Genomic DNA, 53,798 nt, shown 5'->3' with positions numbered 1-53,798 from the left:
GCCTGAGCGCCTTGCCGCCCGCTGGCCCAGGCCGGTTCCACTCGTTTGAAAAGTTGCACCGGCCTGGGCCAGCTACCACCGCGCAGGTGGGGTCAATTTTGCACGCCGATAGGGGGTCAATTTTGCGCGCCGATTGACACCCAAGCAACCCGAGTCTGATGCGGAGAAGTGGACATGAGCATATCGCGCTAGCATCCGGAAATCCCGGTGACCGCTGATCGAGGCAACCTCAGGCATCGATAAGCCGCGCTCAAACAGCCGAGAAACGGCCTCATGCCGGAGATCGTGAAAGTGAAGGTCCTCGAGCTCCGCGGCTGCAACCGTTCGCGTCCAGGTCAGCTTGAATGCATCGGACGACACATTGAACAGAAGGCTATCGGGATGCAGCCGGTCCAGACTCGCAATCTGCTCACGAGCCACAGCCGATAGAGGGATCGTGCGAGGCACCCCTGTCTTGGTCTCGGGGATGTGCAAGCTCCTCATCCCTTCCCCCAGATGGCACCGCTTGGCAGCGAGGATCTCTCCTCGGCGCATAGCCGTCTCAACGGCCAGGACGATGATTGGCTTCAGATAGGTCACTCGTCGGTCCTCAGCAGCAGCCAGCAGCCGCTCGTACTCACCGTCCCGCAGGCGGCGAGTCCGCGGCCTATTGTTCTGAGGCTTGCGGACGCGCTTAAGGGGGTTCTCGATTAGAGGGAGACCCCATTCCGACAACGCGATCTCATACATGTGCTGGAGCGGCGAAAATTCACGGTTGAGTCCGGACGCGGAGATGTTCCTAAGCCGCTCGTCCCGGTACTTTGCAAAGTCCGCGGCGGTGACCTGAGAGAGGGGACGCTTCGCCAAGCGGTGCCGGAGGAAGGCGTTCAAGAGCGTCCGCTCGACATCCCTACTCTTCTTGAACTCGCAGACCTCGTCCCGGTAGCGAACCACAAGCTCACCAAGCGTAATGCGATCCAGGATCCGAGGGTCGTGTTTGAGGCATCGTCGGTCCGCCTCGACCTCCATCTCGCGTCCCCAGGCTTCCGCATCGGCGCGTTTGATGAAGCTGCGGGTGACGTTTGGAGCGTGCTGGCGTCTGATCTGGACCTGCCAGCGATCGCCGCGCTTTCTGATGTTAGCCATCTGTCTGAACTCACTCGTTGTGACGTGGGTGTGACAGACTGATTTTTCTGGGAGTGTTCAGGTCCCCGCCGAGTCCAAATCCCCTATGAAATTAGGAGCTTCGAATGGTGGGCGGTACAAGGTTCGAACTTGTGACCCCTACGATGTCAACGTAGTGCTCTACCACTGAGCTAACCGCCCGCTCGGCGACGGCCGGAGCGGCCATGCGTTGCGAAGGGTGCGTATTGGACAATCCGGCGTGCGGCGTCAAGCGGGCTTTCGCCGCGCAGGGGGCGGTTTCAGGCCGCCATCACCTTGTCCACTTCCTCCACGATTTCGCGCAGGTGGAAGGGTTTGGATAGCACCTTGGCCCCGGCGGGGGTCGGCGCGCCGGACGAGAGCGCCACAGCGGCGAAACCGGTGATGAAAACGATCTTCATGGCCGGGTCCAGTTCGGCGCCGCGGCGGGCCAGTTCGATCCCGTCCAGGCCCGGCATCACGATATCGGTGAGCAGCAGGTCGAAAACTTCGCGCTCCAGCGCCTGCAGGGCGCCTTCGCCATCCGCATAATCCTGCACGTCATGCCCCGCACGGCGCAGGGCCGCCGCGAGGAAGCCGCGCATCGAATCATCGTCTTCCGCGAGCAGGATCTTGGTCACGTATTCCTCTTGGGCAGCGACTCAGTGCCGATTAGCGCATAAAGGCGAATGAAGGTAAATCAGTCGTGAACAGACCCCGATCCGGCGGGCCAATCTTTACACGTCGGGGCACGAAACCCCTTGACCTTGCTACCGGTTCTCAAACCATTAGCAGAATGCGCGAGACCTACCCCGCCCTGCGACTGGACCCTGTGGCCGAGCCGCCCCCGGCCGGATTGGAGGCGCCTTTCGAGTTCACCGAGGCCCAGCCCTTGGCCGCGCCGGTCCTCTTCGCCAGCCCGCATTCCGGTTCACTCTACCCTGCCGACATGCAGGCCGCGCTCTGCGTGCCCCTGATCGACGTGCGCCGTACCGAAGATGCCTTCGTGGATGAGCTGTTTGCAGCCGCCCCGTCCCTCGGCGCGGGCCTGCTGGCCGCACGGTACGGCCGGTCCGTCGTTGACCTCAACCGCGATCCCAACGAACTCGACGCCTCGATGTTCCAGGACGGCCCGCCCCGGCCCTGCGGCCTGCCCACGGTCCGTGTCGAGGCCGGCCTCGGCTGCCTGCCCCGGGTCGGCGCCCGCGGTGAGGCCATCTATGGCCGCCTCCTGTCGCGCGCCGAGGGCGAAGAACGCCTGTCCCGGGTCCATGACGCCTATCACGACCACCTCGCCAGCACCCTGGACGCCCTGCGGCGCGATCATGGCCATGCCCTGCTGATCGACTGCCATTCGATGCCCTCGGTCCAGCCCGGGCGACGAAACCTGACCGACATCGTGCTCGGCGACCGGTTCGGATCGAGCGCAGATCCGCGGCTAATGGCCCGGGTCGAGCGCAGTTTCCGGGCAAACGGCTTCTCGGTGGCCCGAAATGCGCCCTATGCGGGCGGCTATACGACCCGCCGCTATGGCCGCCCCCGCCGGGGCACCCACGCCCTGCAGATCGAGATCAACCGCAGTCTCTACATGGATGAGCACCGGATTACCCGGGCCTCCGGCTTTTCCGCCCTGAAAGACGCCCTGCAGCACGTGATGACGGACATTATCGACGCCGCGCGCCTGCTGCCGCGCACCTGAACGCTCCGTTCCGTCTGAAGGCTGCACCGGCCACCTGCCCCCCCTCCCCGAAAAAAAGGGCCGCGCCCGTGGGCGCGGCCGAAGTCAAAGGGAGGAAACGCCAGAGGCGTTGCACCGAAGTGCAAGACCAACTTATGTTGCGATGCACAATACGCCAAGTGAATAACTGACGCACCCTCCTCCTGCCCGCGCCTTGCCCGCATTTCGGGCAGATTTCAGCGTCCGGCACGCCAATTGCGTAGAAATCGCGCGAAATTCCAATTTTGGGACTGATACCGGTCCCAAGCCAATCGGAGAGGGAACATGGCTGACGAAACTGATCTGCACGTAGGCAAGCGGCTGCGCCGCCGCCGGCGCCTCCTGGGGATGACCCAGCAGGAACTGGCCGGACAAGTGGGTGTGCGATTCCAGCAAATCCAGAAATATGAATGCGGCGCCAACCGCATCACCGCCTCGCGCCTGTTCGACCTGTCGCGGGCCCTGAACGTGTCCGTGCAATACTTCTTCGACGGCATGGCCACCGCCAACCCGATGCCCAACGCGGCCAACGACGCTGAGCAGATGGAAGGCGATATCCTCTCCCAGAAGGAAACCCTGGAACTCGTCCGTGCCTATTACCGGCTTGGCGAACGCCCCCGCAAACGCCTCCTCGAGCTGGCAAAAGCCTTCGAGCAGGACGGCACCAACTCCGGCGCTGCTTGACCTTCCTCAACCGGCGGGGCATCGCCTCGCCGGATGACCCAATCCCGATCCCTCGAACCTGATCTGGTCTTTGCCGCCCGGCTTGCAGACGCAGCCTGGGCGGCAATTCGTGTCCATTTCCGCCAGCTGGACGGCGTCGACGACAAGTCCGGCGCCGGGGACACCGCCGCCTTCGATCCCGTCACCGAAGCCGACCGCGCCGCCGAAGCCGCGATGCGCGACCTGGTCGCTGCCGAACGGCCCGGCGACGGCGTCACCGGCGAGGAGTTCGACGACACCCCCTCCTCAACCGGCTACCGCTGGTATTTCGATCCCATCGACGGCACCCGCGCTTTCGTCGCTGGCCTGCCGGTTTGGACTACGCTGATCGCCCTTGTCGATCCGGACGGCGTGCCGGTTATCGGGGTCATTGACCAGCCGGTCGTCGGCGAGCGCTATCTCGGCTGGCCCGGCGGCGCCCGCCTCGATACGCACACGGGCAGCCATCCGATCCGCGTGTCGGACTGCGAGGACCTCCGCCGCGCCACCATCGCGACCACCGACCCCTTCATCTTCACGCCGTCCGAACAAGGCGCGTGGAACCATCTGCGCGCCACCGCCCGCATCACCCGTTACGGCCTCGACGCCTATGGCTATGCCCGCGTCGCGGCCGGCACGATCGACCTTGTGGCGGAATCCGGCCTCAAGAGCTGGGATGTGGCGGCGCTGATCCCGGTCGTGCGCGGCGCAGGCGGACTTGCCACCGACTGGCGCGGCAACACCCCGAAACTCGGCGGCCAGATCGTTTGCACCTCCAGCCAGGCCGTGCTCGACCAGGCATTGCTTGCCCTCAAACGCGCCGCCGATTGACCCGGGCCCGCCTCCGAACCGTCCACAAGTCGCCCTCTCCGTGTAGACAGTTTCCGGACGGGGCCGGTGCCGGCTTTTGCTACGGCCCCGCCACCTCATAACCTTCAGCGCGTAGCATCGCGATCACGCTGTCTTCGCCGGCGAGGTGACCGGCGCCGACCGCGATGAGGCGGGTGCCCGGCTCGTCCAGCATGCCGGCGATCAGGGGCGCCCAGCGGGCATTTCGGTTCTTCAGAAGCGCGTCATAGGCCGCGTCTGACCCGAACGAGTCCGGCGACGCCAGCAGGGCGGCGAGGCCAACCGTGTCGCCGTCCGCCCATTCGGACACCAGGAGGTCGAGTGTTTCGGTCCCCTCCTTCATCCCCTCGGCCGTCTGCATCAGGAATTCGATCTGCGCGCAGTTATCGAGCCCCGCAAATTCGCCGAGCTGCTGGTCAACCGTCTCGAGGTAATCGAAGGCCGCACCCCGGGCCTTGGCTTCCGCCTCGATCTTCATCTCCACGCCCGAGGACGGATCAAACCCTTCCTGCGTCATCTGGATGACCGACAGGTTGATCGCCGCATACCAGGGCCGCATCGGCTGCACCGCCGCCAGGGGCAGGTCGACTTCCGCCAGCGCTTCGTTCAGCAGCGCCACCTCGCCTTCTGTCAGCAGGCTGGTCAGCTGCGTGCCGTCCCCGAACATGCCTTGCGTCGAGAAGAACTTCATCAGGTCGCGGCCGGCCTCGGGGCTGGTCGTATCGGCCTCGAACACAATCGTGTCGGCCGAATCGATCGCGGCGTCGACCTCCGGCGTGCGCCAGTCCACATCCGGCCGCAACATGTGCACCGTGCCCATCAGATAGAGCGTCGTGTCCTCGTCCTTCAGCGTCCAGAGCGCCGGATGCCCGCCGCCCCGGCTGGCCTCGGCCACCGCAATGACGCGCGCTTCGGCCGCTTCCATTTCGGCGCGCACCACGTCCGGATCGGCCGGGCGCTCGCAGCCCCCCGGAGCATCCGCCGCCGCGGGCACGTCGGCCGGCGCGGCCTTCTGCTCGCCGGAACATGCGGGCACGGTCAGCAGGGCAAAGGCGGCCAGCGTCGCGGGGATCATCGGATTCAGGCGCATGGGACCTCGGACAGACGGAACGGGAGCGTTTGGACGCAACCTAGCGGTTCGTCGCGCCGCGTCCATGGTCTGACACACTCTGCGCCGCGCGCAAACGCGGTTGCACCCCTCGCCGCCTTCGCCTAAACACCGGCTCTGGCGAGGCACCCATAGCTCAGCTGGATAGAGTGTTGCCCTCCGAAGGCAAAGGTCAGAGGTTCGAATCCTCTTGGGTGCGCCATTCCTGTTTGGTCCAACCCGGAAACATAGGTAACAGAATGTTCCGGAGAGATAGGTTACGGTTTCGCTCCGAACGGATATTCGATCGTATCTTTGCTGTGTTTATTTGCCCGGAACCTGCATGACCATTTCTAGGTCTCTTATGACGCTTTGAATGAGTTGATGTGTGGCCTTGCTCTCGTGGCGGTCAATGTTTGCAAGCGCGACGGAAAGCTTGGAAACAACCCCGTTGGTGGTCGCTGCGGCCACGGCGGGCAAGGCTACAAGCGCTTTCTGATTTTGTTCATAAAGCACAAGGAGGCGAGCATTTATGGCGTCCAGTTCGCGGGCCCCTGAAAGCGACGCGCGTTCCCGTTTGTTCAGCTTGAACAAGTCATGCTCATGGATGAGGCGAGTCTCCAACCTCTGCCATCGTCTGATGAGCTTTTCGTGTTCTGCATGTCGAGTGAGCCACGCCGAACATATTTCAGCAGCTTCGTCGGCCGCCCGCGCATCAAAGTCAGCTGCTTGCGAATGGCCGCGCTGGACAATTGCTTGGCGACGAGACTTGCCTGACATCCACATCCTCCTGACGATAAGTGGTCGGAATAAGCTGCGGCCTTAAAATACATACTATAGTACATAACACTAAAGTATGTAAATGGCTAGCCTCTCAGCATGGATATGCGAAGGCTGGTAGGCCGTAATTTTGCGCGGCTTCGTCGCGAAAAGCGCCTCACCCAGGAGGAAGTCGAGGCGCGTTCAGGTTTCAGCCAGCAGTATTTGAGTGGCTTGGAGCAAGGCAAACGGAATCCGACAGTCGTGACGCTATATGAACTCGCTCAGGCTATCGGAGTCTCGCATGTTGATCTGGTGGTGCCGGATGATCAGTGCCGACCTAAGAAATAGGAACAGGCAAGAAACGGCGACTTAGTTCTTTGAAACAGTTATTACAAACTGGTACCGATTTTCACCTTCATCGGTGCGCCATTCGACAAAGGCCCATTCCGGACACATAGGTCACAAAACGTTCCGGAGAAGCTGGTTACACTTTCGCCCCGAACGGATTGTCTACCGTCTGTAGCGTCCTGGCCTCGAGATCAACGTATCCGAGATCGTATTGCATGAACGAGACGAGCCAGATGCCGTCATCGACTTCCTTCATCCCGAGGCGCGCCCTGGCTGACGAAGGCTTCTGACCTCATACTTGAACCATGGCTTGTAGCCGAACGAGCTCTTTCACAGACAAGCATGATCGTGCGCTTGGCGAGCGGCGTAGGAACTGGCCTCGATTTTATCGTTTTAGATAAATTATCCTTCATTATGCGCCCGCTTGGATCTATTTTACTGTTTTAGATAAAATATGTTGCCTTGAGGCTGATTAAGCCGTAAATTTATCGAATTAGATAAACCGGATAATCGGGATGACTTACGACACAGACAAGGACCACCTCATCAACACCGGAGGCAGAATCCGCGCAGCCCGCGAGGCGCGCGGCCTGAACCTACATGAGCTCGCCCGTCTCAGCGGCATCAGCGCATCAGCGCTGTCACTGATCGAAACCGGCCAGCGTGATCTGCGCCTCACCACCCTCTACAGGGTCGCCGCCGCCCTGCGGGTCAGCGCGGGCGACCTGCTTGAGGACCGGGAAGACGACGTCCTGCAGCCTACAGCCATAAGGCCCGGCGGGTATGATCTGGGTGACTACACATGAGCCAAGCTGTGCCGGTATGGTTTGACTCGCTGCACGTTGGCGATGTCACGGTTGCGGAGGACGGCGCGCTCGGCTTTGCCTATACGTCTGCATGGCTAGCCACCCAGGGCGCCTTCCCCTTGTCCCTCACCCTGCCTCTCCGGCAGGCGCCCTACCCTTCTGATGTAATTTCCCCCTGGCTCGCCAATCTTCTTCCCGAAGAAGAGCAGCTGTCCATCCTGACACGCTCCCTGGGACTCGACCGCTCTGACACGCTCGCCATCCTTAATGAGATCGGCGGGGACACGGCCGGCGCGCTCTCCTTCGGCGCGCCCTGCGAGCGCGCGGCGTGGACTTATACCCCGCTCACGGAGTTCTACCAGGAAGCCGATCCCGAAGCCGCTCTGGAACGACACTTCGATGACCTGCAGCAGCGTCCCTTTCTAGTCGGGGAGGACGGCGTCCGGCTCTCCCTCGCAGGCGGGCAGAAGAAATCGGCGCTCGCCGTGCTCGACGCCAGCGGCACGCCTGTTCTGAGGGTGCCTGCCGACGGTGACGTTCTCGCTGTCCCGCGCCACGGCGCGCCCTCCACCCTTATCCTGAAACCGGACAATCCGATCCTGCCGGGAATTGTCGAGAACGAGACTTACTGCCTGCGCCTCGCGCAGGCGGTCGGCATCCCTGCGGCGGAAGCGTCGATCCTTCCTGCAGGCAAGCGGAAAGCAATCTGCGTGCTACGCTATGACCGGCGCATCGGCCGGTCGGGCGCGCTGCAGAGGGTACATCAGGAAGATTTCGCCCAAGCAAATGGTATTCCGCCCGGACGAAAATATGAGCGCGGCACAAGGCCAGGACCGGATCTGGCAACCCTGCTGCGTACAGGCCGGCACCTGCCACCAACGGATGCCCTGTCATTGCTCGATCAGACGATCTTCAACATACTCGCCGCCAACACCGACGCCCACGCAAAAAATTACTCCCTCCTTCTGCCGGTAGGGTCAGAGCCGCGTCTCGCGCCGCTCTACGATGTCTCCACCGTCCTCACCTGGCCGAATGTCGTTCAGTACTTCGCGCAGAATATCGCCGGGAAGCGACGCAAGCCGAGCGACTTGGGCGCGCATCATTGGGACGCCATCGCGGTGACAGTCAGTTACCGCCCGGCCGATGTCCGCGAACGGGTGCGGGAAATTGTGGACCAGTGTGTCGCCCAGAGAGCCGGGGTAACCAAGGCCGTAAAGGCGCTGCCCGGGAGCGCTGCCGGTTACGTTGAACAAGCCGCTGGCTGTGTCGAGGAGAACGCACTGCGCATCGCCGGACGGCTCCGGAAGGCTAGGTAGATCCTGGGCGTCATTTGGCCCGCATCGGGGGAAAGCCATCGGGCGGCCTTTCGGGTCGTCTCATTCGGCGGCGTGCGGATCAATCTGAGGATTGATATCGGCTTTGGTGATGCCCTCGAGCCCGGGCCGAAGCCATTGACAATCCTGTCCTGCTCGACCTCCCCGCACCCAGATTGCGCGCTCATGCGCGCCAGACGTTCATCGCCGAGACGTTCCAGGCGATGGTGGCGCTGGGCCGGGCGAACAGCCGGATAAAAGACTTCTACGACATCTGGATGCTCAGCCGGTCGTTCAGCTTCGAGGGTGGCAGGCTTGCGCAGACCATCGCGTCGATCTTTGCCCGCAGGGAGACAGCGATCCCGGCAGAGCGGCCCGACGCGCTGAGACCTGCATTTGCGGCGGACGACCAGAAGCAGCAGCAGTGGCGCGCATTCATCGAAGACTTGCCACGGGCTCCAGGCGAGTTCGCCGAAGTCCTTGAAGGCATCGCCGCTGAACGCGTCAGACCGAAACCTTGGACGATGGTTCGTAACTGATCGATCTCTTTCACAGATGCGCACGAACGTGCACTTCGTAGATGAAACAGACATGCTTTAGCATCAGTGCTTGCCACCCGCGAGGCGCCGATGCGAAGGGGTTATGCATGGTAGGGCCGGCGCCGGCATTGAACCGGCGGCGAACTTTGACAAGAACAGCCAGCGGGGCCAGCAAAATCTTGGGACCAAGAAGACCCGTTAGGAGCAGGATGGTTTGTGTCGCCATCTAAAGAGCACGCAATCGCGCCGCCCAATCTCTGCCGGAGCTCTCGGCTATTCGTCAGCTGTCGGACTATACCAACTCTGACCTTCGCATCGATGCGCCCGCCGGATGCCTGAGCTGAAAAATTCAACGACGGAAACGCAGCGAGCGCCGACGACTCAATCAACAACCGAACTGTCCCGGATGTTAACACTTACTGGTTTCCGATTACTCTCCATTATCGCTGAATTCACTTTGAAATGTCATACCTCATTCGGAGTAGTAAGTTTGGATTACCTCGATGGTGCGCGCGACACCACATTCAGCAAATTATCGGCCCGCATCGCGCTTCGCGCCGCTGCGCACGATCAGTGCTGCCGCAGGTCTCTCCAGCATTGCGCTCATTGCCGCCGCACCTACGCCGGACCATGTGCAGGTCCTGCTCTGCATTGCGACGATCGCAACCTACGTCTTGATGAGCTGGCTGCGCCCGTCCGGCGGTCCCTTCCGCACCTTCGTCGCGCTGCTGATCGTCTTCACCAGCACCCGTTACATGATCTGGCGGGTGACGGAGACGATGCCGTCAGACTCCCTGCTTTCCATCATCGGCGGCATCTTTCTCCTCGGCGCGGAGACCTACGGATACATTCTCCTCCTCCTCTCGACTTTTCTCTCCGTCGATGTCTACAAGCGCCAGCCCCGTCCGGCGCCGCTATCTGCAGCCGCCTGCCCGACCGTCGACATCCTCATCCCCAGCTATAACGAGCCTGACGATCTGCTCGAGGTCACACTCACGGCAGCGCTGAATGTCAACTACCCCGCCGGCCGCGTGAAGGTCTACCTGCTCGACGATGGTGGCACAGACGGCAAGCGCAATCAGTCCGACCCCAAGAAGGCCGCCGAAGCGCAGGCCCGCCATGACCATCTGAAGGAAGTCTGTGCCCGCCTCGGCGCCCATTACCTGACCCGCGAGAAGAACAATCACGCCAAGGCCGGCAACATCAACGCCGCCTTGCAGAAGACCGACGGCGAATTGATCCTGATCCTCGATGCGGACCATATTCCGTCTACAGACATCCTGACCCGCACGGTGGGCTATTTCATCGAGGACCCGAAACTCTTCCTCGTCCAGACCCCGCACTTCTTCCTCAATCCGGACCCGCTGGAGCGTAACCTCGACACATTCCGCAAGATGCCCAGCGAGAACGAAATGTTCTACTCCGTCATCCAGCGCGGACTGGATGGGCTGAACGCCGCCTTTTTCTGCGGATCGGCGGCGCTGCTCCGGCGAAAACACATCATGGAGATCGGCGGCATCCAGGGTGACACGATCACCGAGGATGCCGAAACCGCGCTCGAGCTCCATTCCAGGGGCTACCGAAGTGCCTATGTCGACCGTCCCATGGTCGCCGGCCTGTCGCCCGAGACCTTCTCGGGCTTCATCGTGCAAAGGATGCGCTGGACCCAGGGCATGGTCCAGATCTTCCTTTTGAAAAACCCGCTGCTCAAGAAGGGCCTGACGCTCGCCCAGCGTATCGGTTATTTCAATTCCTGCTTCTACTGGTTCTTCCCGCTCGCCCGGATGCCTTTCATCCTAGGGCCCCTGCTTTACCTGCTGTTCGGTATACAGGTCTATGTCGGCGACCTGTCGGACTTCCTGATGTACGGCCTCCCGCACATCGTTGGTGCACTGATGTTGTCGTCCATCCTTTACGGGCACACGCGCTGGGCGTTTGCGTCCGAGCTGTACGAGGTTATCCAGTCCATCCACTGCTCGGGCGCCATCCTCCAGGTGCTACGCAATCCACGCTCGCCGAGCTTTGCCGTCACGCCCAAGGGCGAAAACCTCGACGAGAACTTCGTCTCGCCGCTCGCCCGCCCTTTCTATATCCTGATCGCCATCGTTTGCCTCGGCCAGATCGCCGGCACGATCCGCTTTTTCTTCGATCCTGTCGGCGTCGGCGTCATCTCCGTCCTCCTCTTCTGGAACACGTTCCACCTGCTTCTGCTCGTCTCGGCGCTCGGCGTTCTCTACGAACGCTCCCAGCAACGCGTCTTCCCGCGCTTCGATACGGACCGCCCGGTCACGCTCTACCAGCCGGGCACAGATATAGCCGGCACGATGACCGACATCTCCGTCACCGGCATGGGCGTGCGCGTCTCTCATGCAGGTACCAGGCGCTTTGCTGCCGGCGACGCGTTCACGGCGAACGCGCAGGAACTCGGCGCCGCTTCACCCACGCAGCTTGACCTCAAGGTGCTTTCTGTCCTCAACGAGCCGGGCGGCCAGAAGCTTGGTCTGAGCTTTGATATCCGCACGCCCGACCAGTGGTCCGCCGTTGTCGCGCTCATGTATTCGCGCAGCGAGAACTGGAAAACCTTTCGCGATAGCCGTGCCCGCGCCGACCACATGGGCGCGAAGATCGCTGGCCTCGTCCGTTCCAGCCTGTCCCACGCCCTCATCCATATCCGCGCCATCACCCGGGAAGTTCGCACATGATCTCCGCCCTTCGTTCGCCCGCATTGGCCGCCGCGCTGGCCTTCGCTTTCGCCGCCGCGCCGCTTGCACCGCTGGTTGCCGCAGCGCAGCAGGCCCCGAATGACGATGCCGTTTATGACGTCTACGCCCGCTACCGCGACGACCCAAAAATGACGACCGAGGCGCTGGAGAATGGTCTCTGGCGCGCGCGCCTGCCGCTCGCCGCGCTGCGACCCCAACCCGGCTCCATCCGTCTTGATGGCGCGAAGGCCACCGAGCAGGTCTCCTTCGCGATGGCACCGCAGGCGGACATCCAGTCCGCGCGTCTGATTCTCCGTCATGTCAGCGGCCGCGCCCAGGAAGGCTCGAAGCCGCAGCTTCGCCTCGAACTCAACGATCGCTTCATCGCGCAGATCGACGGCGTTACCGAGCATGCCGCCGCCGTCAACGAGATCGTCCTCGATCCATCGATCCTCGTGTCGGGTTTCAACACGCTGCAGATCGACGCCGTGCAGCGCTACACCTATGGCTGCCAGGACCCCGACGCTGCCGAACTCTGGACCGACATCGACACGTCGCGCTCCTATGTCGAGATTATATATGCGCGCGAACCCTTCACCGCGTCGCTGGCGGACCTCTCCGCCGTCCTCACCGCCGGCGTCGGCGGCGTTGAGGACCTTGCGCTCATCACCGGCCGCGGCGAGATGACCGCCGATACGCTGCGCTGGGGCGCACTCGCCTCGCAGGCAGTGGCCAACCGCCTCGGCTACACCGTACCGCGCATCTCGCGCGCGGATACAGCCATGCTCTCCGCCACTGCGGGCAAGTCCGACCTGATCGCCATCGGCACGCCGGAAGACCTCGCAGGACTCGCCCCCACCGCACTCTCCAGCCTGAAGGGCGACGAATCGTGGCTGTCGATCGGTCCCTCCCCTGTCGACCGGTCGCGCTTCCTGATCGTCCTGTCCGGGCGCACGCCTGCCGCCATTGAAGGCGCTGTGCGCGCGTTCGCCGCCGTCAACTTCCCTCTCTCCGATACGGCCTCCCTCGTCCTGTCGCCGGGCGAGGTGCCCACCGGCAATCTCATGGCCCGAAAGCAGACGCTGCGCACCGAAGCGAAGTACGCGCTGAAGGATCTCGGCCTCACCAATGCGTCCCTGCTCGGCGAGGCGCATGGTACGGCCGGCTTCACGCTCGACCTGCCGGCCGATGTCCGCTTCCGCACAGGTGCGGAAGTCCTCCTTTCGCTTGATTTCGCGTATGGCGCCGGGCTTGATGACAAGTCGGTCGTCAACATCCTTGTCAATGACCAGTTCCAGCGCGCCATCCGCCTGACCAACCCCGACGGCGAAGTCACTCCCGGCTACGAGATCGCCGTCCCGGCCGCGGCATTCCGCCCCGGCCATAACAGCGTCCGCTTTGAGATCGAGCTGTCCACAGGCGCCGCCGGCGAATGCGCTGCCCGCGACACGCGCCACCTCGCCTTCATTCTGAAGGACACCTCGACGCTGACCCTTCCGCCTGCGGTTCAATATGTCGAGCTGCCGAACCTTGCCCTGCTGTCGGAGGCAGGCTTCCCCTATACCAGCGCCGGCACGCAGCCCGTCGCGATCCGCGCCACCGATACCGGCAGCAACACAGCCGCCGCCGTATGGACGCTCGCCGCCCGCCTGGGCCAGATCTATGGTACGATCTTCACGGATGCCACTTTTGGCTTCGGGCTGGAACTTCCCGAAGCCCACACGCTGATCGTGGGCACGCGGCCGGACCTGAACGGCTTCCTGCCCGCCGAGCTGAGCATGTCAAATCTCCTCTCCGGCGCCGCTCCGGACGGCTTCACCCGCAATGTCTCCACCGTGGACCTGGGCGATAATGGCCTGCTGATCGAAGGCGAATCGCCCGAGCACCCCGGCCACCTGGTCACAGTCCTCACCGCCGAGACCGGCACGCAGCTGCTCGCTTCAACGCGGGCGCTCGTCCAGCCGAGTCACTGGAGCCAGCTCCAGGGCGGCACCGCTGTCTGGCGCGAGCACGCGGCCACGATGGTCACCCAGGCCGCCAGCAACGGTTTCGAGATCGGCTCGATGCCCGCCGGTGAAAAGGCACGCCTGGCCGCCGGCCGCACGCCCTGGGGCTGGATCCTCTCGATCGCCGCCGTCCTCTTCGCGCTCGCCGCTGTGCTGGCCCTGATCGCCCGATACATGCGCAAGCGCATGAACGATAAATGAGGTTGGCGACGCGCCACCTGTGCACGGCCGTGGTCAGTGCCTGTGTCGCGCTCGCTGCAGCGTGTCCGGCGGCGACTGCGCAGGGCGCACGGACCAGGCTGGCCGAAGGCGTCTTCGCCATCGGCATTCCCCGGACCGTATCCGCGGAAGGAAGCGTCGCCACAGACCCGATCCAAGAACCTGCCCCCGCCCTCGTCCAGGCCGTCTGGGATCTCGGCGCGAGCGGTGACTGGGACGCTGCGCAGAAAGTCCTGCGCGCAATGCAGTCTGCCAACCCGTCCTGGACAGCGCCCTCCAACCTCAAAGCCTATCTGACCGCTGGCCAGCGCGACCAGCACATCCGTACCGCCCTCGCTGCCCGCGACTGGTCCAGCGCGCTTGCCCTGCTACCCCCGTCACCAGAATCCACGTGTGAGGCGCCTTTCCATCTCTGGTCCCGCGCCGACGCGCTCGAAGGACTCGGCGCACAGCCGGACATCAACGCCTTCTACATCCGTACTCTGACGAACTGTTCTGACCCGAACATCGCAGCCGTCCTCGCCGACCGCGCCCTCGGCGTGCTTGATGTTGACGGCCTCTCCGCGGTCGCCGCGCTCCCCGTCCTCGCCCGCAGCACCGATCCCCGCATCCGCCTCGCCCACACCCGCCTCGCGCGTGCAGAGCGCTGGCAGCGGTTTGAAACCGCCCTTGCTACTGGCGATCTTGCCACCGCTCAGACACTCGCAGCCCAGTCCGACGATGCGCGCCTGCTGACTCAAGCCGGCTGGACGTTCCTCGAAGCCGATGCCGCCCGCGCTGCAGCTTATTTTGAACGCGCCTACGCCTTCGGCGACGACACCGACGCCTTGCGTGGCCTCGTCATGGCGAAGCTCGCCGGCGGCGACATCACCTCCGCCCGCGCTGCTGCCGGCGAAGTCAAAGACCCCGTTCTTGCCGCCGCTCTCGGCGCCCGGGTCGATCTCGGCGAAGCCGCCCTTCGCCGCGAGGCCGGCGACTGGACCGGTGCGACGACGCTCGCTGCGAATGCCGCGCGCGCCAACCCGGATCTCGCCGAACCCGCAGACGCCCTCATCGCCAGCGCTCATCTCGAAGCCGCTGCCGCAGCGTATGATCAAGGCGCGTTTGCCGAATCCCGCCGTCTCGCCCTCGAAGCTGCCCGCTACCCGCCCTCGCGCCGCCCAGCCCTGATGCGCGCCGCCTGGTCGGATCTCCAGCTTGGCAAGGATCGCGACGCCGCCGACGCTTTCAGCCGCCTCTATCTGGAACAGTCCGACACCGAATCCGCCGAAGGTTACGCGCTCGCTGCCCAGCGCGCAGGCGATCTCGATACCGCGGCCGCCCTCGCCCGCAGCCTCGGCGGCCCGCTCGGCGGCAAGGTCAAGGCCCGTTATGCAGCCGCCGCTTTTGATCAAGGCGATTACCTCATCGCCCGGACCCATGCGCCGGACACTTATGAGGCGCTGGATGGCCTTGATGGTGCCTGGTACCGGCAGTCCGTCTCCGCGCGCCGCCAGGGCGGCAAGGCCGGCGAAAACCGCTTGACCGGTTTCGTCTCCACCACGTCCGCCGGCACCACGCGCGGCGCCGATCGTTTCGAGGCCGGCCTGTCCGTCTACGCCCTCGATGCTGGCGGCACGGTCCGGCGCGCGACCTTCGCCGCACCCTACGCCGCCTGGAGCCGCGAAGGCGCGACGAGCCTTGCTGCCCGAGTCGGCCTCCTGCCCCTCGGCGTCGATGCCGACGTCGCCATCAATGCCGAGATTGCCGTCGCCCGCGACATTCACGGCGGCGCGCTCGAAGCCCGCGCTTTCGTCCGTCCAAAGACGGAAAGCATTCTCTCGATGGCCGGACGGAAGGACGCCGACGGGAATACTTTCGGCCGCGTCACTGAAACCGGTGCCCGCTTCTCCGCGCGCCTGCCGATCGGCCAATCCCACACCGTGCAGGCCGACCTTTCCGCCGTCTCGCTCGACGGCGTGAACACTGCCGACAATACAATGGTCGGCGCGGGAGTGTCGGCCTCGCGCGCCTTCGACAAGGCGGGCTTCGCCTATCTGGTCACCGGTCCGTTCTACCAATACCAAGCCTATGACCGGAACACGAACTTCTTCACCCCCGGCCATAGCGGCTATTTCAGCCCGCAATCCTTCCACCGCGCCGGTTGGTCGCTCAATGCCCAGACCGATCCGTTGAAAGACTGGATCGCGCGCGCCAATCTTGCTGCCGGCTATGAGTCGATCGAAGAAGATGCCGGCCCTGCCAATCCGCTGCTCGCCGCGCCGCAGACGCTCTTCGGCGGCTCCAGGAGCTCCGGCCTCGCCGGCGCTCTGGATTTCTCCCTCGCCCGGCGCGTCAGTCACAACGTGATATTCTCTGCAAATGCCGCCGCCATCCTCTCCCACGCCTACGAGGATGTGAGCATCGGCTTTGCGCTGACATGGGTGCCCGGCGGGCGCGCCGGTCTCGTGCGCGGCGACCTGCCGGCCGACCCCTTTAATCCCGGCGCATGGATCCAGCCATGACGCAAGCCTTCTCCCGCCCGGCCCAGACCGCCGCCCGCCTGACCCGCCGCCTCGAGCGTAGCGATCCCTTCCTGATGCGCGCCGTGCAAGTCGCCACACTGGCTGGCTGTATACTTGGTATACTGATCTATGCCTGGTTGAGCGTGTCCGGTGAAAACGCTGCCAGCCGCCGCGCGCTGGCCGGCGCTGCCGCCGCGGGCCAGGTTGCTGCCGAAGCCGAACTGTCCCGCATCCAGTCCGTCGCGCTCTCCGCCGCACCGCTGGTTGCTGCCGCAAACGCGGCGGACACCTCCGCCGCCGAGCGGGTCGCCATCAATGCTGCGCTGACGCGCCTTCTTGCGACCTCTCCGGTCACCGCCATCGTCGTTTTCACACCGGACGGACATTCTGCGGGAATCTTCGGCGAAATGCCATCCGACGCCGCCGGTCGCATCTCGCCGCCGTCCACCAGCCGCCGCGCAGGCCAAGAACTGCTCGGGCTCGAGCTTGTCCCGGTCTCTGAGCGGCGCGCCGCCTATTACCTCCCACTGCCGACCCCGGATGGCCGCATACTGTCCGCCGCCATGGTCCTGCGCTCCGGCGCATTCCAGTCCGCGTTGAATGCCGGCGCCGCTTCCGGCCCCGGCTGGCGCGCTGCACTACTTAACCGTGACGGCCAGGCCGTGCTCACCGCGGCCACTGCCGCCGCTCCCTTCGCCGAATCCGACAGCCAGTTCGCAGCCGCTGCTCTCGGCTGGCGCCCTCTGCATGCGGATGAATCCTCCGCCGCCGCCCGCTCGGAGGGCCAACACACTGGCGCCTTCATCGAGACCCGAACCGTCGCCGACGACATGTTGCAGATCGCCTATGTCGGCACGCCGCGCTCCGCCGTCTCGGTTCTGATTGCGCGCCGGTACGAGTTTGCCGCATTGCTTGGCGCCGCTCTGCTCGCGCTGACCCTCGCCATCTCGATCATCCAGAACGAATGGCAGCGCTACGATCTCAAGGTCCGCGACGCCGACCTCCTCGCCGCCCGCGCAGAGGTCACCTGCGACCTGCTTGCGGCCGGCGTCATCGACTGGTCGGTCGCCGATGGCCGGGTCGATTATTCCGAAGGCTGGGCCGACATGTTCGCACAAGGCGCCGAGCCCACTTCGGAAGAAATCTTCGACTGGATCGCCCGCATCCATCCCGATGACCGCCTCGCCGCCCGCGACGCCTACCAGGCCATGCTTGATGGGCGAGAAACCGAACTCGTCCACCGCATGCGCATCCGCATGTCCTCCGGCCTCTGGGTACAGGTCGTGGAACGCGGCCGCGCGATCCTCGGCCCCGAGGGCCAAACCCGCCGCATCGTGCTCATCCAAACCACCGAACCCGCCGACGGCAGCGCCCTGCGCCACGCTTTCATCGGCGCTGCCGCAAAACCGGCAGAAGCCATCGCGGGCTGACCGGTCGCATCACCAGCACGCGATCCGGACGCCCGACGAAAACGGGCTGAGCGCGCCACACCCCAAAGGCAAAGGTCAGAAGACCGAAGCCGCGCAGGAGCTGCGGTCCAAAGCGGCGATCGCCCGGCGCGATCTCGAAGGCTGAACCCGCTTCGAACCCGGCCGATTGCAAAGACGCTGATCCCATCTACTGTCTGCCCGACAAAAACAGGGAAGAAACACCATGGACATGCACCTCAAAGGCAAGAACGCACTTATCCTGGGCGGCACGCGCGGCATCGGCCGGGCGATCGCCGAAACGCTGGCAAAGGAAGGCGCGAATGTCGGCGTCTGCGCGCGCAACGCCGATCAGGTGGCGACCGCCGTCGCGGAGCTGAAGGCCCTCGGCGTTAAAGCAACCGGCGCCTCGGTCGATGTCACCGACGGCGACGCCCTGAAAGCCTGGATCGGCAAGGCCGCCGGCGAACTCGGCGGTCTCGACATTCTCGTGTCCAATGCCGGGGCCATGGCGCAGGGCAATGATCCCGCCGCCTGGACCCAGAACTTCCAACTCGACGTGCTCGCCGCCGTCAATGCCTTCGACGCCGCCCAGCCCCTGCTCGCCAAAGGCGCCGAAGCCCATGGCGATGCCGCCTTCGTCATCATCTCCTCGATCTCCGCCGCGCAGGCCGACCGCGCTGACAGCTATGGCCCGATCAAGGCGGCGTTGATCCACATGGCCAAGGGCCTCGCACGTCAGCACGCCCGGGCCGGCATCCGGGTCAACGTCGTGTCGCCCGGCATGGTCTTTTTCGAAGGCGGGGTCTGGGACACGGTAAAGAGGAACGCACCGGATTTCTTCGCGCAGGCCAACGCCCGCAACCCCACCGGTCGCTGTGCCACGCCGCAGGAAATCGCCAACGCGGCGGTCTTTCTCGCAAGTCCCCTGTCCAGCTACACCACCGGATCGAACCTCATCGTCGATGGCGCTGTGTCGAACCGCGTGAACTTCTAGGCACCCTGCTCCGCCGGGCGGCCTTATCGGAACGTCTGCGCAAACGAGATTCCGGTGAGGTCCACCGCCGGCAGGTCGATGGCCAGCACCCGCCCGGCATGCCAGTCGATAGAAAAGATCTGGCGCGCCGCTATCTGGGCGATTTTGCGCCCGGCGCGCCGGCATTCTTAAGGGAACGCGAGCCGGAACAGCCGCGTCGGCTGCCCCGTTCGCGATTAAAACCGGAAGCACGCGTAATTCTTGCAGAATCGAGCGACGGACAAAGGTCGGAAAAGCGTTTATGCTAAACAAGAGGGACTTAACGGGCTCAAAGCGTTTATTGCCTTGATCGGTAAGGTTCCCCGTCTATCTGTCGAGGCTTATGACAAGGTTCCAATTTGCCCGGCCGGCCCTGATTTCAGGAGCCCTGCTCGCTGCGCTCATTCTGGCAGGCTGCGCCGGTGTGCCCGAAGCCCCTGTGGCGGGGCCAGCCCCGATCGAGACCGGCCCGGATTTCCTCGCCCTTCCCGGAAGCGACGCCCCGAACCCCGCCTGGTGGACCGGCTTCGACGATCCGGAACTGTCACGCGTCGTCGAAACCGCTCTCGCGGCCTCACCGGTTCTGCGCGGGGCAGATTATTCTGTGTCTGAGACCGAAGCGCTGTTGCGCCTCGCCCTCCTCAGCAAGAGCCCCAACCTCGCCTCCTCCGCCAGCGCCACAGTCAGCCGTCCCACCGGCGGCAACGACGATTTCGACGCCGGCGGCACCGCCGCCCTCGCCTCGGCCTGGGAACTCGACGTGTTCGGCCGCCTCGGCGATACCATCGCGGCGGCCCGCTATGACGAGGCCGCCGCCCGCGAACTGCGCCGCGACCTTGCCGTCACGGTCGCGTCCGAAACCGCCCTCGCCTATATCGACCTGCGCAGCGCCGAAGCCCGCCTCGCGGTCGGCGAAACCAATGCCTCGGTCCAGAAAGACAGCCTCGACCTCGTCCAGACCCTGTTCGACAATGGCCGCGCCAACGAGCTCGACCTGGCCCGCGCCCAGGCCCAGTACCGCACCACGCTCGCCTCCTTGCCGGTCTTCCGGGCCAGTATCGCCGATGCCCGCAGCCGCCTCGCCGCGCTGACCGGTCAGGCCGCCACCCTGCCCCTCGACCTCGACACCGCGCAGGCCAAGCGCATCCCGCGCCTCGTCGCCGGGCTCGATACCGGCACGCCGGAACAGATGCTAAGACGCCGTCCGGACGTGCGCCGCGCCGAAGCGCGTATCGGCAGCGCGCTCGCCCTCGGCGAAGCGGCCCGCGCCAGCCTCTTCCCGCGCATCACGCTGAACACCAGCCTGTTCGGCGTCATCAGCGATACCGGCGTCGCCTTCAACGAGGACTCCATCGGCCTCTCTTTCGGCCCCGCGATCAGCTGGTCGGGCCCGGATCTGCGCCGCGTCTATGTCCAGATCGACGTCAATGATGCCCGCACCCTTGGCGCCGCCGCCGACTACGAGGCCGCCGTTCTGGACGCGCTGTCCGATGCCGAGACCGCGCTTTCGAACTATGTGACCGAACGCCAGCGCCGCGCCGACCTCGACGCCGCCCTGACCGCCGCGCGGCGTTCTTACGAACTGGCGCGCCTGCGCTTCGAACAAGGCCTCGATTCCTCGCTTGACGTGCTCGATGCGCAGCGCACCCTTCTGGATGCAGAAGACCGGCTTGCCGTCAACGAAGCTGAAATTGCCCGGCGCGCGATCCGCGCCTATCGCGCCTTGGGCGGCGTCTGGACCGATGAAGAACTCACCGCCTTCCGGGCGGGCTAGGAACAAGACCATGAAGATCCTGATCCGCAACCCCCTGACCCGGACCGTGACTGTCGTCGCGCTCGGTCTGCTGATGGCCACGCCCGGCCTGACACAGCAGCGCAGCGGCGGTGGCCGGCCCGGCGGCGGCCCGCCCCCGGCCAGCGTGTTCGCAGAACCGGCCCGCGTGCAGACTTTCGCCAACCGCGTCGAGGCCATCGGCACGCTGGAACCCAACGAACGCGCCGACCTTACGCTCAGCGCGTCCGACCGCGTCACGGCCGTCTATTTCGAGGATGGGGAGCGCGTGAAGGCCGGCAAGACGCTGATCTCGCTGGCCCAGCGCGAACAGACCGCGCTGGTCGAGGCGGCTGAGGCCCAACTCGCCCAGGCCAACCAGGATCTCGCCCGGCTTGAGCCGCTGGCCGCACAAGGGGCCGTCTCCCAGGCCGAACTTGAAGTCGCCCGCCGCAATTCCAATGCCGCCGCGGCCCAGCTGCGCGCCGTCCAGTCGCGCCAGCGCGACCGCGTGCTGGTCGCGCCTTTCGACGGCGTGCTCGGCTTCCGGCAGGTCAGCGTCGGCTCCTTCGTCCGTCCCGGCGATGTCGTGGCCACCCTGATCGACGACAGCGTCATGCGCCTCGACTTTGCCGTCCCCTCGATCTTCCTGACCAGCCTGAAGTCCGGCCTCGAGATCGAGGCCCGCAGCGCCGACCTTCCCGGCCGCACCTTCAAGGGCAAGGTCTCCAGCATCGACAACATGATCGATCCGGTCACGCGCTCGGTGCGCGTGCGCGCCATGATCCCGAACGATGACGGCATCCTTAAAGCCGGCATGTTCGTCGCCGTCACCCTGCTCGCTGATCCGCGCCAGACCCTGTCTGTGCCGGAAGTGGCGCTCCAGCCACTTGGCCCTGAAACCTTCGTCTGGGCCGTGTCCGAGACTGCACAGGGCCCCATCGCGAACCGTGTGAAGGTTCAGGTCGGCCTGCGCCAGGATGGCCGCGTCGAAATCCTCTCGGGTCTGGAAACCGGCCAGAAGGTCGTCACCGAAGGCGCGCTGCGCCTGCGCGAAGGCGCCGCCATGATCGTTCGCGACCAGTCGATCCTCAAACCGTCCCTCCCCGGCGGCGCAGGTGGCGGCGGATCGCCCGCCGGCGCGAACCGGGAGTAGGGCGATGCTGCTCTCGGATACCTCGATCAAGCGGCCGGTCTTTGCCTCGGTCCTGGCGCTGATCCTGATCGTGTTCGGACTGGTCGCGTTCTCGCGCCTGTCCCTGCGCGAGTATCCGGATATCGACCCGCCGGTCGTCTCAATCAGCACCAACTATCCGGGCGCCTCGGCCTCGGTCGTCGAAACCCGCATCACCCAGATCATCGAAGACCGGATCGCCGGCGTCGAAGGCGTGCGCTTTATCAACTCGCGTTCCTCCGATGGCCGCTCGAACATCTCGATCGAGTTCAACATCACGCGCGACATCGAGTCCGCCGCAAATGATGTGCGCGACCGCGTCTCCGGCATCCTCAACAACCTGCCCGACGAAGCCGATCCACCGGAAGTCCAGAAGGCGGACGCCGATTCCGATGTGATTCTCTGGATGAACCTCGCCAGCGAACGGCTCGCGACGCCCGAGCTGACCGACTATGCCAACCGCTACCTGGTCGACCGCTTCTCCGCCCTCGACGGGGTGGCCCGCGTACAGGTCGGCGGTGCACGCGACTATGCCATGCGTGTATGGATCGACCGCCGGGCTCTCGCCGCACGCGGCCTGACCTCAGGCGACATCGAACGCGCTCTGCGCGCCGAGAATATCGAAGCCCCCGCCGGCAACCTCGAATCCGGCGACCTCTACTACACCATGCGCATCGACCGCGCCTTCCGCACGGCGGAGGATTTCTCCGGTCTCGTGATTGCCCAGGGTGATGGCTATCTCGTCCGTCTCGGCGATGTCGCCCGCGTCGAACGCGGCACGGAGAATGACCGCACGACCTTCCGCGGCAACGGCCAGCCGATGATCGGACTCGGTATCGTCAAGCAATCGACCGCCAATACGGTCGAGGTGGCTAAGGCCGCCAAGGGGCTGGCGATGGAGCTCAACAAATCCCTGCCCGACGGCATGCAGATCTACATGTCGTTCGACAGTTCGGTCTTCATCGAAGCGTCGATCCGCGAAGTCTGGCTGACGCTCGGCATCGCCGTCCTGCTCGTTACCCTTGTGATCTTCCTCTTCCTAGGCAGTGCCCGGGCGACCATCATTCCCGCCGTCACCGTACCCGTGTCGGTGATCGCCACTTTCATGGTCATGCTCGGTCTCGGCCTGTCGCTGAACCTGCTCACCCTGCTCGCGCTCGTGCTCGCCATCGGCCTGATCGTGGACGACGCCATCGTCGTGCTCGAGAACATCCACCGCCGCATGGAGGAGCTGGGCGAAACCCCGCTCGTTGCCGCGTTCAACGGCACCCGCCAGGTCGGCTTCGCGGTCGTTGCCACCACCATGGTGCTGATGGCTGTGTTCATTCCCATCACCTTCATGCAGGGCAATACGGGCCGTCTGTTCACCGAATTTGCGATCACGATCGCCGCCGCCGTCGGCTTTTCCAGTTTCGTCGCCCTGTCCCTGTCGCCAATGATCGCGTCGAAGATCCTCCAGCCGCATGTGGAAAACCGCAAAGGCCTGCTCGCGCTCCTGCCGAACATCGTCGACCGCATCTTCGACGGGCTGAAATTCCTCTACGGTCACGTCTTCAACGTGATCGTCCGTTTCCCGATCATCATGGTGGCTGGCCTGATCGGCGCCTTCGTAGCGATCTGGTTCCTGTTCCAGCATCTCGGCCAGGAATATGCGCCGCAGGAAGACCGTGGCAGCTTCTTCATCAGCGTGCGCGGCCCGGAAGGCGCCTCGTTCGAATACATGTCGAAATATCTCGACGAGATCGAACGCCGCCTGCTGCCTTACACCGAGTCCGGGGAGATCAGCCGCCTGCTGGTGCGCGCGCCCGGCTTCGGCTCCAACGCCTACAATCAGGGCAACGTGGTCGCCGTGCTCGACGACTGGGCGAGCCGCCGCCCGGCCAATGACATCATTGCCGAGATCAACGGCAAGATGTCTGACCTGCCCGGCATCCGTGCCTTCGCCATCATGCGCCAGGGCCTCGCCGGCGGCGGCGGCAAGCCGGTCCAGTTCGTCATCGGCGGTCCGTCCTATGAGCAGCTCGTCGAATGGCGCGACACCTTCGTCGCCGCCCTCGAAAAGGACAATCCCGGCCTCACGGATATCGATTGGGATTTCAAGGAAACCCAGCCGCAATACCGTATACAGATAAATTATGATCGCGCTGCCGATCTCGGCGTCACGGTCTCCGAAATCGGATCGACCCTGCAGACCATGCTCGGCGCTCGCCGCGTGACGACCTATATCGACAATGGCGAGGAATATGACGTCATCCTTGAAGGCCTGCGCACCGAGCAGAGCACGCCCAATGATGTGCAGAACATATATGTTCGCTCGGCCCAGTCCGGCGAACTGGTTCCGCTGGCCGCCGTCGTCACCATCGAACCCTACGCCGACAGCCCCACGCTCAACCGCTACAACCGCGTCCGGGCGATCACGATCGACGCTGGCCTCGCGCCCGGCGTCACCCTCGGCACCGCTCTCGACGGCATGGAGCGCGTGGCCCGCGACGTGCTCCCTCAGGAAGCCCAGATCGATTTCAAGGGACAGTCGCTCGAGTTCCGCTCGTCCGGCTCGTCCATCCTCTTCGTCTTCGGCCTCGGCCTATTGATCGTCTTCCTCGTGCTGGCCGCCCAGTTCGAAAGCTGGATCCACCCTCTGGTCATCATCCTCGCCGTGCCCGCCACCATCGCCGGCGGCCTGTTCGGTCTCTGGATGACCGGCCAGACGCTGAACATCTACACGCAGATCGGCCTGATCATGCTGATCGGCCTCGCCGCCAAGAACGGCATTCTCGTTGTCGAGTTCGCCAACCAGCTGCGCGACGAGGGCAAGGATTTCGACGTCGCCCTCAAGGAGGCCGCCCTCGCCCGCCTGCGCCCGATCCTGATGACCGGCCTGACCACCGCGGCCGGAGCCCTGCCGCTGATCCTGTCCTCCGGGGCCGGCGCCGAAACGCGCCTGGCCATCGGTGTCGTGGTGCTCTTCGGCGCCATCGCGGCCGTCTCGGTCAGCCTCCTCGTCGTACCCGCCGCCTACAGCCTGCTGGCCCGCCGCACGGGATCGCCCGGCGATGTTGCCCGCCGTCTGGACGCCGAAACCGAAGCGCTTAGCCAGCCCGCCGAGTAACGCGTCCTCGCCGGTCATCCGGCCTGTCTGTGGCATGGCGCTTGAAACGCGCCTTCATGCTTCGCATAGACATGAGGGATAACACTCCGCCGAGGAAACGACCGGGCCAGACATGAACCTCTTTTTCCGATTCCTGCGGGTTTTCCTGCCCGCCTTCTTCACGAAGGTGCACACTGGCCTGATGGACCTGCACATCGTGCGCTCCGCCGTCTGGCTGGGCGACCAGGACCCGATGGGCCACATGACGAACTCGCGCTATTCCTCTTTCACCGATCTCGGCATGATGAACTACATGGGCCGCACCGGCGCCCTGAAGGCCTACCGCAAACGCGGCTGGATCCCGATCGTCCAGTTCGAATCCTTCAACTATATCCGCATGCTGCGCTTCCCGCAGAAATTCGAGGTGCAGACCCGCCTCGCCGGCTGGGACGGCTCGTTCCTCTGCTTCGAGCACAAGTTCGTCTCGAACGGCAGCGTCTGCGCCGAAAGCCATATGGTCGCGCGTCTCTATGGCCGCAAGAAAGTGAAGATCACCGCCGAGATGGCGCTTGAGGTGCTGGGCCAGACGCTGGAAAGTCCGCCGCTTGATTCCCAGTTCACCCACGCCATCGCCGAATTGAGAGCCCGCGGATGACCGACACGCCCCTGCCCCTGATCATCGATTGCGATCCCGGCATCGATGATGCGGTGATGCTGATCATGGCCTTCCTCAGCCCGCGCCTCAATGTCGAGGCCATCACCACCGTGGCCGGCAACGTGCCCCTCGCCTTCACCAGCCGCAATGCGCGCATGGTCTGTGAGCGGATGGGCCGGGCGGACATTCCCGTCCATGCCGGCTGCCCGCGCCCGATGGCCCGCAAGATGGTCACCGCCGAGGATTTCCACGGCGAATCCGGGATCGCAGGCATGGACGTCTTCGATCCGAAAGCGCCGCTCGCCGCCGGCCATGCCGTCAATGTCCTGATCGACAAGCTCTCCGCCTCGCCCAAAGGCGGCTACACGGTCATCATCTCCGGCCCAATGACCAATCTGGCTACCGCCCTGATCATGGCACCGCACATCGCTAAAGGGATCCGCGAGCTCGTCATCATGGGCGGCGCCGATACCGCCGGCGGCAACATCACGCCCACCGCCGAGTTCAACATCTACGCTGACCCCCACGCGGCTGCCATCGTCTTCGATGCGGGCTTGCCCACCGTCGTGCTCGCCCTCGACGCGACCCACCAGGTGCGCGCCGAGCAGGCCCGCGTGGACCGGATCCGCGCCCTGCCCGGCCGCAATGCCGCCTTGATGGCTGACCTGCTCGACGCCGCCAACCGGCTGGAGCTGCGCTGGCGCCCCGGCATGCAGGTGCCGATGCATGATCCGTCCACGGTCGGCTGGGTGCTCGCCCCGCACCTCTTCCAGACCAAGCGCTGCCGCGTCAGCGTTGTCACCCGTCCGGGCAAGGACTTTGGCCGCACGCGCGTCAAGGACGGCCCGCGCGCCCCCCATCGCTGGGTCACTGTCGCCGATGCAGACGGCTTCTTCGCCCTCGTCGAAGATCTGTTGAAGGCGCGCGCATGATCACCGTCGTCGGCTCGGTCAATCTCGATCTCGTCGCCTCCGGCGCGCCGCTGCCGCATCCCGGCGAAACGGTCACCGGCGCGCGCCTCGCGCGCTATCCGGGCGGCAAAGGGGCGAACCAGGCGCTCGCCGCCGCCCGCCTCGGCCAGAACGTCCGGCTCATCGCTGCCGTCGGGCATGACGACATGGCGGAAGAGGCGCTGAAACTGCTAAGGGCCGGCGGCGTCGATCTCTCCGCCACCCATTCCCTGAACGGTGAGACCACAGGCGTCGCCCTGATCGCCGTCGCGCCGGATGGCGAAAACCTGATCGTCGTTTGTCCGGGGGCGAACAATGCGCTCGCCCCCGCCGATGTCCATAGCGAAGCCATCGGTCACATGATGGGCGTTCTGGAAGTGCCCGTCCCGGTCCTTCTCGCCGCCGCGCAGAAGGCCACAGGCTTCGTCGCCCTGAACCTCGCCCCGGCCCTGCCCGTGCCAGACGCGCTGCTCGCCGAGGCCGATCTCATTGTCGTCAACGAAACCGAAGCCGCCTTCTATGGCGCGGCCCTGCACGCCCCCGGACGCCGTGTGGCCATCTCACTCGGCGGTGACGGCGCAGAGCTCTGGCTAAGCGGCGAGCGGATCGCTTCGGCGCGGCCGCCCGCCGTGCAGGTCGTCGACACAGTCGGCGCCGGTGACACCTTCTTCGCCGCGCTCACCACGGCCCTGATCGAAGGCCAGTCAGACGCAGCGGCCCTGTCCTTTGCTGTCGCCGCCGGAGCAGCCGCCTGCACCCGCCCCGGCGCCCAACCCAGCCTCCCAACCCGCCGCCAGGTCGAAGCCCTGCTGGACTGACCGATCCGCCTCCAAGCTCATGCTGCGCGAAATCGCAGGGTCACGCTCTTTATCCGGATGACCATGCCAGTCCCGATGGTCGTGCTTGCCTCGGCCCCACCCTGGCCCTCCCCGGAACTGGGGGAGGGCCAGGGTGGGGCCGAGGCAAAAGCAAAGCGCCGAAGCGAACCCGTCAGCTCGCCTTGCCCATCCGGCGGCGCTGGACGCTCGAGGGGATGTTCAGGCTTTCGCGGTACTTCGCCACCGTGCGGCGGGCGATGTCGATACCGAAGCCGGTGAGGATCTCGACGATCTGGTCGTCCGACAGGACGTCATCGGCGGCTTCCTCATCGATCAGCTGTTTGATCCGGTGACGGACGGCTTCGGCCGAATGGGCTTCGCCGCCGCCGGTCGCAGGAATCGAGGCGGAGAAGAAGTATTTGAGTTCGAACAGGCCGCGCGGCGTGGCCATGTATTTGTTGGTGGTCACGCGGCTGACGGTCGATTCATGCATCTCGATCGCATCCGCCACCTGTTTGAGGTTGAGAGGCCGCAGATGCGCCACGCCGTGTGCAAAGAAACCATCCTGCTGGCGGACGATCTCGCTCGCCACTTTCAGGATCGTGCGGGCCCGTTGGTCGAGCGACTTGATCAGCCAGGTCGCCGAGGCCGCGCATTCGGAAATGAATTCCTTTTCCTTCTCTCGCATCGGCAGCGCCGTGACCTCAGCGTAATAGGCCTTGTCCATCAGGACACGCGGCAGCGTGTCGGAATTGAGTTCCACCGCATACATGCCGTTCGGCAGCTCACGGACATAAACGTCCGGCGCCACGGCAACGGTCGTATCGCTGGAAAAGCCTGCGCCAGGCTTCGGCGACAATTGGCGCAGCTCAAGCAGCATGTCCTGGACGTCGGCCTTGTCGACACCGCACACATCCATCAGGCCCTTGATGTCATGCTTGGCGACCAGGTGGAGATTGTCGAGCATCGCCTGCATGGCCGGATCCAGACGGCCGCGGTCCTTCAACTGCAGCGCCAGACATTCCGGGATCGAGCGGGCCATCACGCCGGTTGGGTCAAAACCCTGGCAGACGCGCAGCACGGCTTCCACATTCGCGATGTCGGCGCCGAGCGAACGCGCGACATCGTCCAGCGGGGCGCGCAGATAGCCTGTCTCGTCGGTCTCGTCGATCAGGCGGGCCGCGATCAGGCGGTCCACGTCCGAAAGCCCGGCGAAATTCAGCTGCATGTGCAGGTGTTCAGCCAGCGTCACATCGCTCGACAGGTTGGCCGTATAGTCGAAATCTTCGGAAGCCTGCTGGCCACTGCCGGCACTCGACCAGTCGGTCGTGGCCGAAGGGCCGGAGGCGTTGACTGGCTCGCCGGCATCGGAGCCGGTGCCCGGCTCATAAACGTCTTCACCCGGAGCATCGAGCTGTTCGCGCGCTTCCCCCTGCCCCGAGCGGTCATCCAGCGACAGTTCCTCACGGCCTTGCGGCTCGGCGGCTTCGACAACCGGCGCGCCCTCGTCCTCAACCTTGAGCAGCAGCGGATTGCGCTCAAGTTCGGCTTCGACAAACTCGGCAAGCTCCTGGTTCGACAGCTGCAGAAGTTTGATCGCCTGCTGGAGTTGCGGCGTCATTACCAGGGACTGGCCCTGGCGCATGTCGAGAGAATGTTTCATGGCCATAGGCCGCGCCCCCTGAGATCAAGCGGCGAACTGCTCACCCAGATAGACCCTGCGAACGTCTTCATTGCGCAGCACGTTTTCAGGCGTGCCGTCAAAGAGGACAGCGCCATCATACATCACATAGGCCCGGTCCACGATCTGCAGCGTCTCGCGGACCTGGTGGTCCGTGATGAGAACGCCGAGGCCGCGCTGCTTGAGGAAGCGGACAAGGTCGGAAATGTCGGAGATGGCCAGCGGGTCGATGCCGGTGAACGGTTCGTCCAGTAGCATGAAGCTCGGACGAGATGCGAGTGCGCGTGCAATCTCGACACGCCGCCGTTCACCGCCCGACAGGGAGGTGGCCGGCTGCTTGCGGAGGTGTTCCACGTGCAGTTCACTGAGCAGGCTGTCGACCTGGGCCTGGCAGGCAGAGCGGTCTTTTTCGACCAGTTCCGCAACAGCCATGACATTTTCCTCTACACTCATGCCCCGGAAGATCGAGGCTTCCTGGGGCAGGTAACCGACGCCCAGACGGGCGCGTTGGTACATCGGCAGGCGCGTCACATCTTCGCCGTCGATGGAGATCGCGCCGGAATCGGCACCGATCAGTCCCATGATCATGTAGAAACAGGTGGTCTTGCCGGCCCCGTTGGGTCCAAGCAGGCCGACAACTTCGCCGCGGGCGAGGGACAGGGACACGTCGCGCACGACCTGGCGCTTGCCAAACGACTTGGCAAGATTCTGAACCACCAGGCCTTCGGCCGCTTCGATCATCCGATTGTCCATCCTTCTGCAGCCGTTTTCCGGCCTCCCCCAGCCTTAACCCGGCATGCTTAAGATCGGTTTCACCTGTCTGATCAAATTCACTGGTTCTCAGCCGGCTGGCTCGACGGATCGATCACCATCCGTGTGCGTCCGGTGCCGCCTTCAAGCGTCGTACGGCGGTTCTTGACCTCCATGCGCAGGGTCTCGCCTTCGGCGACGTCCCGGTCGCGCATCAGGGCGACCTTGCCGGTCATCGTGATCGTGTCGGTCGCGAGTTCGTAAACGCCGCGGTCACCTTTGGCCTTCAGCTCCGGCGTCACGTAATAAACGTTACCCTCAGCGACGATATTCTCAACCTGTCCGAACCCGCCAACGATGCTGGAATTGCCGGGCTTGGCGGGCTTGCCGGTGAACCGGATGGTCACGGTGTCAGCCCGCAGGCGCGCCGAGCCCTGCTGGATGTCGACATTGCCGACCAGCAGCACCTTGTGTTCGTTCTCGAGGCTCTCGGTACGGGCCGAGTTGATATAGATCGGGCCGCCTTCAGAAGAGATCTGTGCGACGGCCGGGGCGGCCATCATCGCCAGTCCAAGGGCTGCGCCGGCGGCTTTACGGAGTGCCATCTTGCTCACTTTCAGACGTTGCAGGCTCTTCGGCCGGTTGAGGATAGATCACAGTGCGCACATTGCCCGTAAAGACAATCCGGTTGCCACCATCGAGAATTTCATACGAGTCCGCCTCGATATCGCCAAGGGGGCCTTTGCCTTGCAAAGGTGAAAGTCCCTCCACCCTGTCCTCACCGAGGATCAGGCGGGCACCCTTGGTCGAGAAGGCATAGCCGGCGCTGTCGCGGATGTTCACGTCCTCGTAGAGTTCCAGCACACCCTTCTCGCGGTCGTAGAAACCGGTCGGGGCCTTCAGTTCGGCGCCGTTGCCGTCCCGCATCACCGGATTGACGAGGTCGACCACACCATTCGCCGAGCGGCGGCGCTGGGCCGCGTCGGCGGTGATCGTGAAGACCTGCCCTTCGGAATCGCGCCCGGTGAAGCGCGGATTGATCATCGTGACAGCGTCATCGTCACGAACGGCGGGTGGGCGGGCATCCTGGCTGAGGGCGCTGCGGAAAACGAAGCCCAGGAACAGGCCGATCGAAACCGCCGCGGCCCCGACAAGCCCATAGCGCAGGTAGCGCACACGTTCCGACCGGCGGCGCGCCTGGGCCAGCGTGAGCTGACGCTTGGGCGCCCACAGCGTGGCGGGGTCGTGGTGAAGGCTGGCGTCCATGGTGGGCGGCCTGATCCTGCGATGGTTTCAGGCTCCATGCTTACCCGCGATGGCGCCGGAGTGAAAGCGCGGGCGGCAGCGTTCAGCTGTGTGCGAAGATGTCTTCCTCGCCCCAACCGGCAAGGTCGAGCTCCGCACGCACCGGCAGGAAGCCGAAACAGGCCTCGGCGAGCCCCAGGCGGCCCTCACGCACGAGCATCGCCTCCAGGCCCGCCTTGATCTGGTGCAGGTACAGCACATCAGAGGCCGCATACTGGATCTGTGCGTCCGACAGCGTGTCGGCGCCCCAATCGGAGCTCTGCTGGGCCTTGGACATGTCGATGCCGGCGATCTCGCGGGCAACATCCTTCAGGCCATGGCGGTCGGTATAGGTCCGGGCGAGCCGGGACGCGATCTTGGTGCACCAGACCGGCGCGACCGTGATCCCCATCCATTTGCGCATCATGGCAATATCGAAGCGCGCAAAATGGAACAGTTTGACCACCTTGGGATCGGTCATCAGCGCCTTCAGGTTCGGGCAGTCGAAGTCCCGGGTCAGCTGCACCAGATGCGCCGTGCCATCGCCGGCGGACAGCTGGACGAGGGTCAGGTAATCCCGGTTCGGATTGAGCCCCATCGCTTCTGTATCGACCGCCACGACGGGACCGAAGCTGAGACCTTTGGGGAGATCCCCCTTGTGCAGCGTAATCTGGCTCATCTGCGGCCCTTAGCATGCTGCCCGTTAAGGGCAAGTGTGCAGCCCGCCTCAGCCAGCGGCTTTCTTCGCCGCCACCAGGGCCGTATCGAGCGCGGAAAGGAAGCGTGAGCGGTCGGCTTTCGAGAAGGGCGCCGGGCCGCCCGCGCCGATTCCGGCGACGCCGACGCGCAGGTCGGCCATGATGGCCCGTGTGGCGAGCGCGCCGCCAATTGAGTCCGGCGTAAAGGGCCTGCCGGTCGGGCCGAGCACCCGGGCGCCGGCCTTCAGGCAGCGATCCGCGAGCGGAATGTCCGCCGTGACAACGACATCCAGCGGCGTCGCTGCCTCCGCGATCCAGTCATCGGCGGCATCGAAACCGTCGCTGACGATCTTGCGCGAAACCAGCGGATGTTCCGGAATGCGGATATAGGAATTGGCCACGATCACCACCGCCACCTGATGGCGCACGGCGACCTTGTAGATCTCGTCCTTCACCGGACAGGCATCGGCATCGACGAGAATGCGGGAACTGGCTCCCATGCTCAGGGCGCGTCCATTTCGGATATCCAGAGCCGGATCAGTGCGAGACCTTCGGGGTCCGGCGTCGAGCGGCCGAGCTCCGGCATGGCGATGCCGGGTTCGGTCGAGCCGATCCGGTAGGCCATGATGGACCGGTCCGGCGCGCCGGGCACGATCACCTTGAACAAGGTCCCTGCCCCGCGCCCGGCTGCGACCGGATGCTTGCCGATGCCGAGCTTGACCGGATCGGTCTCGGTCGCGGCCAGCCAGAGACCGGAATTGGACGCCGAGCCGTCCGGCTTGTGACAGTGGGCGCAGTTGATATCGAGCCAGGCCCGGGCACGGACATCTGCCGGCAACGAAACGTCGAACACTTCCGGCGCAGCCGGCACGCTCGCCGGAAGAGCGTCGAGCAGGCCGCGCGAGACCCAGTTCTCGAGCTGCTCATGGTGGTTGAGGTTGCGCGCCTTCGGGCCGATCGGCGAAAGCGCGCTGCCGGCCTGATGGCAGGTCTTGCACTGGTTCTGGTTGGGGACGGAATAGTTGAAGCGGATCGGGGCGCCCTGCGGTGTGACCGTCTCGATGGTGCGGTGCCCGCCCACCGGGGAATAGACCGCCTCGGTGCCCTCTTCATTCCAGATATAGGGAAACGCCGCCCAGCCGGACGCCTTGTGGATCAGGAGACGTGTCTCGACGCGGTATTGCCCTTCGGACGGGGCGCGCAGGTCGGGCGCGAACGCGAAGGTTTTCACCAGCACGGTGCCGACCGGAAAATCGAACGCATCGACCGGATCATAGGCGGCTTGCGCTTCGCCCGGCACGAAGACGAAGCGGTGTTTCAGCGCATTGTCCGAGAACAGGGGATTGATCAGGTCATAAGGCACAACCCCCTTGGCGGGCTTTTCGGACGCGAGGTTCGCAAACAGTCCGTACTCGGACAGCGTCTGCGCCGGGGTTTCGGCGAGGATCAGGTCAAGGTTCGGGCCGGACGGTTTGCCGGCGCTGCACGCGCCGAGAAATACAGCCAGGAACAGGGCAGCGAGACGCATGCTCAGCTCTTGTCCTGCGGCAGGACGATGGCGGCCGGCTCCATCGGCGGCGTCGAAGCGGGGCGCTCCGTGGACGGCTTGATCTTCGCCGCGTCCAACGGATAGGCGCCGACGCCGAGATTCAGGAAGCCGACATCTTCGGCCTCGCCGATGGTCAGGTTGACATCGGTGGCTTCGGCGCCCGGCCAGCTGGTCACGCCGTCCCAGACGATGGGCGGCAGCGTGCCGCCGACAGCGGCGGCGAGCGGCGCCAGCATGCCCTGCGGATCTGTTCCGCCATCCGCATACCGGTTGGCGCGCAACACGATGTCCCGCGGCAGCGGATTGTATTTTTCATCCGTGAACGGCTGGGTGTAGGCATTGATCATCACGTGCGCCGACCGGTTCGATTCGAACGTGTTGTCGAACACGTGCACATTGCGGTTGGCCATGATGATCACGCCCGTGCCCGATGGCACACCGGCGACGATATTGCCGGCCGGGGCGAAGTTGCGCGTATTGTTCGCAAGGATCTCGTTCGAGAAGATGCGGGTCGTGCTGCCGCCCATGACCGGCAAGTCCGGCAGGTCGAACACCAGGATACCGCCGGTATTGTTGCGGGCGATATTGCCATAGACGTCCGCGCCGGTGGAGTTCTCGATCTCGATACCGGCCACGTTGAATTCGGCAATCGAGTTGCGCACGATGATGTTCGAGGACTGGCCGACATAGATGCCGGCATCCGAGGCCCCGCGCACAGTGACGTTCTCGATCAGCACGTCTTTCGATTCGACCGGGTAGACGCCGTAGGCGCCGTTGGTCTCGTCCGGCTCACCGCTCCATTCTACGGTCAGGTATTTATAGGTGATCCGGTCGGCGCCCTTGGACTTGATGCCGTCGCCCTTGGTATCGCGCACGGCGAAGTCCATCAGCGTCACGTCATCGGACGTGACAAGCAACCCCTCCCCTGCGCCGGACTGCTGCGCGAAGTCCAGGATCGTCTTGTCCTGGCCCGCGCCGCGCAGCGTGACACCGTTGACATCCAACGACAGCGAATCAGAGAGCGCGAAGGTGCCTTCCGGCATCAGGATGGTGTCGCCCGGCTTGGCCGAGATCAGGGCGCCCTGCAGCGTCGCGCCGAAATCACCCTCGGCCGACAGCGGCACCGGGCCGGCAGGCGCGGCGTCAACAGGGGCCGGCTTCTCGCCGCAGGCGGCAATCAACAGGACAAGCGGTGCGGCGAGCGCGGCGTGCGAAAATTTCATGGAATTCTCCCCGGATCGGACGCGCCAAGTGTCAACGCCTAACGGGGGAAAAGCAAGGCGGCGGGGACCGGCGCCGGCTCAAAAATAACCCCGGCCGGCGGCGTGCCGGCCAAGGCTGTTGTCTGGTCAGGGCTGCAGCGTCAGTGGACGCTGAGCGGGTTCAGGTCGTTCGCCAGAGCGGCGGCAAAGGCGGCTTCGCGGCCTTCCACGATGGCAAGGCGCTGGCCATCGGCCGAAGCGACAACGAACAGATCATCGGGATCTGAAACATCGTCGAGGGCATCCGGCGGCAAGAGGCTGCGGATTTCGCCGTCATCGAGATGGCGGATATAGACGAAGGAATTGCCTTCAAAGGCGGTCGATTTCAGGCCGGTCGTCATGGGTCCACTCCTTTCCGCGCCCCGGGTCGGGAACGCTGGCAGGCTGGCTGCCTGCCATGACAGGAAAGTGGGCCTCGAATGTGTCCGGTTCAAGCACCGGGATGCGGCAAGTTCACGGCGCGAGCTCACAGGCCCGTGTTTGCGAGGCCCGGTGCACGGAATTTGACGGATCTGCCTAGAAAACAGGTCCTGGTGGAGCCAGACGGAATCGAACCGACGACCTCTTGCATGCCATGCAAGCGCTCTCCCAACTGAGCTATGGCCCCTGACCGGGAAGCGGGAGGATTAGTCTCAGCCTCTCGCGCTTTCAAGTCCTATTTATCACCGTTCATCATCATCGTCGTCGAGGGCGAGGTCATCGTCGCCCTCATCGTCGTCGTCGATCTCGAAATCCTCGTCGTCATCGTCGGCGATGATCACATCATCGTCTTCGTCATCGGCGCCGTCTTCGGTGAATCCGGCCGGCACCTTGCCCGGCGCAGGCGTTTCTTCCTCGTCCTCGGCATCCTCGATGATCACGTCATCGTCTTCGCCGACGAGTTCCTTGGTTTCTTCCTCGTCGTCCTCTTCGTCCTCGATCTCTTCGACCTCGGCGCTTTCATCGTCGTCGTCCCGGACGACGGCATCGTCCTCCTCGTCGACATCGTCATCATCCTCCGCGACGGCCTTCACGGCGGCGCGGGCGGCCTTCGCCTTCACCTTGGTGATGGTGGTGCGGATCACTTCGTCTTCCGGATCAAATTCAGCGCCGCATTTGGGGCAAACCGCCGGGCGCTTGTTGAGATCGTAGAACCGCGACTCGCAGGACGGGCAGACCTGCTTTGTTCCGAGCTTGTCCTTGGACACGGGGGCGCGCTCCTCTTTGAGGTAAAAGGCCTATTGGAAGTTGGCGCGCTTGCCATGAACGCCCGGCGCTGTCAAAGCCCGAATTCAAGTCGCCATTCTCTTATCAGCAGGGCATTCTCCATGGTCTGGACCAGCCGACCCGTGCGCCGCCTCAGCGGCACCATCCGCGCCCCGGGTGACAAGTCATGCAGCCATAGGGCCCTGATCTTCGGGGGACTGGCCTCCGGGACCAGCCGGTTCACCGGCCTGCTGGAGGGGGATGACGTGATCCGGACCGGCCGGGCGATGGCCGCGCTGGGGGCGGAAGTGGCCAATACAGGCCCCGGCGCCTGGGAAGTCCGCGGCGTGGGCCCGAGGGGTCTCACCTCCCCCTCGGACGTGCTGGATTTCGGCAATTCCGGCACCGGTTCGCGCCTGATGATGGGCGTGATGGCAGGGTTCGACCTGACCGCAGATCTGTGCGGGGACGCCTCGCTCTCCTCGCGCCCGATGAACCGGGTATTGAACCCGCTGCGACAGATGGGGATGCGCGATACGGCCGGAAAGGAGGGCCGCCTGCCCTTCACCCTGACAGGATCGAGCGCCCTGGAAGCGATCTACTACGCCCCGCCCCAGGCCAGCGCGCAGGTCAAGTCGGCCATCCTGCTGGCGGGCCTCAACGCAGTTGGCACAACCACCGTTCTGGAAGCCAAGGCAACGCGGGACCATACCGAGCGGATGCTGCAGGGCTTTGGCGCCAAGCTCGGGTTCAGGTCGAACCCTGGCGGGGCGAGCGAAATCTCCATCGAGGGCAAGCAGAAGCTGTTTGCTGTCGACGCGGCGATTCCGGGCGACCCGTCCTCGGCCGCCTTCCTGATCGCCGCCGGCATCCTGTCGCCGCAGGGCGATGTGATGGTGGAAGGCGCGATGTCGAACCCCACCCGGTCGGGCTTCTATGACGCCGCAAACCTGATGGGCGCCCATCTCGGCGCCGAGGAACGCGGCGAAGCGGCCGGCGAACGGCTGATCGACCTGCATGCCGGCTATGCGGACCTCAAGGGAATCGCCGTGCCGACGCGCCTCGTCGCCTCGATGATCGACGAGTTCCCGATCCTGGCGGTGCTCGCGGCTTTCGCGACGGGCGAGACGCGGGTGACCGGCGCCGACGAGCTGCGCGTGAAGGAGAGCGACCGGATCAAAGCGATTGTCGCGATGCTGCGCGTAAACGGCGTCGAGGTCGAAGAGACCGAGGACGGCTTCACGGTTCAGGGCTGCGGCGGCGCGGTGCCGGGCGGCGGCGTGGTCGAGACGCGCCACGACCACCGCATCGCGATGAGCGCGCTGGTTATGGGAACAGCGGCGCAAAAGCCGGTAAGCGTGGACGACGTGTCGATGATTGACACCAGCTATCCGGAATTCCTCGGCCACATGGCGGCGCTGGGGGCGGATATCGGCGCCGGATAAAACGGGACGGGCCGTTCCCAGACCGGAACGGGAAGCGCATAGTGTGGGCTCGTTCAGGAACACGCCCGATGGCCCATCGACTGAAATTCGACCGCGACCAGTTTGCTGCCGATTGCGCGGCGGCGCTGCGGGAGACGGACGGAATGTTGGCGGTTCGCGAGGTGCTGACGCGTGCGCTGAACGATCCGGGCGCGGTACTGGCAGGGCTCGGCGAGCCAACACAGGCGGCCATGGACGTGCTGCTGCGCTCCGACACGCTGACGATCTTCGCCGCAACCTGGACGCCGCGCATGAGCCTGCGCCCGCATGATCACAACATGTGGGCGCTGATCGGCATCTATACTGGCCGCGAGGACAATATCCTGTGGCGTGAGACTAAGGGCGGGTTGGAAGCGCGCGGCGCGAACTGCCTGTTCGAAGGCGATGTCGCCACGCTCGGCAAGGACGCGGTACATTCGGTGACCAATCCGCTGACGCGCTTCACCGGCGGGCTGCACATCTATGGCGGCGACTTCTTCGCCACCGAGCGCCACCAGTGGGACCCGGAAACTCTGGAGCAGCAGCCCTCCAATGGCGAAGTGATCCGCGCGATCTTCGCGGAGGAGAATGCGCGTTATCAAAGCGGCTTGCCGTAGCGATAGAAATTGACGCGGCGCGCCACCAACTGCCACCTCGAGATCTCGGTATGTTTCATGCCTTGTCCTGCCCGGGAATGAACTCAGGCCAGACCGGGAGCGCTTGAGGGCAATTCGGCGCCGGGGCGAATAGTTCGGAAGGTTTTGATGGTCGTTGCGTGCGACTCAAGCTCCCGGATAGAAGGGGACAAATGTATATTTGTCAGGCCTGTTGGGACGCCGCTGATGATGACTTCGAGGACTATTGTCGCTGGCGGCGCAATCGCTCTGCTAATGAGCACACCGGTGACGTCCGCGACCGCTGAGAGTGGAAACGGCGATGTCTCGGCGCTGACATGCGCGGCGGCTTATCAGCTGGATTGGCAAGCCACGACCTCGCCCGAACGTAGCGCGGCAGACCGCGCGGGCGCAGAAAAAACGCTCGCCGCCATGAGCGACACGAAGGACGCCGGCGCCGCCGTCGCGCAGCAAGCCGCCGCGCTGGAGGCGCAAGTGGGCGCGGACAGCACCAGGTTGGCCGAGATCGTCGAAGCCTGCGACCTGGCATGGAGCGGCAACGCTTCAGAATATGCCACGCAATACGCCCCGCCGCCTGAAACTTCCATGACGGCCAGCGCCGGGATTATGACATTTGAGAACTCTCAGACCGAGTATTCACCGCAAGCCCCGCCGGCCGCGACTTCGGCCGAGTGCGACACAACCGAACGGCGTGCCACGGGTATCATAAACACATGGACCTACGCGATGGAGGACTATTTCGCAGGCGGAGTGCGTGACTATGATCAGGAACGTGAGTTGAGCGACCTGTATCGCCGCCTCCGTAGCCGCCTGGAGGACGAGCTGTCGGTCGCTGAAACCTATAGCTGCGAGCCTCTTACCCGCGAGATTCGGTTTGTCCTTGGCGATTGGGACAACCCCTTCTGAGCGCACCCCTACCCTAGCGGCAGAATTGACGCGGCGCGCGCCCGCGCCATTGTGCGGGCATGACAGACCTGCACGCCCCCCTCTCCCTCGCCCGTGGCCCCGCCCTGAAGAACCGCTTCATGCTGGCCCCGTTGACCAACTGGCAAAGCCATGCAGACGGCGTGCTGAGCGATGATGAATATCGCTGGCTGACCTACCGGGCTGAAGGCGGCTTTGGTCTGACGATGACCTGCGCGGCGCATGTGCAGGCCAAGGGCCAGGGCTTTCCCGGCCAGCTGGGCATCTTTGCGGACAAGCACCTGCCCGGCCTCTCGCGCCTGGCCAAAGGTCTGAACCAGACCGGTACGCATTCGGTGGTGCAGCTGCACCATGCCGGCATGCGCAGCCCGAAGGAACTAATCGGCGAGGCGCCGCACTGCCCCTCGGCCAATGACGAGTTCGGCGCGCGGGCGATGACCCTCGACGAGGTGAAGGCCTCGCGGGACGCGTTCATTGCGGCGGCAGTGCGCGCGGAAAAGGCGGGCTTCCACGGCGTGGAACTGCACGGGGCGCATGGCTACCTGATCTGCCAGTTCCTGAGCGCCGAGGTGAACAAGCGCACGGACGAATATGGTGGCAGCTTCGAGAACCGCGCGCGGTTCCTGTATGAATGTATCGAAGGCGTGCGCGCTGCCTGCGGCAAGGACTTTTCGCTGGGTGTGCGCCTGTCGCCGGAACGCTTCGGGATGGACCTTGGCGAGATCTTGAAGCTCGCGGGCGCGCTGCTGAACGATGACCGGATCGACTATCTCGACATGTCCCTGTGGGACAGTTTCAAGGAACCTGCCGACGAGGCCTTCAAGGGAAAGTCGCTGGTCGAACTGTTCGGCGCCCTTCCTCGCGGCACCTGCCGGCTGGGCGCGGCAGGCAAGATCACAACCGGCCGAGATTGCCTGAAAGCCCTGGCAGCCGGGCTCGACTTCGTGGTCATCGGCCGCGCCGCGATCCTGCATCATGATTTCCCGGCCAGGGTGGCGAAGGACAATTGTTTCGAGCCGATCGCCCTGCCCGTGCCGGAAGGCCATCTGAAGGCCGAACGCCTCGGTCCGGCTTTCCTCAATTACATGAAGACCTGGAAGGGCTTCGTCGCCGAGACAGCCTGACATAATCCGCCTGCAGACAAGACAGAAACGACAAAGGGAGACATATCATGCAGATCACCAAGGACACCGCCGCCGTCGTGACCGGCGGCGCCTCGGGCCTCGGCCAGGCGACCGCCCGCGCCCTCGCCAAGGCCGGGGCAAAAGTTGCCATCTTCGACATCAACGCCGAGGCCGGCGAAGCGACCGCCAAGGAAATCGGCGGCATGTTCTGCAACGTCAACATCATGGACGAGGCGAGCTGTGTGGCCGGCTTCGAGAAGGCCCGCGCGGCGAATGGCCAGGAGCGGATCACGGTCCACTGCGCCATGGCCGCCAAGGGCGGCAAGACACTGAGCTGGGACAAGGAGAATGCCCGCTACAAACGTCTGCCGACGGAAGACTACGCGTTCGGCGCGCAGGGCGTGCTGGTGGCCTCCTACCGGATCGCCTCGCTGTCGGCCGAGGGCATGGCCTACCTGCCGGAACTGGAGGATGGCGAACGCGGCTGCATCACGCTGACGGCCTCGGTCGCCGCACAGGACGGCCAGATCGGACAGGTTGTCTACGGCTCGTGCAAGGCAGGCGTGAACGGCCTCGTGCTGCCGATGGCACGCGACCTGATGGATATCGGCATCCGGGTGAACTCGATCATGCCGGGCATCTTCGCGACGCCGCTCATGCTGCGCGCCTCCGACAAGGTGCTCAACAGCCTTGCGGCTTCGGTGCCCTTCCCCAAACGCCTCGGCAAACCGGAAGAGTATGCCTCGCTCGCCCTGCAGCTGGCGACGAACACCTATTTCAACGGCCAATGTATCCGCCTCGATGGCGGCATCCGGATGGCGCCGAGGTGAAACCTAAATTGCGCTCACCCCCGCCGAGGCGGGGTGTGAGCGAAAGCCGGGGAACTTGACTCGCCCCCGCCCCTCCTCCACTCCCCGGCGCCATGATCATAGCGATTGATGGCACAACAGCTTCCGGCAAGGGGACGATCGCGAAGCGGTTGTCGGCCTATTACGGGCTGCCGCACATGGACACCGGGCGGCTCTACCGAGCGGTCGGCGTGGCGGCGATGAAACAGGGCGTGCCGCTCGACGCGGCGGGGCCTCTGGCCGATATCGCCCGCGCGCTGGACCTGTCAGACTTCGTGGAACACGAGTTGCGGTCGGCCGAGGCCGGCAAGGCGGCGAGCATTGTGGCGGCGATCCCGTCCGTGCGCCAGGCCCTGTTCGAGCTGCAACGGGCCTTTGCAACCCGCGAAGGCGGCGCCCTGCTCGACGGGCGTGATATCGGCACGGTGATCGCCCCTGACGCCGACGTGAAGCTGTGGGTGGACGCGGACGTTAACCAGCGGGGCGCGCGGCGCTGGAAGGAATTGTCGGAGGCCGGCGATCCGGTCACGCTGGACGAGGTGATCCGGCAGCTCGAAATCCGCGATGCGCGCGATCAGGGCCGCGCCGACGCCCCTGCGGCCATGGCCGCCGATGCCATCTTGATCGATACGACTGATCTCACTATAGACGCGGCTGTGGAAAAGGCGCTGGCTGCCGTTGAGGCCGCCCTCGCTCGTGGAAAGACTGCCTGAGGGCCCCTGGGGCTCAATCCAAACAGGCGGTGCCGCAACAGATCAAGACCACCCCAAGGGGCCGGATGTCCGCAGGCTGCAATGGTGCACGCCTGCCTTTGAACCATTCATGCCCTTACCCGGAGAGAAAATGTCCAACCAAATGAACCCCACGTCGGCCGACTTTGCGTCGATGTTCGAAAGCTCGGCAGCTGCCGGCGCCATGCAGGAAGGCCAGGTCATCCCGGCCACCGTCCTGCGCATCGATAACGACGCGATCGTTGTCGACATCGGTCTGAAGACCGAAGGCCGTATCCCGGTCAAGGAATTCGCCCTCGAAGACAAACAGCCGGCCCCCGGCGACATCGTCGATGTGTATCTCGACCGCATCGAGAACGCCCTCGGCGAGGCCGTTCTCAGCCGCGACAAGGCCCGCCGCGAAGAGCGCTGGGTCAAGCTCGAGCGCAGCTTTGCCAAAGGCGAGCCCGTCAAGGGCGCCATCTCCGGCCGCGTCAAGGGCGGCTTCACGGTCGACCTGGGCGGCGTCAACGCCTTCCTTCCCGGTTCGCAAGTCGACATCCGCCCGGTGCGCGATGTCGGCCCGCTGATGGGCGAAGTGCAGCCGTTCGCCGTGCTGAAACTCGACCGCGTGCGTGGCAACATCGTCGTCTCGCGCCGTGCGATCCTGGAAGAGAGCCGCGCCGAACAGCGCGCCGAAATCGTCAGCGACATGGCCGAAGGCGATGTGCGCAAGGGCGTCGTCAAGAATATCACCGATTACGGTGCGTTCGTTGACCTCGGCGGCATCGATGGCCTGCTGCACGTCACCGACATGTCCTACAAGCGCATCAACCACCCCTCGCAGGTGGTCGAAGTGGGTCAGGAAGTCGAAGTCCAGATCATCAAGATCAACCCCGAGACCCAACGTATCTCGCTCGGCATGAAACAGCTGGGTTCGGATCCGTGGGACAACATCTCGGCCCGTTACCCGACGGGCGCCCGCCTCAAGGGCACGGTCACCAACATCACCGACTACGGCGCCTTCGTGGAGCTGGAAGACGGTGTCGAAGGCCTGATCCACGTCTCGGAAATGAGCTGGACCAAGAAGAACGTGCACCCCGGCAAGATCCTCTCGACCTCGCAGGAAGTCGAAGTGGAAGTGCTGGACGTCGATTCCGACAAGCGCCGCATCTCGCTCGGCCTCAAGCAGACCATGGACAATCCGTGGGATGCCTTCCTGGCTGAACATCCGATCGGTTCGGAAATTGAAGGCGAAGTGCGCGGCATCACCGAGTTCGGCCTGTTCGTGGGCCTCGGCCCGGACCTGGACGGCATGGTGCACATCAACGACATCTCGTGGGACAAGCCGGGCGACCAAGCCATCGAAGCCTACACCAAGGGCGACCGTGTCCACGCGAAGGTGCTTGATGTCGACGTCGACAAGGAACGCATCTCGCTGGGCATCAAGCAGCTGTCGGGTGACCCGATCGAAGCGGCTGGCGATGCCGGCATCAAGCGCGGCTCGACCGTCACCTGCACGGTGTCGGAAGTGACCTCGGGCGGTCTGGAAGTCGAATTCGGCAACCCGCCGGTCCGCACCTTCATCCGCCGTTCGGACCTCAGCCGTGACCGCGCCGACCAACGCCCCGAGCGTTTCGCCGTGGGTGACAAGGTCGACGCAAAAGTCGTGACCGTTGACCGGGCGACGCGCCGCGTCTCCCTGTCGATCAAGGCTCTGGAGATCGCTGAAGAAGCCGAAGCCGTTGCACAGTATGGTTCGGCAGATGCCGGCGCCTCGCTGGGCGACATCCTCGGCGCAGCCCTCGCTTCCTCGGGTACCAAAGGCAAAGCCAAGTCTGCTCCGGCCACGAAGGGCGATGCCAAGTCCCTCGACGCACGAGGCCGTCTCACCGCCCCGCAAGGCGATGCGGATGACCTGAAGCAGATCAAGGGCGTCGGTCCGGCGTTCGAGAAGAAGCTGAACGAAGCAGGCATCTTCCACTTCTGGCAGGTCGCCGCACTGTCGGCCGATCAGGTTGCGAGCCTCGAAGAAGAGCTCGCCTTCCAGGGCCGGATGGAGCGTGATGACTGGAAGGGCCAGGCTGAACAGCTGATGTCCGAAGGCTGAGACCAGCCGGGCCCGGCAACGCGGCCTATCTAAAATTCAAGCAATGTTTGCGGCGGGGGCCTAGCGCTCCCGCCGCAAATGCGTTTAATATCAACAGGATGCTGAAGTCTCAACTCATCGATAAGCTCGCGGCTGAATACCCGCACCTGCGTCACGAAGACGTGGAGAAGGTTGTAAACGTGATCCTGGACGAGATCGGCGAAGCGCTGTCGCGCGGCGACCGGGTGGAATTGCGCGGCTTCGGCGCCTTTTCGGTCCGCCAGCGGGACGCCCGCCGCGGACGCAATCCGCGTACCGGCGAGCCTGTGAAAGTTCCCGCCAAGGCTGTCCCGTTCTTCAAGGCCGGCAAGGAATTGCGCGCCCGCGTCAATGGCGGCGACGATCCGGAAGCCCGGTGAAGCGGCCTGTCTTGCGCAGGCTTCATGTCAGCCCCGCTTGACGCTGCGCTCAAACCCCGCAATCTGAACCTGTAGCTTTGGGTAGCCGGATTTCGACAAGGGGGAATTATGCTCAAGGAATTCAAAGAGTTCGCGATGAAGGGCAACCTCATCGACATGGCCGTGGGCTTTGTCATGGGCGGCGCGTTCGCAACGGTCGTCACCGCCTTCATCCAGGGCGTGTTCCTGCCGCTTCTGGCGCCGATCATGGGCGGGCTCGACCTGTCCACGCTCAAGGTTACCATCTCGCCGGCCGTCGTGGACGCTGCCGGGGAAGTGACCAAACCGGCCGCCATCATGGAGATCGGCGCGTTCGTGTCGGCCTGTATCTCGTTCCTGATCGTCGCTTTCGTGATGTTCATGCTGATCAAGGGCATGAACACGCTGAAGAAAAAGGAAGAAGCTGCCCCTCCCCCGGCCCCGCCGCGCCAGGAAGTGCTGCTGGAAGAAATTCGCAACCTGCTCGCCAAACAGAGCTGATTGCGTCACGTCGTTCACACGGTGTTAGGGATTACACCTGCATTCTCGTGAACAGTAGAGTACCCGAGTAGAGTAGTGAGGGGCGGCCAAACGGCCGCCCTTCTTTTTTGGCCGGATGTTTGCCCGGCTCCGGATCAGATTTTGGCGTAGCTGACGATTTCGTATTCTATTCCATCTGCATCAAAGAAATAGAAGCGGCGGCCAGGCTCATAGTCGCCATGGCTGAAGGGCACGAGACCCTTGGCAATCACCTTACGCTCCACGCGATCCAGATCGTCCACTTCGATGCCGACATGGTTCAACGGCGCGCCTTTCTTGAACCCCGCCCTCGCGCCCGGCTGGGGCGGGGCAGCATAGACGGCCAGATAGTCCGTGTCGGTTCCGACATGGATGGTGAAACCGCCCGCCATCGCAGGGCCCTGCCAGCGGATCTTCCAGCCCAGCAGGTCCACCAGCATCTGCGCGGTGCGGGCCGGGTCGCTGACGGTGAGGTTTACGTGTTCAAGTCGTGTCTGCGCCATGTTCCGTTGTCCTTTTCTCAGCTGCGGAAGGGTTGACGCCCGCCTTGTGCAACCTCAACCTAGATTTAGGTCAAGGATTATTTTGGAAGTGCCTCATGCGGGCAGATGATGTGATGCTGATCGGCGACATCGCCGCGCGCACGGGCCTGTCTGTGTCGGCGATCCGCTTCTACGAAGCCAGGGGCCTGATCACGCCGATCCGCAGCCCGGGCGGCCAGCGCCGGTTCCGCCGTGCGGATATTCGGCGCCTCTCCTTCATTCGGATCGCCCAGCAGCTGGGCCTGTCGATCGAGGACATCGCCGGCGAACTCGCAAGACTGCCGAGCGGCCGGACACCGACGGCGGAAGACTGGGCCCGGATCAGCCGCTCGATCCGCGCCTCGCTCGATGCCCGGATCGCCACGCTGCAGCAGGTGCGCAGCCGCCTCGACGGCTGTATCGGTTGCGGCTGCCTGTCCCTCAAGAAATGCGCGCTCTACAATGCCGGCGACAAGGCCGGCGCGACCGGCGCCGGGCCGCGCTACCTGCTGGGCGAGACGCCATAGGCGCCGAGCGGCCCGAGGCCCAGCGCGCCTGCCAGATCATCATGAGCGCCTTCGGTGAAATGGAAGGTCTGCCAACCGCGGCCGCGCGCGGCGAGGATGTTCTCGTGCAGGTCGTCCACCAGCAGGATCTCGCCGGGATCTGCGCCGAGCTCGGTTTCGATATGCGCGAAATAGGCCGTGTCGGGCTTGGCGATCCGCATGCGGCCCGCCGCAAAGATGCGCTCCATATGCGCGCCGAAGCCCATATCAGTCTCAATATAATGGGTGCGGTGGATCTCGTTGTTGGTGGCCATCACATTGCGCACGCCCTTGCCCTTCAGGGCACTAACAATCGCCAATGTGTCATGGTCCGGGATCGCATCCTTGTGGAACCAGTAGTCGAGTATCTCGCGGGCGCGCCCTTCGGCGCCGTTCTGCTGCGTCCATTCAGTGACAAGTTCCACGAGGCACGCCTCGCCGACCATCGCCTTCTGGAACCGCCCGCCGAACAGGTGGGCACTGAAGGATTTCAGCGACAGGCCGAGGTCGCGCTCGAAGTCGCGCGACCAGGCGAAGGCGCCATTCTGGATGTTGCGATTGAGGACGCCGTCAAAGTCCCAGGCGACGCACTTAAGACGGCTGGGATCGGGCGCGGTCAATATTCGTAGGTCTCGACCTTGTCGAGCTTGATCGTATAGGCCGCGTCCGCCAGCTCGCTGTTCTGGGTCTGCGTATAGATCGTGCCTTCGATCCAGACGGCCTGGGCGAGATCCTTCATCTTGATCGGCTTGTCGGCCATCACGAAGATGGTCTGGTTCGGCGGCGGCGGCGGCGCGTGGATGCAGGCCCCGAAATACGGCACCAGCAGGAATTCCTTGATCTGCGCATCGGCGCCGTATTCGAACGGCACGGTATAGCCCGGGATGCGGATCTTCTTGCCGTTGAGTTCCTTCACCGTGTTGAACGTGCCGATCTGCACGGCGGTGTCTGCGGCCGAGCCTTCCGACACGCCGGCGCCGGAATAGAGCATCGCCATCTGCGCCTGGTACATCTGGGCGAGGCGTTCTTCTTCGCCTTCGGGCATCAGGTCTTCCCAGCCGATCCGCTGGATACCGCGGGCGGCGAGTTCCTCGTCGCGCTTCTTGGCATCGGCGGCGCGCTGGGCGGCCTTGGCCTCGCGGGCGGCGGCGCGGTCTGCGGCGGTCTCACCAATCTTGTCGCCGACCTGCGGGCCGGATGTGGCTTCAGCTTCTGTCACCTCGACCGCCGTTTCAGCCGCAGGCGCGGCCTCGGCTGTCTGGACTGTCGCTGCTTCTGCGGCTGCAGCAGGCGCAGAAGCGTCGGCAGTGTCCGAAGACGGCGCAGCGCCGCAAGCGGCGAGGCCCAGCATCAGCGTGGCGGTAAGGGCGGAGGCGTGAAGCGTTTTCATCATGTGTTCCTAATTAAGCGGCCCGGGCGCCAGACGCCAGAGCCGAAAACCATGACTTACAGCCGCACGCTGAGCCCGTCGGCCAGCGAACGGCGCATTGCGGTGGCGGCCGGGATCGCCCCGATCACCAGCGAGGCGAGCGTGACCGCGCCGAGCACGGCGAGATCCACCATTCCCGGCAGGCCCTGCCCGAAGGAGACGCCATACTGGGCCTGCAGCAGCGGCGCGAGCACGGCGATAAGACTGTGCACCAGCACGATGCCAAGCAGAGCGCCGAGGAAACCGACAAGCCCGGCCTCCAGCACCAGCAGGAAGAAGACATGATGCGGACGCGCACCCGTGGCCCGCAGGATCGACATCTCCCGCCGGCGCTCGTTGAGACTGGTGAGGATCGAGGTGAGGATCGAGACAAGCCCGACCGCGATGACGAAAGCAGACACCGCCAGCAAGGCGCGTTCAGCCACTGCGGTGACGCTCCACAGTTCGGCCAGCGCTTCACCGGGGATGATCGCCATCAGGGGTTCGCCCTTGTTGGTATTGATCGCCCGGCGGGTCGTCAGGATTGTACCCTTGCGCTTCAGGCCGACGAAGATGGCCGTGACGGTCTTGGGCGTGAGGTCGAAGGAGCGGATCATGTCCTCCGGAATAGTATCCGCGAGGGGATTCTTGGCGCCGGTTTCCCAGCCGACATGTATGGCGGTGATCGCCTCCAGAGAGACATGCACGGTCCGGTCCACCGGCGTGCCGGTCGGTTTCAGGATACCGGCCACGCGGAACGGCCGGTTCTCGTGCCCGCCGCCCAGCTCGGCGCTGCCAAGGCCGTGCGAGAGGATCAGCGGTGAATCCAGCGTGTAGCCGAGTTCGAGGGCCACCTCGGAGCCGATGACGGCATCAAAAAGATCATTGAACGGACGGCCTTCGGCAAAAGTCAACGACTGGCCGCCCGCGAACTTGTAGTGATCGAAATAGCCGAGCGTGGTGCCCATAACCCGGTAGCCACGGTGGCTGTCACCGAGGGCGATGGGCACGGTCCAGTCGACATCCGGGCGCTCGGCAATCTTGCGATAGGTCGGCCAGGAGACTTCGGCTGTCGCGTTGCCCATCCGGAAGACGGAATAGAGCAGCAGGTTCACCGAGCCGGTCGGTGCGCCGACGATCAGATCGGTGCCGGAAATCGTGTTGCCGAAGCCTTCGCGCGCCCCGCTGCGCGCCTTCTCGACGCCGAGGAATAGCGCGACGGACAGGGCCACCGCGACGATCGTGAGGATCACTGAGCCCTTGCGGTTGAGCAGGCTTTGCCAGGCCAGAGAAAGCAGCGCGGTCATGCGGGCGCTCCCGCACGGTTGATGGCGGCGAGATCGACCGCCCGGGTGAAGAGGGGCGCCAGGCTGCGATCATGGCTGACGAACAGGAGGCTCGCACCGGAGCGTGTCACCTCTTCGGAGAGGAGCGCGATGAACCGGTCGCGGGCATCGGCGTCGAGCGCAGAGGTCGGCTCGTCAGCAATGATCAGCTTGGGCGCGCCGATCAATGCGCGCGCGGCGGCGACACGCTGCTGCTGGCCCACGGACAGGTCCGACACGCGGCGCTGCAACAGCGCCTCATCGTCAAGCCCCAGGCGCGCGAGAAGGCGGCGCGCCTCCCCTTCCGCATCCGCACCGGCCGCCTTACGGCGGGCCGGCGAAAAGCGCAGCGGCAGCAGCACATTGCCGGTGACCGACAGGTAAGGCACGAGGTTGAACATCTGGAAGATCACGCCGACATGATCCGCGCGCAGACGATCACGTCGCGCGGCAGACAGTTTCGCCATGTCCTCACCCAGCACACGGATGGTGCCGGATTGTGGCGCGAGCACGCCTGCGATCAGGCCCAGAAGTGTGGATTTGCCGGAACCGGAAGGCCCGCGCAGGAAGACCCGCTCGCCGGGCTCGATGCCGAACTCCGGAATGTCGAGCACCTGCGGCCCGTGCTTCCAGGCAAAGCCGAGGCCGCGAACCTCGATGATGGACTCGTTCATGCGCCGGACTACTTGAGCGACAGTTCGGGCGCTGCCGGTGTCAGCTCACCGGCCCGCTGTTCAGTGGCCGTAACATAGACGGCGCCGACCTTTTCGAAGACCGGGAAGGCCTCGAAGCCGGCAAAGCGGATCGCGGTCACGGCATCCGGCTTGGCACAGGTCCAGGTGAAGTGGACGATGCTGTCGGTATGTCCGCTGCTGCTGTCGGTCATCGGATGCGGCACGCTGGCGGCGCATTCGCCGCCGACGATCTCGACCAGACCGCCCAGTTCGGCGGTTACGACGTCCGTGTATGCGCCATCGGATTCGGACAGGCCCAGATTGGCCATCGGCGAGATCAGCTCACCGAACAGGATGTTCTCCTCGCGGCTGATCGCAAGATCGGCGATCCCGTGCACGTGGGGCGTGCCGCCACCCGTTTCATCGTCATCGGCATGGTCCTCATGCCCGGCCGCGTCCATGTCATGATCCGCCTGCGTCTCGGCGGGCTCCGCCACCGCTGCGGCGCTGGTGTCCGGTTCGGCGGGCGCCGGTGAAGCCGGCTCCTTGGCGCTGCAGGCCACCAGAAAGAGCAGGCCCGCGCCCAGCGCGAGACCCAGGGTTCGGGACAGAAGGTGGCTCATCTGCAAGGCTCCAGGCAGAGGGATATCGGGAGGCGCGCGGCGGCAGGCGAAGATTCTGCTCGCCAAGGTCATATTGAAACAATATAACACTTCTCGCAAGCGCCTTCCGGTCTCCGCCGGGCGTCTTTTCGCGCCGCGCCAACTGGATCTGCCCTTACATGCCATTTTCCCTCCAGGCCTCCGTTTCCTTCGGCTTGCTCGCCGCGCTGGTCACGTCGCTGGGACTGGCGGCCGTTGCGTTCCGTAGCGAATGGTCGGCGCGCCAGTCCGGCTTGTTCGCACTGTCGGCGGCGGGCATGCTGATTACCACCAGCCTGCTCCACATCGTGCCGGAAGCCATGGCGGCCCTGCCCCGCGCTGGTCAATTCGTGCTGGGCGGTTTCTTCGGCGGCCTGCTGATGAGCTTAGCGATGCGCACCCTCTTCCAGGAACATGCCGGCCATTCGCGCGCCCTCGCCTTCACGCCCCTGCTGGCGGTGGCGATCCATTCCTTCTTCGACGGCGTGATCTATTCGGTCTCCTTCGCGGCCAGCTTCCAGTCCGGCGTCTATGCGGCTCTGGGGCTGATCCTCCACGAGTTTGCCGAAGGCATCATCGCCTTCGCGATCCTGTCCCGGCATGGGTTCAAGGTCCGCGAAGCGCTGCTCTGGGCTTTCCTCGCGGCCGGGGCGACGACGCCGCTGGGCGCGCTGGTCTCGGGCCTCTTCGTCACCGGCCTCGGCGCGGACACCATCGCGGCGCTCTATGCGGTGTCCGCCGGCCTGCTGATCTATGTCGCGACGGGACCCATGATGCAGCCGTTGGGCGAAGTCTCCCCGGCCCGCGGCCTCAGCGCCCTCGGCGCGGGCGTCGCCTTTGCACTCGCCATTCTCGCGCTGCCGCTCCATGGCCAGGGGGTGCTCGATAACCATGATCATGACCATCATCACGTGGGCGCGGATCTCCGTGAGGCGGAGGCCGGGCGCGGCCTTCTTCCCTGAAACGTTTCCCTTGCGGCCGGCCCGGCACGCCGGCAGGCACATCCCTTGCACCCGTCTCCCCTACAGACAGGGGATGGAACGATGCAGCTTTCCAGACAGACTCGGCAGGTGATCGGCGCCGCCATCGGCGCGGCAATCGCCGCTGCCATTTCGACCGGACTCGGTCTGACGTCGGTGGAACGCCACAAGGAACAATTCCGTTCGCCGGTGCCCGCCGAGCAGGTCCAGCCGCCGCGCTAGGTCAGAGCGGCAGCTCGGTCGTGTTCTTGATGCACTCCATCGCGAACGTGGCGCTCACATCGGCAAGATCGATCCGCGAAATCAGCGCGCGGTAGACCCGGTCATAATCCTTGACGCTGCCGACCTGGATCTTGAGCAGGTAATCCACATCCCCCGCCATGCGGTAGAATTCCACCACTTCGGGCAGACTGCGCACCGCCTTGGCAAAGCGTTCGACCCAATCGGCCGAATGCTCCCGCGTGCGAATCGCCACGAATACGGTCTGGCCCAGGCCGACGCTTTCGGGATCAACCAGCGCCACCCGGCGCACCAGGACTCCTGCCTCTTCGAGCCGCTTCACCCGCCGCCAGCAGGTGTTCACCGATATGCTGGCGGCCGCGGCCAGCGATTCGAGCGACGTGCTGGCGTCCGCCTGGAGCGCCCTCAGGATGAGACGGTCCGTATCATCAATATTTTCCATAATCGAACTGGATATCCGAATTTATTGATCACAAAAAGTGGCAAATCCCGAAATACTGGAATGAAATTTGATCGCGGGCAGCGCACCCTGCAAAGCTCCAGACGGAGCGTTCCATGTCAGCCCTGCCCTCGCGCGACTCCTTTTCAGACGAAACGGCGGCGCCCGTGCGCCCCTTCGCCGGGCCGCCGCGCCTGCGAAGCCTTGCTGCCCTGATCGGCCGCACGCCGCTGATCTCAGTGCGCCTCAGGTATCGCGGCCGCGAGCACGTGATCCACGCCAAAGCCGAACACTACAACCTGACCGGCTCCATCAAGGACCGGATGGCGTTGTCGATCCTCAGCCGGGCCTACCGGTCCGGCGTGCTGCAGCCTGGCGACACGATTGCCGAAGCGACCAGCGGCAATGCCGGCATTGCGCTCGCCGCCCTTGGCCGCGCGCTGGGCCACCCGGTCGAGATCTTCATGCCAGACTGGATGAGCGAAGAGCGCAAATGCCTGCTCCGCAGCCTGGACGCGCGCCTCAACCTGGTCAGCCGGGCCGAGGGCGGCTTCCTGGGCGCCATCGCCGCCACCGAGCGCCTCGCTGCAGCCCGCAATGATGTCTTCCTGCCGTGCCAGTTCTCGAACGGCGACAATTCCCGCGCGCATGTCGAGACGACCGGCCCCGAACTGTTGCGCCAGCTCGCCTGTCTCGGACTCTCACCGAACGCATTCGTGGCCGGCGTCGGTACCGGCGGCACCGTGATGGGTGTCGGCGCGGCGCTGCGCGCCGCCCATCCCGGCGTGAGGATCCATCCGCTGGAGCCGAAGGAATCCCCCACCCTCTCGACCGGTCACAAGGTGGGCAGTCACCGGATCCAGGGCATCTCGGACGATTTCATCCCGGCGCTGGTGGACTTCCGTGAACTGAATGATGTAATTGCCGTGTCGGACGGTGACGCTATCCGCATGGCGCAGCGCCTAGCGCGCGAGTTCGGCCTCGGTGTCGGCATTTCCTCAGGCGCGAACCTGATCGGCGCCGTCATGGCCGCCGAACGCCTCGGGCCCGGCGCCTGCGTCGCGACGATCTTCTGCGATGACAACAAGAAATACCTGTCGACCGCGCTCGCCGGCGAAGAGCCGGCCAAGGACGGCGACCTCAGCCCCGAAATCGAACTGCTGGACTTCGACGCCTGCTGCTGCGGCAGCTGACGGCGTCAGCGCTTGCGGGCGGCCGCGGCTTCTTCGAGCGTGCGGTTGGTGAAGCGGCGGGTGAACTGAGTTACGCGCGGCGCAATTTCCGTTTCGAAGCGTGAGCCGTTGAACACGCCGTAATGACCCACGCCTGGCTGGATATAGTCCATCTGCATGTCTTTCGGAATGTTCGTGCACAAATCATGCGCGGCCTGAGTCTGGCCAATGCCTGAAATGTCGTCTTTTTCCCCTTCGACCGTCATCAGGGCCACCGTGCGGATCTCCGAAGGTTTGACCAGGCGCTCGCCGCGATACTTGTAGATCCCTCGCGGCAAATGGTGTTCCTGGAACACGCGCTGGATGGTCTGGAGATAGAACTCTTCCGTCAGGTCGAGCACAGAGAGATACTCGTCATAGAATTCGCGGTGTTTGCTGGCCGGTTCGCCGTCCCCGTCCACAAGGTGGTTGAAGAACTTCCAGTGGGCATCGACGTGGCGGCTCCAGTTCATGTTCATGAACGAGGCGAGCTGCACGAAGCCCGGATAGACGCGGCGCATCACACCCGGATAGGGCGCGGGCACCGTGTGGATCATGTTCTCAGTGAACCATTCGAACGGCCGCTCTTCGGCCAGTTTGTTCGGAACCGTCGGCGAAAGGCGCGCATCGATAGGCGAGCCCATGAAGGTCATCGTCGCGGGCAACGCCGGATCCTCATCCTCGGCCATCATCGAGATGGCGGCGAGTACCGGCGGGCCAGGCTGGCAGACCGCCAGCACGTTCACGCCGCCGCCCAGATGGGTCAGCACCTTGCGAATGTGATCGATATAATCGTCGAGATCGAACCGGCCGAGCCAGATCGGCGCCATGCGCGCATCGGTCCAGTCGGTGATGTAGACGTCATGCGTCTCGAGGAAGCCTTCGACCGTGCCGCGCAGCAGCGTGGCATAGTGACCCGACAGAGGCGCAACGATGAGCATGCGGGGCAGCGGCGCGGCGCCTGCCCGCTGGGTCATCGCCAGCGCGTCGGGATCCTTGCGGAAATGGATGAGATTGCACCAGGGCGAGCGCCAGGCGACCATCGGCGTGACCGGCACGGTGATGCTCTTGATCCGCACCGA

At 64.6% G+C, this 53,798-nt stretch carries 51 protein-coding genes, 3 tRNA genes and 2 pseudogenes (1 of these 56 running past the window's edge); 32 read left to right on the top strand and 24 right to left on the bottom strand.

Annotated features, from left to right (window positions below):
• Window positions 1-72: 72 nt before the first annotated feature.
• From GC148_RS08020 to cpdR, 3 genes are all read right to left on the bottom strand, one after another.
• Window positions 73-1,125, bottom strand: a complete 1,053-nt coding sequence (locus tag GC148_RS08020; protein ID WP_291070146.1) for a site-specific integrase — start codon at window positions 1,123-1,125, stop codon at window positions 73-75.
• Window positions 1,126-1,230: 105 nt separating this feature from the next.
• Window positions 1,231-1,305 (bottom strand) — tRNA-Val (locus GC148_RS08015).
• Window positions 1,306-1,403: 98 nt separating this feature from the next.
• Window positions 1,404-1,763: a cell cycle two-component system response regulator CpdR gene (gene cpdR, locus GC148_RS08010; RefSeq protein WP_291039089.1), complete on the bottom strand. Its 360-nt coding sequence runs from the start codon at window positions 1,761-1,763 to the stop codon at window positions 1,404-1,406.
• A gap of 155 nt (window positions 1,764-1,918) precedes the next feature.
• Here cpdR and GC148_RS08005 point away from each other — a divergent pair, with 155 nt between their 5' ends.
• From GC148_RS08005 to hisN, 3 genes are all read left to right on the top strand, one after another.
• On the top strand, window positions 1,919-2,821 hold the full coding sequence (locus GC148_RS08005) for an N-formylglutamate amidohydrolase (RefSeq protein WP_291070145.1): 903 nt from the start codon (window positions 1,919-1,921) through the stop codon (window positions 2,819-2,821).
• A gap of 303 nt (window positions 2,822-3,124) precedes the next feature.
• A complete protein-coding gene (locus tag GC148_RS08000; RefSeq protein WP_291070144.1) occupies window positions 3,125-3,523 on the top strand; it encodes a helix-turn-helix transcriptional regulator in 399 nt (132 codons plus the stop codon).
• A 33-nt stretch (window positions 3,524-3,556) separates the two neighbouring features.
• Entirely contained in the window at window positions 3,557-4,372 is an 816-nt protein-coding gene (gene hisN, locus GC148_RS07995; RefSeq protein WP_291070143.1) for a histidinol-phosphatase, read from the top strand.
• Between the two features lie 79 nt (window positions 4,373-4,451).
• On the opposite strand, the gene GC148_RS07990 is transcribed toward hisN, so the two are convergent.
• Complete coding sequence (locus GC148_RS07990) at window positions 4,452-5,480, bottom strand: TraB/GumN family protein (protein ID WP_291070142.1); 1,029 nt, start codon at window positions 5,478-5,480, stop codon at window positions 4,452-4,454.
• A gap of 143 nt (window positions 5,481-5,623) precedes the next feature.
• Between GC148_RS07990 and GC148_RS07985 the strand changes: the two genes are divergently transcribed.
• Window positions 5,624-5,700: transfer RNA gene (locus GC148_RS07985), tRNA-Arg, on the top strand.
• A 101-nt stretch (window positions 5,701-5,801) separates the two neighbouring features.
• Here GC148_RS07985 and GC148_RS07980 read toward each other — a convergent pair.
• Window positions 5,802-6,257: a hypothetical protein gene (locus tag GC148_RS07980; protein WP_291070141.1), complete on the bottom strand. Its 456-nt coding sequence runs from the start codon at window positions 6,255-6,257 to the stop codon at window positions 5,802-5,804.
• Between the two features lie 99 nt (window positions 6,258-6,356).
• Between GC148_RS07980 and GC148_RS15930 the strand changes: the two genes are divergently transcribed.
• The 15 genes and pseudogenes from GC148_RS15930 (at window position 6,357) to GC148_RS07910 (ending at window position 27,574) form a co-directional block, all read left to right on the top strand.
• Window positions 6,357-6,587 (top strand): helix-turn-helix transcriptional regulator, encoded by a 231-nt coding sequence (locus tag GC148_RS15930; RefSeq protein ID WP_366063410.1) that lies wholly within the window; start codon window positions 6,357-6,359, stop codon window positions 6,585-6,587.
• Window positions 6,588-7,102: 515 nt separating this feature from the next.
• Window positions 7,103-7,393, top strand: coding sequence for a helix-turn-helix transcriptional regulator (locus GC148_RS07975; protein WP_291070140.1), 291 nt, complete (start codon window positions 7,103-7,105; stop codon window positions 7,391-7,393).
• On the top strand, window positions 7,390-8,709 hold the full coding sequence (locus GC148_RS07970) for a type II toxin-antitoxin system HipA family toxin (RefSeq protein ID WP_291070139.1): 1,320 nt from the start codon (window positions 7,390-7,392) through the stop codon (window positions 8,707-8,709). The genes GC148_RS07975 and GC148_RS07970 overlap by 4 nt, the downstream gene beginning before the upstream one ends.
• A gap of 54 nt (window positions 8,710-8,763) precedes the next feature.
• A pseudogene (locus GC148_RS07965) lies at window positions 8,764-9,245 on the top strand (nucleotidyl transferase AbiEii/AbiGii toxin family protein); the annotation flags it as partial.
• A gap of 503 nt (window positions 9,246-9,748) precedes the next feature.
• Window positions 9,749-11,947 carry a UDP-forming cellulose synthase catalytic subunit gene (gene bcsA, locus GC148_RS07960; RefSeq protein WP_291070138.1) on the top strand — a complete coding sequence of 733 codons (2,199 nt, stop codon included), beginning with the start codon at window positions 9,749-9,751 and terminating at the stop codon, window positions 11,945-11,947.
• Window positions 11,944-14,154 (top strand): cellulose biosynthesis cyclic di-GMP-binding regulatory protein BcsB, encoded by a 2,211-nt coding sequence (locus GC148_RS07955; RefSeq protein WP_291070137.1) that lies wholly within the window; start codon window positions 11,944-11,946, stop codon window positions 14,152-14,154. Before bcsA ends, GC148_RS07955 begins: the two co-directional genes overlap by 4 nt.
• Window positions 14,151-16,676 (top strand): cellulose synthase subunit BcsC-related outer membrane protein, encoded by a 2,526-nt coding sequence (locus GC148_RS07950; RefSeq protein WP_291070136.1) that lies wholly within the window; start codon window positions 14,151-14,153, stop codon window positions 16,674-16,676. Before GC148_RS07955 ends, GC148_RS07950 begins: the two co-directional genes overlap by 4 nt.
• Window positions 16,673-18,106, top strand: a complete 1,434-nt coding sequence (locus GC148_RS07945) for a PAS domain-containing protein (protein ID WP_291070135.1) — start codon at window positions 16,673-16,675, stop codon at window positions 18,104-18,106. Before GC148_RS07950 ends, GC148_RS07945 begins: the two co-directional genes overlap by 4 nt.
• Before the next feature lie 223 nt (window positions 18,107-18,329).
• A complete protein-coding gene (locus GC148_RS07940; protein WP_291070134.1) occupies window positions 18,330-19,100 on the top strand; it encodes an SDR family oxidoreductase in 771 nt (256 codons plus the stop codon).
• A 361-nt stretch (window positions 19,101-19,461) separates the two neighbouring features.
• The gene (locus GC148_RS07935; protein WP_291070133.1) at window positions 19,462-20,892 is read left to right on the top strand and encodes a TolC family protein; all 1,431 of its coding nucleotides are present in this window, start codon (window positions 19,462-19,464) and stop codon (window positions 20,890-20,892) included.
• A gap of 10 nt (window positions 20,893-20,902) precedes the next feature.
• A complete protein-coding gene (locus GC148_RS07930; protein WP_291070132.1) occupies window positions 20,903-22,045 on the top strand; it encodes an efflux RND transporter periplasmic adaptor subunit in 1,143 nt (380 codons plus the stop codon).
• A 4-nt stretch (window positions 22,046-22,049) separates the two neighbouring features.
• A complete protein-coding gene (locus GC148_RS07925; protein WP_291070131.1) occupies window positions 22,050-25,172 on the top strand; it encodes an efflux RND transporter permease subunit in 3,123 nt (1,040 codons plus the stop codon).
• A gap of 112 nt (window positions 25,173-25,284) precedes the next feature.
• On the top strand, window positions 25,285-25,806 hold the full coding sequence (locus tag GC148_RS07920) for a thioesterase family protein (RefSeq protein WP_291070130.1): 522 nt from the start codon (window positions 25,285-25,287) through the stop codon (window positions 25,804-25,806).
• Window positions 25,803-26,738 carry a nucleoside hydrolase gene (locus GC148_RS07915; protein ID WP_291070129.1) on the top strand — a complete coding sequence of 312 codons (936 nt, stop codon included), beginning with the start codon at window positions 25,803-25,805 and terminating at the stop codon, window positions 26,736-26,738. The genes GC148_RS07920 and GC148_RS07915 overlap by 4 nt, the downstream gene beginning before the upstream one ends.
• Window positions 26,735-27,574 carry a ribokinase gene (locus tag GC148_RS07910; protein WP_291070128.1) on the top strand — a complete coding sequence of 280 codons (840 nt, stop codon included), beginning with the start codon at window positions 26,735-26,737 and terminating at the stop codon, window positions 27,572-27,574. Before GC148_RS07915 ends, GC148_RS07910 begins: the two co-directional genes overlap by 4 nt.
• A gap of 172 nt (window positions 27,575-27,746) precedes the next feature.
• Here the strand turns inward: GC148_RS07910 and rpoN are convergent, their stop codons facing one another.
• The 11 genes from rpoN to GC148_RS07855 all read right to left on the bottom strand — a co-directional run bounded on the left by rpoN (window position 27,747) and on the right by GC148_RS07855 (window position 35,985).
• Complete coding sequence (gene rpoN / locus GC148_RS07905; protein ID WP_366063402.1) at window positions 27,747-29,243, bottom strand: RNA polymerase factor sigma-54; 1,497 nt, start codon at window positions 29,241-29,243, stop codon at window positions 27,747-27,749.
• Between the two features lie 18 nt (window positions 29,244-29,261).
• Window positions 29,262-29,996 (bottom strand): LPS export ABC transporter ATP-binding protein, encoded by a 735-nt coding sequence (gene lptB / locus GC148_RS07900; RefSeq protein WP_291070126.1) that lies wholly within the window; start codon window positions 29,994-29,996, stop codon window positions 29,262-29,264.
• 89 nt (window positions 29,997-30,085) lie between these two features.
• Window positions 30,086-30,610 (bottom strand): LptA/OstA family protein, encoded by a 525-nt coding sequence (locus GC148_RS07895; protein WP_291070125.1) that lies wholly within the window; start codon window positions 30,608-30,610, stop codon window positions 30,086-30,088.
• On the bottom strand, window positions 30,597-31,271 hold the full coding sequence (lptC, locus tag GC148_RS07890; protein WP_291070124.1) for an LPS export ABC transporter periplasmic protein LptC: 675 nt from the start codon (window positions 31,269-31,271) through the stop codon (window positions 30,597-30,599). Before lptC ends, GC148_RS07895 begins: the two co-directional genes overlap by 14 nt.
• 82 nt (window positions 31,272-31,353) lie before the next feature.
• Window positions 31,354-31,968, bottom strand: a complete 615-nt coding sequence (locus GC148_RS07885; RefSeq protein ID WP_291070123.1) for a ribonuclease H-like domain-containing protein — start codon at window positions 31,966-31,968, stop codon at window positions 31,354-31,356.
• Between the two features lie 48 nt (window positions 31,969-32,016).
• Window positions 32,017-32,487: a YaiI/YqxD family protein gene (locus tag GC148_RS07880; RefSeq protein WP_291070122.1), complete on the bottom strand. Its 471-nt coding sequence runs from the start codon at window positions 32,485-32,487 to the stop codon at window positions 32,017-32,019.
• 2 nt (window positions 32,488-32,489) lie between these two features.
• Window positions 32,490-33,515 (bottom strand): SO2930 family diheme c-type cytochrome, encoded by a 1,026-nt coding sequence (locus GC148_RS07875; protein ID WP_291070121.1) that lies wholly within the window; start codon window positions 33,513-33,515, stop codon window positions 32,490-32,492.
• 2 nt (window positions 33,516-33,517) lie between these two features.
• Window positions 33,518-34,759 carry a parallel beta-helix domain-containing protein gene (locus GC148_RS07870; RefSeq protein WP_291070120.1) on the bottom strand — a complete coding sequence of 414 codons (1,242 nt, stop codon included), beginning with the start codon at window positions 34,757-34,759 and terminating at the stop codon, window positions 33,518-33,520.
• Between the two features lie 140 nt (window positions 34,760-34,899).
• The gene (locus tag GC148_RS07865; RefSeq protein ID WP_291070119.1) at window positions 34,900-35,139 is read right to left on the bottom strand and encodes a DUF1150 family protein; all 240 of its coding nucleotides are present in this window, start codon (window positions 35,137-35,139) and stop codon (window positions 34,900-34,902) included.
• Between the two features lie 190 nt (window positions 35,140-35,329).
• Window positions 35,330-35,405: transfer RNA gene (locus GC148_RS07860), tRNA-Ala, on the bottom strand.
• A 55-nt stretch (window positions 35,406-35,460) separates the two neighbouring features.
• Window positions 35,461-35,985 carry a TIGR02300 family protein gene (locus GC148_RS07855; protein ID WP_291070118.1) on the bottom strand — a complete coding sequence of 175 codons (525 nt, stop codon included), beginning with the start codon at window positions 35,983-35,985 and terminating at the stop codon, window positions 35,461-35,463.
• A gap of 54 nt (window positions 35,986-36,039) precedes the next feature.
• On the opposite strand from GC148_RS07855, the gene aroA reads away from it, so the two are divergent.
• The 9 genes and pseudogenes from aroA to mscL all read left to right on the top strand — a co-directional run bounded on the left by aroA (window position 36,040) and on the right by mscL (window position 44,714).
• Entirely contained in the window at window positions 36,040-37,428 is a 1,389-nt protein-coding gene (gene aroA / locus GC148_RS07850; protein WP_366063397.1) for a 3-phosphoshikimate 1-carboxyvinyltransferase, read from the top strand.
• A gap of 68 nt (window positions 37,429-37,496) precedes the next feature.
• Entirely contained in the window at window positions 37,497-38,063 is a 567-nt protein-coding gene (locus tag GC148_RS07845) for a hypothetical protein (RefSeq protein WP_291070116.1), read from the top strand.
• A 273-nt stretch (window positions 38,064-38,336) separates the two neighbouring features.
• Window positions 38,337-38,987, top strand: a complete 651-nt coding sequence (locus GC148_RS07840) for a hypothetical protein (RefSeq protein WP_291070115.1) — start codon at window positions 38,337-38,339, stop codon at window positions 38,985-38,987.
• Between the two features lie 59 nt (window positions 38,988-39,046).
• Window positions 39,047-40,129 carry an NADH:flavin oxidoreductase gene (locus tag GC148_RS07835; RefSeq protein ID WP_291070114.1) on the top strand — a complete coding sequence of 361 codons (1,083 nt, stop codon included), beginning with the start codon at window positions 39,047-39,049 and terminating at the stop codon, window positions 40,127-40,129.
• A 47-nt stretch (window positions 40,130-40,176) separates the two neighbouring features.
• Complete coding sequence (locus GC148_RS07830) at window positions 40,177-40,959, top strand: SDR family oxidoreductase (RefSeq protein ID WP_291070113.1); 783 nt, start codon at window positions 40,177-40,179, stop codon at window positions 40,957-40,959.
• A gap of 92 nt (window positions 40,960-41,051) precedes the next feature.
• Window positions 41,052-41,690, top strand: a complete 639-nt coding sequence (gene cmk / locus GC148_RS07825) for a (d)CMP kinase (RefSeq protein WP_291070112.1) — start codon at window positions 41,052-41,054, stop codon at window positions 41,688-41,690.
• 130 nt (window positions 41,691-41,820) lie between these two features.
• Window positions 41,821-43,500, top strand: a pseudogene (rpsA, locus tag GC148_RS07820) (30S ribosomal protein S1); the annotation flags it as partial.
• Window positions 43,501-43,895: 395 nt separating this feature from the next.
• Window positions 43,896-44,195, top strand: a complete 300-nt coding sequence (locus GC148_RS07815) for an integration host factor subunit beta (RefSeq protein ID WP_291070110.1) — start codon at window positions 43,896-43,898, stop codon at window positions 44,193-44,195.
• Window positions 44,196-44,303: 108 nt separating this feature from the next.
• Complete coding sequence (gene mscL / locus GC148_RS07810; RefSeq protein WP_291070109.1) at window positions 44,304-44,714, top strand: large conductance mechanosensitive channel protein MscL; 411 nt, start codon at window positions 44,304-44,306, stop codon at window positions 44,712-44,714.
• A gap of 134 nt (window positions 44,715-44,848) precedes the next feature.
• Here mscL and GC148_RS07805 read toward each other — a convergent pair whose 3' ends face one another.
• Complete coding sequence (locus GC148_RS07805; RefSeq protein ID WP_291070108.1) at window positions 44,849-45,235, bottom strand: VOC family protein; 387 nt, start codon at window positions 45,233-45,235, stop codon at window positions 44,849-44,851.
• A 95-nt stretch (window positions 45,236-45,330) separates the two neighbouring features.
• Here GC148_RS07805 and soxR point away from each other — a divergent pair, with 95 nt between their 5' ends.
• Window positions 45,331-45,780 carry a redox-sensitive transcriptional activator SoxR gene (gene soxR, locus GC148_RS07800; protein ID WP_291070107.1) on the top strand — a complete coding sequence of 150 codons (450 nt, stop codon included), beginning with the start codon at window positions 45,331-45,333 and terminating at the stop codon, window positions 45,778-45,780.
• Here the strand turns inward: soxR and GC148_RS07795 are convergent.
• The 5 genes from GC148_RS07795 to GC148_RS07775 are packed head-to-tail and all read right to left on the bottom strand — an operon-like array spanning window position 45,756 to window position 49,828.
• Complete coding sequence (locus GC148_RS07795; protein WP_291070106.1) at window positions 45,756-46,418, bottom strand: HAD-IA family hydrolase; 663 nt, start codon at window positions 46,416-46,418, stop codon at window positions 45,756-45,758. The genes soxR and GC148_RS07795 overlap by 25 nt on opposite strands.
• The gene (locus GC148_RS07790; protein WP_291070105.1) at window positions 46,415-47,188 is read right to left on the bottom strand and encodes a DUF3299 domain-containing protein; all 774 of its coding nucleotides are present in this window, start codon (window positions 47,186-47,188) and stop codon (window positions 46,415-46,417) included. The genes GC148_RS07795 and GC148_RS07790 overlap by 4 nt, the downstream gene beginning before the upstream one ends.
• A 56-nt stretch (window positions 47,189-47,244) precedes the next feature.
• Complete coding sequence (locus GC148_RS07785) at window positions 47,245-48,513, bottom strand: ABC transporter permease (protein ID WP_291070104.1); 1,269 nt, start codon at window positions 48,511-48,513, stop codon at window positions 47,245-47,247.
• The gene (locus GC148_RS07780; RefSeq protein ID WP_291070103.1) at window positions 48,510-49,205 is read right to left on the bottom strand and encodes an ABC transporter ATP-binding protein; all 696 of its coding nucleotides are present in this window, start codon (window positions 49,203-49,205) and stop codon (window positions 48,510-48,512) included. The genes GC148_RS07785 and GC148_RS07780 overlap by 4 nt, the downstream gene beginning before the upstream one ends.
• Before the next feature lie 8 nt (window positions 49,206-49,213).
• Window positions 49,214-49,828: a DUF2796 domain-containing protein gene (locus GC148_RS07775; protein ID WP_291070102.1), complete on the bottom strand. Its 615-nt coding sequence runs from the start codon at window positions 49,826-49,828 to the stop codon at window positions 49,214-49,216.
• A 158-nt stretch (window positions 49,829-49,986) separates the two neighbouring features.
• Between GC148_RS07775 and GC148_RS07770 the strand changes: the two genes are divergently transcribed.
• Window positions 49,987-50,808 (top strand): ZIP family metal transporter, encoded by an 822-nt coding sequence (locus tag GC148_RS07770; RefSeq protein WP_291070101.1) that lies wholly within the window; start codon window positions 49,987-49,989, stop codon window positions 50,806-50,808.
• Window positions 50,809-50,889: 81 nt separating this feature from the next.
• Entirely contained in the window at window positions 50,890-51,048 is a 159-nt protein-coding gene (locus tag GC148_RS07765) for a hypothetical protein (RefSeq protein WP_291070100.1), read from the top strand.
• 1 nt (window position 51,049) lies between these two features.
• Here the strand turns inward: GC148_RS07765 and GC148_RS07760 are convergent, their stop codons facing one another.
• The gene (locus GC148_RS07760; protein ID WP_366063424.1) at window positions 51,050-51,511 is read right to left on the bottom strand and encodes an Lrp/AsnC family transcriptional regulator; all 462 of its coding nucleotides are present in this window, start codon (window positions 51,509-51,511) and stop codon (window positions 51,050-51,052) included.
• Between the two features lie 110 nt (window positions 51,512-51,621).
• Here GC148_RS07760 and GC148_RS07755 point away from each other — a divergent pair, with 110 nt between their 5' ends.
• On the top strand, window positions 51,622-52,698 hold the full coding sequence (locus tag GC148_RS07755) for a cysteine synthase family protein (RefSeq protein ID WP_291070098.1): 1,077 nt from the start codon (window positions 51,622-51,624) through the stop codon (window positions 52,696-52,698).
• Between the two features lie 5 nt (window positions 52,699-52,703).
• On the opposite strand, the gene phaZ is transcribed toward GC148_RS07755, so the two are convergent.
• Window positions 52,704-53,798 carry the 3' portion of a polyhydroxyalkanoate depolymerase gene (phaZ, locus tag GC148_RS07750; RefSeq protein ID WP_291070097.1) on the bottom strand. 195 nt of this gene lie beyond the right edge of the window, so only the last 1,095 of its 1,290 coding nucleotides appear in the window; its start codon lies beyond the right edge, outside the window — the gene reads right to left on this strand; the stop codon is at window positions 52,704-52,706.

The sequence above is a fragment of the Hyphomonas sp. genome (assembly GCF_016125515.1).
Lineage (GTDB): Bacteria > Pseudomonadota > Alphaproteobacteria > Caulobacterales > Hyphomonadaceae > Hyphomonas.
This window is presented reverse-complemented; position numbering and strand designations above follow the sequence as displayed.

Coding starts and splice junctions, on each gene's coding strand:
- GC148_RS08000 (WP_291070144.1), top strand. CDS start 3,125: ATGGCTGACGAAACTGATCTGCACGTAGGCAAGCGGCTGCGCCGCCGC.
- GC148_RS07925 (WP_291070131.1), top strand. CDS start 22,050: ATGCTGCTCTCGGATACCTCGATCAAGCGGCCGGTCTTTGCCTCGGTC.
- bcsA (WP_291070138.1), top strand. CDS start 9,749: ATGGTGCGCGCGACACCACATTCAGCAAATTATCGGCCCGCATCGCGC.
- GC148_RS07920 (WP_291070130.1), top strand. CDS start 25,285: ATGAACCTCTTTTTCCGATTCCTGCGGGTTTTCCTGCCCGCCTTCTTC.
- GC148_RS07990 (WP_291070142.1), bottom strand. CDS start 5,480: ATGCGCCTGAATCCGATGATCCCCGCGACGCTGGCCGCCTTTGCCCTG.
- GC148_RS07930 (WP_291070132.1), top strand. CDS start 20,903: ATGAAGATCCTGATCCGCAACCCCCTGACCCGGACCGTGACTGTCGTC.
- GC148_RS07835 (WP_291070114.1), top strand. CDS start 39,047: ATGACAGACCTGCACGCCCCCCTCTCCCTCGCCCGTGGCCCCGCCCTG.
- GC148_RS07765 (WP_291070100.1), top strand. CDS start 50,890: ATGCAGCTTTCCAGACAGACTCGGCAGGTGATCGGCGCCGCCATCGGC.
- GC148_RS07865 (WP_291070119.1), bottom strand. CDS start 35,139: ATGACGACCGGCCTGAAATCGACCGCCTTTGAAGGCAATTCCTTCGTC.
- GC148_RS07970 (WP_291070139.1), top strand. CDS start 7,390: ATGAGCCAAGCTGTGCCGGTATGGTTTGACTCGCTGCACGTTGGCGAT.
- GC148_RS07875 (WP_291070121.1), bottom strand. CDS start 33,515: ATGCGTCTCGCTGCCCTGTTCCTGGCTGTATTTCTCGGCGCGTGCAGC.
- mscL (WP_291070109.1), top strand. CDS start 44,304: ATGCTCAAGGAATTCAAAGAGTTCGCGATGAAGGGCAACCTCATCGAC.
- GC148_RS07840 (WP_291070115.1), top strand. CDS start 38,337: ATGAGCACACCGGTGACGTCCGCGACCGCTGAGAGTGGAAACGGCGAT.
- GC148_RS07885 (WP_291070123.1), bottom strand. CDS start 31,968: ATGAGCCAGATTACGCTGCACAAGGGGGATCTCCCCAAAGGTCTCAGC.
- cmk (WP_291070112.1), top strand. CDS start 41,052: ATGATCATAGCGATTGATGGCACAACAGCTTCCGGCAAGGGGACGATC.
- GC148_RS07950 (WP_291070136.1), top strand. CDS start 14,151: ATGAGGTTGGCGACGCGCCACCTGTGCACGGCCGTGGTCAGTGCCTGT.
- GC148_RS07780 (WP_291070103.1), bottom strand. CDS start 49,205: ATGAACGAGTCCATCATCGAGGTTCGCGGCCTCGGCTTTGCCTGGAAG.
- GC148_RS07975 (WP_291070140.1), top strand. CDS start 7,103: ATGACTTACGACACAGACAAGGACCACCTCATCAACACCGGAGGCAGA.
- GC148_RS07880 (WP_291070122.1), bottom strand. CDS start 32,487: ATGGGAGCCAGTTCCCGCATTCTCGTCGATGCCGATGCCTGTCCGGTG.
- GC148_RS07870 (WP_291070120.1), bottom strand. CDS start 34,759: ATGAAATTTTCGCACGCCGCGCTCGCCGCACCGCTTGTCCTGTTGATT.
- GC148_RS07935 (WP_291070133.1), top strand. CDS start 19,462: ATGACAAGGTTCCAATTTGCCCGGCCGGCCCTGATTTCAGGAGCCCTG.
- GC148_RS07770 (WP_291070101.1), top strand. CDS start 49,987: ATGCCATTTTCCCTCCAGGCCTCCGTTTCCTTCGGCTTGCTCGCCGCG.
- aroA (WP_366063397.1), top strand. CDS start 36,040: ATGAACGCCCGGCGCTGTCAAAGCCCGAATTCAAGTCGCCATTCTCTT.
- GC148_RS07945 (WP_291070135.1), top strand. CDS start 16,673: ATGACGCAAGCCTTCTCCCGCCCGGCCCAGACCGCCGCCCGCCTGACC.
- GC148_RS15930 (WP_366063410.1), top strand. CDS start 6,357: ATGGATATGCGAAGGCTGGTAGGCCGTAATTTTGCGCGGCTTCGTCGC.
- GC148_RS07790 (WP_291070105.1), bottom strand. CDS start 47,188: ATGAAAACGCTTCACGCCTCCGCCCTTACCGCCACGCTGATGCTGGGC.
- GC148_RS07775 (WP_291070102.1), bottom strand. CDS start 49,828: ATGAGCCACCTTCTGTCCCGAACCCTGGGTCTCGCGCTGGGCGCGGGC.
- lptB (WP_291070126.1), bottom strand. CDS start 29,996: ATGATCGAAGCGGCCGAAGGCCTGGTGGTTCAGAATCTTGCCAAGTCG.
- soxR (WP_291070107.1), top strand. CDS start 45,331: ATGCGGGCAGATGATGTGATGCTGATCGGCGACATCGCCGCGCGCACG.
- GC148_RS07805 (WP_291070108.1), bottom strand. CDS start 45,235: ATGGCGCAGACACGACTTGAACACGTAAACCTCACCGTCAGCGACCCG.
- hisN (WP_291070143.1), top strand. CDS start 3,557: ATGACCCAATCCCGATCCCTCGAACCTGATCTGGTCTTTGCCGCCCGG.
- GC148_RS07755 (WP_291070098.1), top strand. CDS start 51,622: ATGTCAGCCCTGCCCTCGCGCGACTCCTTTTCAGACGAAACGGCGGCG.
- GC148_RS08005 (WP_291070145.1), top strand. CDS start 1,919: ATGCGCGAGACCTACCCCGCCCTGCGACTGGACCCTGTGGCCGAGCCG.
- GC148_RS07910 (WP_291070128.1), top strand. CDS start 26,735: ATGATCACCGTCGTCGGCTCGGTCAATCTCGATCTCGTCGCCTCCGGC.
- GC148_RS08020 (WP_291070146.1), bottom strand. CDS start 1,125: ATGGCTAACATCAGAAAGCGCGGCGATCGCTGGCAGGTCCAGATCAGA.
- GC148_RS07830 (WP_291070113.1), top strand. CDS start 40,177: ATGCAGATCACCAAGGACACCGCCGCCGTCGTGACCGGCGGCGCCTCG.
- GC148_RS07845 (WP_291070116.1), top strand. CDS start 37,497: ATGGCCCATCGACTGAAATTCGACCGCGACCAGTTTGCTGCCGATTGC.
- GC148_RS07815 (WP_291070110.1), top strand. CDS start 43,896: ATGCTGAAGTCTCAACTCATCGATAAGCTCGCGGCTGAATACCCGCAC.
- rpoN (WP_366063402.1), bottom strand. CDS start 29,243: ATGGCCATGAAACATTCTCTCGACATGCGCCAGGGCCAGTCCCTGGTA.
- GC148_RS07895 (WP_291070125.1), bottom strand. CDS start 30,610: ATGGCACTCCGTAAAGCCGCCGGCGCAGCCCTTGGACTGGCGATGATG.
- GC148_RS07955 (WP_291070137.1), top strand. CDS start 11,944: ATGATCTCCGCCCTTCGTTCGCCCGCATTGGCCGCCGCGCTGGCCTTC.
- GC148_RS07915 (WP_291070129.1), top strand. CDS start 25,803: ATGACCGACACGCCCCTGCCCCTGATCATCGATTGCGATCCCGGCATC.
- GC148_RS07980 (WP_291070141.1), bottom strand. CDS start 6,257: ATGTCAGGCAAGTCTCGTCGCCAAGCAATTGTCCAGCGCGGCCATTCG.
- GC148_RS07785 (WP_291070104.1), bottom strand. CDS start 48,513: ATGACCGCGCTGCTTTCTCTGGCCTGGCAAAGCCTGCTCAACCGCAAG.
- lptC (WP_291070124.1), bottom strand. CDS start 31,271: ATGGACGCCAGCCTTCACCACGACCCCGCCACGCTGTGGGCGCCCAAG.
- GC148_RS07940 (WP_291070134.1), top strand. CDS start 18,330: ATGGACATGCACCTCAAAGGCAAGAACGCACTTATCCTGGGCGGCACG.